General features: G+C 60.8%; 48 protein-coding genes and 2 pseudogenes (1 of these 50 running past the window's edge). 28 read left to right on the top strand and 22 right to left on the bottom strand.

The genetic code is table 11. From position 1 onward, the window contains the following. Nucleotides 1-401, bottom strand: the 5' portion of a protein-coding gene (locus ACT3TP_RS10030) for a LysE family translocator (RefSeq protein WP_444616212.1). 238 nt of this gene lie to the left of the window's left edge; the window shows 401 of its 639 coding nt (coding positions 1-401); its start codon is at nt 399-401; its stop codon lies beyond the left edge, outside the window. A gap of 68 nt (nt 402-469) precedes the next feature. Between ACT3TP_RS10030 and ACT3TP_RS10025 the strand changes: the two genes are divergently transcribed. Continuing rightward, nucleotides 470-961, top strand: coding sequence for an Lrp/AsnC family transcriptional regulator (locus ACT3TP_RS10025; RefSeq protein ID WP_444616214.1), 492 nt, complete (start codon nt 470-472; stop codon nt 959-961). A 15-nt stretch (nt 962-976) separates the two neighbouring features. Here the strand turns inward: ACT3TP_RS10025 and ACT3TP_RS10020 are convergent, their stop codons facing one another. The 3 genes from ACT3TP_RS10020 to ACT3TP_RS10010 form a co-directional block, all read right to left on the bottom strand. Then, nucleotides 977-2,200: an amidohydrolase family protein gene (locus ACT3TP_RS10020; protein WP_444616216.1), complete on the bottom strand. Its 1,224-nt coding sequence runs from the start codon at nt 2,198-2,200 to the stop codon at nt 977-979. Between the two features lie 127 nt (nt 2,201-2,327). Beyond that, nucleotides 2,328-2,627, bottom strand: a complete 300-nt coding sequence (locus ACT3TP_RS10015) for a type II toxin-antitoxin system RelE/ParE family toxin (RefSeq protein WP_255248523.1) — start codon at nt 2,625-2,627, stop codon at nt 2,328-2,330. 8 nt (nt 2,628-2,635) lie between these two features. After that, complete coding sequence (locus ACT3TP_RS10010; protein WP_096288350.1) at nt 2,636-2,920, bottom strand: ribbon-helix-helix domain-containing protein; 285 nt, start codon at nt 2,918-2,920, stop codon at nt 2,636-2,638. A 277-nt stretch (nt 2,921-3,197) separates the two neighbouring features. On the opposite strand from ACT3TP_RS10010, the gene ACT3TP_RS10005 reads away from it, so the two are divergent. Further along, complete coding sequence (locus ACT3TP_RS10005; protein ID WP_444616218.1) at nt 3,198-4,133, top strand: PucR family transcriptional regulator; 936 nt, start codon at nt 3,198-3,200, stop codon at nt 4,131-4,133. A gap of 133 nt (nt 4,134-4,266) precedes the next feature. On the opposite strand, the gene purU is transcribed toward ACT3TP_RS10005, so the two are convergent. Next, complete coding sequence (gene purU / locus ACT3TP_RS10000) at nt 4,267-5,139, bottom strand: formyltetrahydrofolate deformylase (RefSeq protein ID WP_096255420.1); 873 nt, start codon at nt 5,137-5,139, stop codon at nt 4,267-4,269. A 664-nt stretch (nt 5,140-5,803) separates the two neighbouring features. Here purU and ACT3TP_RS09995 point away from each other — a divergent pair. Then, entirely contained in the window at nt 5,804-6,466 is a 663-nt protein-coding gene (locus ACT3TP_RS09995; protein ID WP_096288460.1) for a GntR family transcriptional regulator, read from the top strand. Between the two features lie 60 nt (nt 6,467-6,526). Here the strand turns inward: ACT3TP_RS09995 and ACT3TP_RS09990 are convergent, their stop codons facing one another. From ACT3TP_RS09990 to ACT3TP_RS09980, 3 genes and pseudogenes are all read right to left on the bottom strand, one after another. Beyond that, complete coding sequence (locus ACT3TP_RS09990) at nt 6,527-8,425, bottom strand: BCCT family transporter (RefSeq protein WP_096288346.1); 1,899 nt, start codon at nt 8,423-8,425, stop codon at nt 6,527-6,529. Nucleotides 8,426-8,658: 233 nt separating this feature from the next. After that, nucleotides 8,659-9,872: pseudogene (fdhA, locus tag ACT3TP_RS09985) on the bottom strand (formaldehyde dehydrogenase, glutathione-independent). A gap of 129 nt (nt 9,873-10,001) precedes the next feature. Beyond that, complete coding sequence (locus ACT3TP_RS09980; protein WP_444616223.1) at nt 10,002-10,940, bottom strand: LysR family transcriptional regulator; 939 nt, start codon at nt 10,938-10,940, stop codon at nt 10,002-10,004. A 155-nt stretch (nt 10,941-11,095) separates the two neighbouring features. Here ACT3TP_RS09980 and ACT3TP_RS09975 point away from each other — a divergent pair, with 155 nt between their 5' ends. The 5 genes from ACT3TP_RS09975 (at nt 11,096) to ACT3TP_RS09955 (ending at nt 18,195) form a co-directional block, all read left to right on the top strand. Further along, entirely contained in the window at nt 11,096-12,400 is a 1,305-nt protein-coding gene (locus ACT3TP_RS09975; RefSeq protein WP_443438734.1) for an aromatic ring-hydroxylating oxygenase subunit alpha, read from the top strand. Beyond that, complete coding sequence (locus ACT3TP_RS09970) at nt 12,397-13,782, top strand: flavin reductase family protein (protein WP_096255428.1); 1,386 nt, start codon at nt 12,397-12,399, stop codon at nt 13,780-13,782. Before ACT3TP_RS09975 ends, ACT3TP_RS09970 begins: the two co-directional genes overlap by 4 nt. A 71-nt stretch (nt 13,783-13,853) precedes the next feature. Beyond that, the gene (locus tag ACT3TP_RS09965) at nt 13,854-16,373 is read left to right on the top strand and encodes a GcvT family protein (RefSeq protein ID WP_444620507.1); all 2,520 of its coding nucleotides are present in this window, start codon (nt 13,854-13,856) and stop codon (nt 16,371-16,373) included. A 419-nt stretch (nt 16,374-16,792) separates the two neighbouring features. Next, nucleotides 16,793-17,329 (top strand): type IV toxin-antitoxin system AbiEi family antitoxin domain-containing protein, encoded by a 537-nt coding sequence (locus ACT3TP_RS09960; protein WP_444620506.1) that lies wholly within the window; start codon nt 16,793-16,795, stop codon nt 17,327-17,329. Next, complete coding sequence (locus tag ACT3TP_RS09955) at nt 17,326-18,195, top strand: nucleotidyl transferase AbiEii/AbiGii toxin family protein (protein WP_444620505.1); 870 nt, start codon at nt 17,326-17,328, stop codon at nt 18,193-18,195. The genes ACT3TP_RS09960 and ACT3TP_RS09955 overlap by 4 nt, the downstream gene beginning before the upstream one ends. A 437-nt stretch (nt 18,196-18,632) precedes the next feature. Here ACT3TP_RS09955 and ACT3TP_RS09950 read toward each other — a convergent pair whose 3' ends face one another. From ACT3TP_RS09950 to ACT3TP_RS09910, 9 genes are all read right to left on the bottom strand, one after another. Further along, entirely contained in the window at nt 18,633-19,520 is an 888-nt protein-coding gene (locus ACT3TP_RS09950; RefSeq protein ID WP_096287972.1) for a bifunctional 5,10-methylenetetrahydrofolate dehydrogenase/5,10-methenyltetrahydrofolate cyclohydrolase, read from the bottom strand. Next, a complete protein-coding gene (locus ACT3TP_RS09945) occupies nt 19,517-20,140 on the bottom strand; it encodes a cyclodeaminase/cyclohydrolase family protein (RefSeq protein ID WP_444620504.1) in 624 nt (207 codons plus the stop codon). Before ACT3TP_RS09945 ends, ACT3TP_RS09950 begins: the two co-directional genes overlap by 4 nt. Nucleotides 20,141-20,632: 492 nt before the next feature. Next, nucleotides 20,633-22,810 carry a sigma-70 family RNA polymerase sigma factor gene (locus ACT3TP_RS09940; protein WP_444620503.1) on the bottom strand — a complete coding sequence of 726 codons (2,178 nt, stop codon included), beginning with the start codon at nt 22,808-22,810 and terminating at the stop codon, nt 20,633-20,635. A gap of 602 nt (nt 22,811-23,412) precedes the next feature. Further along, nucleotides 23,413-23,835 carry a hypothetical protein gene (locus ACT3TP_RS09935; RefSeq protein ID WP_444616235.1) on the bottom strand — a complete coding sequence of 141 codons (423 nt, stop codon included), beginning with the start codon at nt 23,833-23,835 and terminating at the stop codon, nt 23,413-23,415. Between the two features lie 204 nt (nt 23,836-24,039). Then, complete coding sequence (locus ACT3TP_RS09930) at nt 24,040-24,357, bottom strand: hypothetical protein (RefSeq protein WP_141393585.1); 318 nt, start codon at nt 24,355-24,357, stop codon at nt 24,040-24,042. A 283-nt stretch (nt 24,358-24,640) separates the two neighbouring features. Beyond that, a complete protein-coding gene (gene allB, locus ACT3TP_RS09925) occupies nt 24,641-26,020 on the bottom strand; it encodes an allantoinase AllB (protein ID WP_096287978.1) in 1,380 nt (459 codons plus the stop codon). A gap of 140 nt (nt 26,021-26,160) precedes the next feature. Beyond that, the gene (gene gcl / locus ACT3TP_RS09920; protein WP_444620502.1) at nt 26,161-27,954 is read right to left on the bottom strand and encodes a glyoxylate carboligase; all 1,794 of its coding nucleotides are present in this window, start codon (nt 27,952-27,954) and stop codon (nt 26,161-26,163) included. 262 nt (nt 27,955-28,216) lie between these two features. Beyond that, nucleotides 28,217-29,185, bottom strand: a complete 969-nt coding sequence (locus tag ACT3TP_RS09915) for a 2-hydroxy-3-oxopropionate reductase (protein ID WP_444620501.1) — start codon at nt 29,183-29,185, stop codon at nt 28,217-28,219. Further along, the gene (locus tag ACT3TP_RS09910; protein ID WP_444620500.1) at nt 29,152-29,952 is read right to left on the bottom strand and encodes a hydroxypyruvate isomerase family protein; all 801 of its coding nucleotides are present in this window, start codon (nt 29,950-29,952) and stop codon (nt 29,152-29,154) included. Before ACT3TP_RS09910 ends, ACT3TP_RS09915 begins: the two co-directional genes overlap by 34 nt. Nucleotides 29,953-30,446: 494 nt before the next feature. Between ACT3TP_RS09910 and ACT3TP_RS09905 the strand changes: the two genes are divergently transcribed. The 3 genes from ACT3TP_RS09905 (at nt 30,447) to ACT3TP_RS09895 (ending at nt 33,027) form a co-directional block, all read left to right on the top strand. Then, nucleotides 30,447-30,572: a hypothetical protein gene (locus tag ACT3TP_RS09905; protein WP_255248506.1), complete on the top strand. Its 126-nt coding sequence runs from the start codon at nt 30,447-30,449 to the stop codon at nt 30,570-30,572. A 164-nt stretch (nt 30,573-30,736) separates the two neighbouring features. Then, nucleotides 30,737-32,266 carry an NCS1 family nucleobase:cation symporter-1 gene (locus ACT3TP_RS09900; RefSeq protein ID WP_444620499.1) on the top strand — a complete coding sequence of 510 codons (1,530 nt, stop codon included), beginning with the start codon at nt 30,737-30,739 and terminating at the stop codon, nt 32,264-32,266. A 17-nt stretch (nt 32,267-32,283) separates the two neighbouring features. Next, nucleotides 32,284-33,027, top strand: coding sequence for an aspartate/glutamate racemase family protein (locus ACT3TP_RS09895; protein WP_444620498.1), 744 nt, complete (start codon nt 32,284-32,286; stop codon nt 33,025-33,027). Between the two features lie 157 nt (nt 33,028-33,184). On the opposite strand, the gene ACT3TP_RS09890 is transcribed toward ACT3TP_RS09895, so the two are convergent. Continuing rightward, the gene (locus tag ACT3TP_RS09890; RefSeq protein WP_444620497.1) at nt 33,185-33,781 is read right to left on the bottom strand and encodes a GNAT family N-acetyltransferase; all 597 of its coding nucleotides are present in this window, start codon (nt 33,779-33,781) and stop codon (nt 33,185-33,187) included. A 330-nt stretch (nt 33,782-34,111) separates the two neighbouring features. On the opposite strand from ACT3TP_RS09890, the gene ACT3TP_RS09885 reads away from it, so the two are divergent. The 7 genes and pseudogenes from ACT3TP_RS09885 to ACT3TP_RS09855 all read left to right on the top strand — a co-directional run. Beyond that, entirely contained in the window at nt 34,112-35,095 is a 984-nt protein-coding gene (locus tag ACT3TP_RS09885; protein ID WP_444620496.1) for a siderophore ABC transporter substrate-binding protein, read from the top strand. Nucleotides 35,096-35,186: 91 nt separating this feature from the next. Then, nucleotides 35,187-36,167, top strand: coding sequence for an ABC transporter permease (locus ACT3TP_RS09880; RefSeq protein ID WP_096254014.1), 981 nt, complete (start codon nt 35,187-35,189; stop codon nt 36,165-36,167). Between the two features lie 4 nt (nt 36,168-36,171). Beyond that, nucleotides 36,172-37,221 (top strand): iron chelate uptake ABC transporter family permease subunit, encoded by a 1,050-nt coding sequence (locus ACT3TP_RS09875; protein ID WP_096254015.1) that lies wholly within the window; start codon nt 36,172-36,174, stop codon nt 37,219-37,221. Then, a complete protein-coding gene (locus ACT3TP_RS09870; RefSeq protein ID WP_096287987.1) occupies nt 37,218-37,973 on the top strand; it encodes an iron ABC transporter ATP-binding protein in 756 nt (251 codons plus the stop codon). Before ACT3TP_RS09875 ends, ACT3TP_RS09870 begins: the two co-directional genes overlap by 4 nt. 256 nt (nt 37,974-38,229) lie before the next feature. Continuing rightward, complete coding sequence (locus ACT3TP_RS09865) at nt 38,230-39,219, top strand: type IV toxin-antitoxin system AbiEi family antitoxin (protein ID WP_444617699.1); 990 nt, start codon at nt 38,230-38,232, stop codon at nt 39,217-39,219. Beyond that, entirely contained in the window at nt 39,216-40,043 is an 828-nt protein-coding gene (locus ACT3TP_RS09860; protein ID WP_096255266.1) for a hypothetical protein, read from the top strand. Before ACT3TP_RS09865 ends, ACT3TP_RS09860 begins: the two co-directional genes overlap by 4 nt. Nucleotides 40,044-40,065: 22 nt before the next feature. Next, a pseudogene (locus tag ACT3TP_RS09855) lies at nt 40,066-40,323 on the top strand (ABC transporter ATP-binding protein); the annotation flags it as partial. 111 nt (nt 40,324-40,434) lie between these two features. Here the strand turns inward: ACT3TP_RS09855 and ACT3TP_RS09850 are convergent. The 4 genes from ACT3TP_RS09850 to ACT3TP_RS09835 all read right to left on the bottom strand — a co-directional run bounded on the left by ACT3TP_RS09850 (nt 40,435) and on the right by ACT3TP_RS09835 (nt 45,555). Beyond that, nucleotides 40,435-41,673, bottom strand: coding sequence for a hypothetical protein (locus ACT3TP_RS09850; protein ID WP_096255418.1), 1,239 nt, complete (start codon nt 41,671-41,673; stop codon nt 40,435-40,437). A 424-nt stretch (nt 41,674-42,097) separates the two neighbouring features. After that, nucleotides 42,098-42,703, bottom strand: coding sequence for a carbonic anhydrase (locus ACT3TP_RS09845; RefSeq protein ID WP_444620495.1), 606 nt, complete (start codon nt 42,701-42,703; stop codon nt 42,098-42,100). A gap of 428 nt (nt 42,704-43,131) precedes the next feature. Next, complete coding sequence (locus ACT3TP_RS09840; protein WP_343251922.1) at nt 43,132-44,349, bottom strand: MFS transporter; 1,218 nt, start codon at nt 44,347-44,349, stop codon at nt 43,132-43,134. A gap of 6 nt (nt 44,350-44,355) precedes the next feature. Then, nucleotides 44,356-45,555: an ROK family protein gene (locus tag ACT3TP_RS09835; protein WP_444620494.1), complete on the bottom strand. Its 1,200-nt coding sequence runs from the start codon at nt 45,553-45,555 to the stop codon at nt 44,356-44,358. 96 nt (nt 45,556-45,651) lie between these two features. Here ACT3TP_RS09835 and ACT3TP_RS09830 point away from each other — a divergent pair, with 96 nt between their 5' ends. The 10 genes from ACT3TP_RS09830 (at nt 45,652) to ACT3TP_RS09785 (ending at nt 57,598) form a co-directional block, all read left to right on the top strand. After that, nucleotides 45,652-46,926, top strand: coding sequence for an ABC transporter substrate-binding protein (locus tag ACT3TP_RS09830; protein ID WP_444617693.1), 1,275 nt, complete (start codon nt 45,652-45,654; stop codon nt 46,924-46,926). Between the two features lie 17 nt (nt 46,927-46,943). Further along, nucleotides 46,944-47,870, top strand: a complete 927-nt coding sequence (locus ACT3TP_RS09825; RefSeq protein WP_096288758.1) for a carbohydrate ABC transporter permease — start codon at nt 46,944-46,946, stop codon at nt 47,868-47,870. Further along, nucleotides 47,867-48,742: a carbohydrate ABC transporter permease gene (locus ACT3TP_RS09820; RefSeq protein WP_096255409.1), complete on the top strand. Its 876-nt coding sequence runs from the start codon at nt 47,867-47,869 to the stop codon at nt 48,740-48,742. The genes ACT3TP_RS09825 and ACT3TP_RS09820 overlap by 4 nt, the downstream gene beginning before the upstream one ends. Before the next feature lie 61 nt (nt 48,743-48,803). Beyond that, on the top strand, nt 48,804-50,465 hold the full coding sequence (locus ACT3TP_RS09815) for a glycoside hydrolase family 13 protein (RefSeq protein ID WP_444617690.1): 1,662 nt from the start codon (nt 48,804-48,806) through the stop codon (nt 50,463-50,465). A 181-nt stretch (nt 50,466-50,646) separates the two neighbouring features. Beyond that, nucleotides 50,647-51,300: a TetR/AcrR family transcriptional regulator gene (locus tag ACT3TP_RS09810; RefSeq protein WP_096288754.1), complete on the top strand. Its 654-nt coding sequence runs from the start codon at nt 50,647-50,649 to the stop codon at nt 51,298-51,300. Nucleotides 51,301-51,308: 8 nt separating this feature from the next. Next, nucleotides 51,309-52,919 carry a carboxyl transferase domain-containing protein gene (locus ACT3TP_RS09805; RefSeq protein ID WP_096288752.1) on the top strand — a complete coding sequence of 537 codons (1,611 nt, stop codon included), beginning with the start codon at nt 51,309-51,311 and terminating at the stop codon, nt 52,917-52,919. Between the two features lie 15 nt (nt 52,920-52,934). Further along, nucleotides 52,935-54,971, top strand: a complete 2,037-nt coding sequence (locus ACT3TP_RS09800) for an ATP-binding protein (RefSeq protein WP_096288750.1) — start codon at nt 52,935-52,937, stop codon at nt 54,969-54,971. Then, nucleotides 54,968-55,492, top strand: a complete 525-nt coding sequence (locus ACT3TP_RS09795; RefSeq protein WP_096255401.1) for a MaoC family dehydratase — start codon at nt 54,968-54,970, stop codon at nt 55,490-55,492. Before ACT3TP_RS09800 ends, ACT3TP_RS09795 begins: the two co-directional genes overlap by 4 nt. Continuing rightward, entirely contained in the window at nt 55,485-56,306 is an 822-nt protein-coding gene (locus tag ACT3TP_RS09790; protein WP_096255400.1) for an HpcH/HpaI aldolase/citrate lyase family protein, read from the top strand. Before ACT3TP_RS09795 ends, ACT3TP_RS09790 begins: the two co-directional genes overlap by 8 nt. Nucleotides 56,307-57,019: 713 nt before the next feature. Then, on the top strand, nt 57,020-57,598 hold the full coding sequence (locus ACT3TP_RS09785; RefSeq protein ID WP_444620493.1) for a hypothetical protein: 579 nt from the start codon (nt 57,020-57,022) through the stop codon (nt 57,596-57,598). Nucleotides 57,599-57,671: the final 73 nt, after the last annotated feature.

Here is a 57,671-nt window from a genome sequence, read left to right as displayed (position 1 = left end):
GGAAGAATGGCCGCGAAGAACAGCAGCGCCTTGGGGTTGGTCGCATTGGTGAGCAGCCCGCGGGCGTAGCCGCCCCGGGCCTGCGGGGCGTGCACTGGCACTGCGCCGTCCACCCGGGGCAATCCTGCGCGCAGCATGCCGATCCCCATCCACAGCAGCACCATGGCACCCAGGAGCTGCGCCACGGTCATGGCCCTCGGTGCCGAGACCAGCAGCGCGGTCACCCCTGCCACGGCGAGCAGCGCATGCAGCATCAGCCCGGTGACCACTCCCGCGGCTGTGGAGGCTCCTTGCCGTACCGACCGGGTAGCGGACTGCGCCACCAGAGCCAGATCGGGGCCGGGCACCGCCAAGGCCACCAATAGCGCGAGGGCGAAAGCCGCCCATGATTCAATTCCCATGCCATTCCTCCGGTCCGCCGCTGTGGTTCCGGGTTCAGCCTAAGGTCTTGATTCGCTAGAATCTGATCATGAGCGACTCAGAGATGAATTCTGTCAAATCTCCCGAACTGGATTCGGTGGATTGGGCAATCCTGGAATTACTGCAGGTGGATGCGACCTTGCCGAACAAGGAGATCGCGGCCAAGGTCGGGGTGGCACCCAGCACCTGCCTGGAGCGGATCAGGCGGATGCGCCGCAATGGCACCATCGTGGCCACCCGCGCCCATGTGCTGCCGAGCCTGCTAGGCAAGGGCGAGCAGGCTTTTTTGGGTATCCAGATCCGCCCGCATGCCCGCGACACCGCGAACGACTTCGTGCAGAAGGCCCTCGCCCTGCCCGAAACCCTGGCCCTGTACAACGTCAGCGGCAGCGAGGACTATCTGGTCCATGTTGCGGTGGCCAACAGCACCGAGCTGCAGACGCTGATCATCGACAAGCTGCTCGCCCTGCCCCAGGTCGCGCACTGCCGCACCCAGCTGATCTTCGGCGAACCCTGGGTGGCTTCGCTGCGCCACCGGTAGCGGTTGCGCGTCCCCTCAGTACGGATGCTCGACCGACAGTACCTTCAGCCCCTCGGCCACCACGCGCCCGTCATGGATGACGGTGCGGTCCGCGCCCCGGTCCATCACGGTGGAAGTTATGGTTTCGCCGTCCACCAGCACCAGGTCGGCCCGGTCCCCGGCCGCCAGTCCGGGACGGTCGGCCACCGAGGCCAGGCGCGGCACTTCAGGGCTCATGATCGATGCGCCGCCCATGGTGGCCACCGCCAGAGCGTGCCCGATCAGCTCGTCCTGGCGGAACCCGTTCACGAAAGCCAGCTGCCAGGTGCGGTCCAGCAGGTCGCAGTTGCCATAGGGGCTCCAGTAGTCGCGCTGCCCGTCCTGGCCCAGCCCGAAGCGCACCCCGGCCTCGGCCAGGTCGGCCAGCGGCAGATGGGTGGAGGTGCTCGGGGCCACCGAGGTCAACGAGATGTCCAGCTCGGCGAAGGTGTCGATCAGCTTCCGGCTAGTGGCTGCGTTGACGCCGCCCAGCCCGTAGGCGTGCGAGAGGTTGACCTTGCCCTGCATGCCCAGCGCCCGGGTGCGCTCGGCGACCAGTTCCGCGGAGAAGGCCCCCATCGTGCCCTGCTCATGCAGGTGGATGTCGACCTCCACCTGGTACTTCTCGGCCAGGGCGAATACCGTATCGAGATGGCGGACCGGGTCGCGGTCCAGCTCGCAGGGATCGATGCCGCCCATGACGTCGGCGCCGGCCTTCAGCGCATCCTCTAAATATTTCTCGGTGCCCGGCTCGCGCAGGATCCCGGCCTGCGGGAACACCATGATCTGCACCTCGGCCTCGTCGGCGAACTTTTCCTTCGCGGCCACCACGGCCTCGTACTTCTCCAGCTTGGTATCCACATCCACCTGGGCGAAGGAGCGCACCCGGGTGGTGCCGCGGGCGATCATCCGCTCCAGGGTTCCCGCGACGCGGTCGGGCAAGCTGATTTCGGCATCCCGCCAGTTCTCCCGATCGTTGCTCATCATGCCCCAGACCCCGGGCCGTCCGGTGTGCTCGCGGAAGGGCAAGCCGATCCGTGTCGAGTCCAGATGCACATGCACGTCGGAGAAGGACGGGATCAGGATGCGCCCGCGGCCATCGACGTCCGCCGCTTGCAGTATCCGTTGCGGGTCGTGGGCGGTGATCGAAGCGATCTTGCCCATTTCGATGAGGATATCGCTGGGCGAACCTGCCCAGGGGCGGGCGTTGCTGATGAGCATGGAGCTTTCCTTTAACTTCGACAAGTGCCTGCTAGCTCGACAGTACCGCGAGAGCGCCACAACGACGTACAAGATTGGCACCCTCTCCGCAGTCAGGGAAGGGCCCCACGCTGTTCGCCGGACGGTTTTAGGCTTCGCTAATCATGCTGCCTTCGTAGTTGCGCCCGCCATAGTAGACTCCGTGGATTTCGACTGACTCTCCGAGGATCGCAAACGCTATTACCACGCGGCGGCGAAAACCTATGGTCCGCAGACCCGGCCTCAGGTCATCGCGAGCCACACCAATCAACGGGAACTGCGCCAGCCCATCGCAGAACGCGATAATCGAGGAAACAAATCCTTCAGCCCGCTCGGGAATTCCCGACTGCTCGGCAATCCAGGAGTAGAGGTCCATTAGCTGTTTCCTTGCGCGCGGCGAATAGACCACTTCGTAGCTCAAGAGTCGTTTTCGCGTCCGCGTTCCCCGTGAACTTGCGCCAGGTGGGCACGCAAGTCAGCAGCGCTGACTGCCTTGGAGGGGTCTGCCCGCAACTCGTCGTACGAAGCGGCTACCTCATCTTGCAACCATGCCTCGATGGCACTTTCTCGTGCAAAAAGGGCACGCAGCCCATCACGGATTACTTCGCTCTCGCTGGCATATGCGCCCGAAGCTACTCGAGCCTTGAGCGCTTGGGCCATTGTTCCAGGCAAGGTGATGCTCAATTGCTTGGTAGTACGCATCGCAGCCTCACTTTCAGTAGGATTCAATCCTACTCCGCATTGCAGATTGCCAGAAGAGCTTTCCCGCTCTTCAAATACGGTGGTTGCACACTTCAATGGCCGACACAGCAGTCACTGCGGTTCAAGCCGTCGATCGCAGCACTGGGCCTAGTCCTCTACCAGCAGAGCGCGACGCACTTGCCGACTTCTACAAGGGTGTTGCGGGACGACCCAGCCCAGAGGCGGGCGTTGCTGATGAGCATGAAGGCGTCCTTGCCGTTGAAGTATTTGCCAGTTCATGGGAAATACCGAGCGCCAGGTGATTCCGGTGCAAATCCACGGTAAGAATTTTGGCTCCTTGATCGCACCGGGCTCCGCCTCGCACCTGGCCGGCTCGCTGCATGTGCTCACCATGGCTGCCATCGCTTTGGGGACCGAACTATTGCGCACACGAGGTCCGGCGCTGTGGAAGTTCGATACGGCCTGCGAGCTGCTCGATGATCTGCTCAATAGCCGGGAAATCAATTTGAAGCTGTTGACCGGAAAATTTGAGGCTGCCGGATTCCCGGTCCGGCAACGGGCCCTGCGCGGCTTCGCCGTTCGGCTCGCCTCGGGACAAGACCCGAAAAGCGCGGTGAAGGAAATTGAGCAGCATGCCGGAAACGGGATGAATCTAGTCATTGGAACGCTTCATTCACCAACGCCCAAACTATTTGGCATCGTTTCGACCGCAACCAACCACTTCCAAGACGACTTCCAGCGAGCGATGGTGCAAGCAGTGCAATCCCCTGCCTTCGAAGGCCCCATTTATCTGGGAGAAATAGTTGCAGAGCTCGCGCAGATCAGGACCTCGATCGAGCAGGCTACCGAGGGCTGTGAACTGCGCCTGGCTCCAAGCTCTTCGGTGGTCCTGGCCGCCGGCTACCCGCTGGCTCTGCTCACCCATGAATTGCGCTACGAACCGGCAGTGCAACGTCTGCCGCAGCAAGTGCTGGCACCCATTTTGGCCTTGGAAACCAACCGGCGCGATGAGTGCCTTCGCGTGCTGGAAGCCTACCTATCCTCGCCGACCAACCGCTCACAGGCAGCAACTCGCTGCCGGCTGTCGCGTTCGGTGTTCTACCAGCGCCTGGCACTGCTGGAATCACTGCTTGAAACGGATCTGAATGATGCGCGCACGCTGACGATTTTGTCGCTGAGCCTGAGCGTCTACCGGCAGACCCAACGCCGCTGACGGGACCCGAGACAAAGCAGAATGCTCGCAGACCATTCATCACGAACGATCCACGAGCACCCTTCAACGCCATGCGGCCTTGGGCTCGCCACGCGGAACTCTGCGCACCTGCAGGCCAGCTTGCGGGAAAAACCTAGCGCAGCACCACGGTGCGTGAGCCGTTGAGGAAAATCCGGTCTTCGCAGTGCCAGCGCACCGCGTCCGACAGCGCCTTGCATTCGGTATCCCGACCGGCCGCGACAAGATCTTCCGGCCCGTAGCTGTGGTCAACGTTCTGGACCTGCTGGGCGATGATCGGCCCCTCATCCAATTCGCTGTTCACGTAGTGCGCCGTCGCACCCACGGTCTTTACGCCGCGCTCAAAGGCCTGGTGATAAGGCTTGGCACCCTTGAAGGACGGGAGGAATGAATGGTGGATGTTGATCGCGCGTCCGGTGAGCTGCCGGGTGAGATCATCGGAGAGGACCTGCATGTACCTGGCGAGCACCACCAAGTCCACATCAAAACGGTCAACGAGCTCCATGAGCCGGGCCTCTGCCTCCGGCTTGGTCTCGGCGGTGACCGGAACGTGGAAGAACGGTATGCCATTCCACTCCACCTGCTGGCGGTGATCCGGGTGGTTTGAGACGACCGCTGCGATCTCGACCGGCAGTTCCCCCATGCGCGCGCGGAACAGCAGGTCATGCAGGCAGTGCCCGAACTTTGACACCATGATCACCACGCGCTTCTTCTTGCCCGAGGCCCGCAGGCCCCAGGTGGCTTCGTGCTCTGTTGCCAGTTCGGTCAAGCTCGACTCCAATTCGGCGATTTCGGCAGCGACATTGGAAGTTTGGGACACTTCGAACTCAATGCGCATGAACAACGTCCCAGAACGCTGGTCATCATGCTGCTTCAGCTCCCGGATGTCCCCATGGTGCTTCAGCAGCAGACCGGTCACGGCATGGACAATCCCCGGGCGCTCTGCGCAGGTGAGGGTCAAGACATATTTATTGTTCAGTTCGGTCATTTTGCCGCTCCTTAGGTTCACCGAGATGACAGTGTCCCGTCACGCCTCGTACATTTCGTGGGGAATCGATGTGGTCTACGCCTGCGATCTGTCGTTGTTGACCAACCACGCCCTCCTTCTTGCATTGGCTCACCAATACCAGAAGATCCGCACCCCTCCCTAGCAGGGTATCGCTGCTGTGAGCAATGATTTTAGATTAGGGGTGAATCCAATGCCAGTATCCCGCACGGGCCCAAAGTCCGTTCCGAAATCGGAAGTTGATTTCTGCATCTCAACTTCGGCAATCGACAGATCAAACCCTGATTCCAATCTCTGATATATCAATAACTGATCACAAGTCTATGTTCGCTGCGTCACAGCGTCAATAAGTTTCTTAGGGGATTTTTCATTGCCCGGAAAACCGCTGCATCAAGCGATTTCGCAACCCTACGGATCCACGTTCCCCCCAGGCAAACGGGCGCACCTTCTTGGCTTTCAGGGCCGCCTGCCGCGCAAGTGCGCCAAGGCCTGAACTTCGTACTGGAGCCGCGCCGGTGAGTGAACCGCTGGCGCTTGGTCCGCAACGACTCTTTCGCAGCTCTGAGGAAGTGACCGATTGGCACTCGAGCGATACCCTTTGATTATTGGCAACTGATATATGACCAGTGAAGAGAGCGACAATTTGATGCCCCCTAAGACCGCAGGCACCGATACAGGTACCCAATCGATGGCCGATCATGCCTATGGCGTACTTCGCGATCGCCTGGTACTGCTCGAAATTGCTCCCACCCACCCAATTCATGAGCCGCAACTAGCCGAAGAACTCGGCGTGGGGCGCACTCCGATCCGGGAAGCCCTGAAACGGCTGGAAACGGATCACCTGGTGGTTTCCTACCCGCGCCGCGGCACCTTTGCCACGGCCGTTGACTTCCACGAGCTGAACCATATTTCCGAAATCCGCCAGAGTCTCGAACCCCTGGCTGCCCGAAATGCGGCGGCCAATAAAGATGCCGGAATCAGGGCCGAGATCACCAACTACCTGGACACGATCGATGCCCTGGACGGGAGCGTCGATCAGCGTTCGCTGTTGCTGCTCGATGTGCAAATCCACCGGCTCATCTACAAGGCCAGCGCCAACAAGCATCTTGAGGAGACCCTCGTCCGCTTGGATAATCTGGTGACGCGGATCTGGTGCCTGGTGATTGACCAAATGCCGCCGATCGCCGAGCACATCACCGAGCATTCGGCCTTGCTGCGTGCAATCCTCGAGGGCGAAGACGAGCTGGCGGCGCGGTTGGTCTCGGCGCATGTCACGCACTTTGAGCAGGCCTTGCGTCGCGCACCCTGACGGACCGAGCTAGGCGACGGATTGCTCGGCCCGCCAGGCCTAGTGCGCAAGGCGCTTGGCTTATTTGGCTGCCTTTTCGGTTTCCAGATCCCCGTCGGGGCCCAGGGAATCGGGCAGGCCATTCGGGGAGCCCAACTCCGCAACGTATTCCTCGTCCAAATCTGCAAAAACGTCCTTCGCTTCACCGTTCAGGGGCGCATTCTGGACCGTGACGATCGTCTGCTCGGTGGTCATCAGGCAGAACTGCTCTCCGTCGTGCCGATCTATCCCATCGTCCACGGCTTGTTCGAGGACTTCAAGCGCAACTCTGCCCCGGAGCACCAGGGGATCCTTGCTCAGATCTCTCCAAATCGCCACGCAGAGCAGCAGCATCACCAGCACGAACGGCAGCGCCGAGACGATGGTGATGTTCTTCAATCCGTTCAATGCCGCAGCCGGGTGGTCTCCTCCGGCCAGCAGCATGACCGCGGCCACCGCACCAACCGAAACACCCCAGAAAATCACCGACTTCTTGGACGGCTCCTCGGCACCGCGTTCGCTCAGCGCGCCCATGACGATGGAGGCCGAGTCGGCTCCGGTGACGAAGAAGATCGCGATCAATACCACCGTCAACGCGATGAGCACTGTTCCAAACCATGCGGGGAAGGGCAAACTTCCAAGCAGATCGAAAAGCACCGAATTGAAGTTGATATTCGGCACCCCATCCACCATCTGCGCCATTGCTTGGCCCATGTCTCCGGAACGTTCCGCCCGCTCCTGCAGGCCGATCGCACCGCCGCCGAAGATGGCGAACCAGATCAACGTCACCGTAGACGGCACCAGCAGCACTCCGGTGACAAATTGGCGGATGCTGCGGCCACGCGAGATGCGGGCAATGAAAAGACCGACAAACGGGGTCCATGAAACCCACCAGGCCCAGTAGAAGATAGTCCAGGATGACAACCAGGTGGCCATGGTTCCGTCGCCGGAAGAAGCCGTTCGCGAAGCCATTTCAGGCAGATCGCTGATAAAGGATCCCACCGCGTTTGGAATCACGTTCAAGATGAACAACGTTGGCCCACCGATGAACACGATAGCCGCGAGGATGACCGCAAGAATCATGTTGATATTCGAAAGCCATTGAATTCCGCGCTCAATGCCGGAAACCGCCGAACCGACGAACAAGGCGGTGAGAACCGCGATGATCAGGACCAGAACTCCGGAGCCCACGGTGGGCAGGAGCCCGGCAGACTGTATTCCGCCGCCGATTTGCAGCGCACCGAGTCCCAATGAGCAAGCCGACCCGAAAAGCGTCGCCAGGATGGCCAAGATGTTAATCGTCTTGCCGCCCCAGCCGTTGACCACCCGCTCACCAAAAATTGAGCTGAACATCGCGGAGAACAGCTGCGGCCGCCCCAAGCGGAAGCTTCCGTAGGCCATGCCCAAGCCGACAATCGCATACATGGCCCAGGGGAAGAGCGTCCAGTGGAACAGCGTGGTGCCCATGGCGGTGCCGACGGCCGCGGCGCTCTGCCCCTCAACCGTTCCCGGCGGAGGGGACATGTAGAAGAACAACGGTTCACCCACACCGTAGAACACCAGTCCGATGCCCATTCCGGTGGCAAACATCATGGAAATCCAGGAGATGGTGCTGAATTGCGGCTTCTCGCCATCTTTACCCAGCGGGATGCGGCCGAAGTTCTTGGCCGCCACGACCAGCACGAATATGGTGAAGACGGTAGCCGCAATCACGAACATCCAACCGGTATTCGTGATCACCCAGTCCAAGGCCTTGCCCGCGGTGTTTCCCAGACCGGTCGGCGAGGCGAACCCCCAAGCGATGAACGCCAGCGCCAGGGCGCCGGCAATTCCGAAAACCCAATAGTCGGTCCCGCCTGACGGGTATTTTCTCGGCCTGCGCCGGCGAGCCGAATGCAGCTCGCTGACTAGATCTTGAACTGGTTGATCACTGCGATTCATAGATTTTCCTTTGATGGTGGAACATGACGGCCTTCCGCAATGGCTCCGCGGCTTGGCCTGCCCGCAACCGGAAAACGGGCGCAACAAAGTCGTTGCTCGGTCAGGTTAAAGGCGGCGACCGCCGTGCTCGATGAACTGGCAGGGGCACGGCGGTCGCCGAATAATGCACCGGCTACGGCACAAACGCGGGGCCGAAGGAGTAAACCTTGCGTCCCCGCGCTGCGCTCCGCGAGCTAGGCGCCGATCAGGCCGTGCGGGTCGAGCACGAACTTCTGCGCCGCGCCCTCGTCGAAGGCCGCATATCCCTTGGGTGCGTCGGTCAACGGAATGGCGGTTGCGTTGACGTTTTTGGCGATCGAGACCTTGTCCGAAAGAATCGCCTGCATCAGCCCTCGGTTGTACTTCATCGCCGGGCACTGGCCGGTGACGAAGGTATGGGACTTGGCAAAACCTAGCCCGAAGCACATGGATAGCGAACCCTGCTTGGCCGCCTCGTCGCTGGCTCCGGGATCTCCGGTGACATACAACCCGGGGATGCCGAGGCTGCCGCCGGCCCGGGTGATCTCCATGAGCGAGTTCAGCACGGTGGCCGGCTGCTCCTTCCCGGCGTCGTGCCCGTGGCCGCGCGCCTCGAAGCCGACGGCGTCGATGCCGCAGTCGACCTCGGGCGTGCCCAGGATCTGTGCGATCTGCTCGCCCGGATCGCCGAGCGAGACGTCCACCGTCTCGCATCCGAAGCTGCGCGCTTGGGCTAGCCGGTCGGCGTTGAGATCCGCAACGATGACGGTTGCCGCGCCGAGCAATTGCGCCGAGGTGGCCGCCGCCAGGCCCACGGGGCCGGCGCCGGCGACATACACGGTCGATCCGACCGTCACCCCGGCGCCAATGGCGCCGTGGTACCCGGTGGGGAAGATGTCCGAAAGCATTGTCAGGTCAAGGATCTTCTCCATGGCCTGGTCGCGGTCCGGGAATTTCAGCGCGTTCCAGTCTGCGTACGGAACCAGCACGTATTCGGCTTGCCCGCCGACCCATCCGCCCATGTCCACATAGCCGTAGGCGGAACCCGGACGGTCCGGGTTGACGTTCAAGCAGATGCCGGTCTGTCCGACCTTGCAGTTGCGGCAGCGGCCGCAGGAGATGTTGAAGGGCACCGAAACGACGTCCCCACCTTGAGGAACTCCACGTCGCGACCGACTTCGATCACTTCTCCGGTGATCTCGTGGCCCAGCACAAGACCCTCCGGGGCAGTGGTGCGGCCACGGACCATATGCTGGTCGGAGCCGCAGATATTGGTGGCGATGGTACGCAGGATGACGCCGTGGTGGACCTGGCGGCCAATGTTTGCCGGGTGGACTCCCGGGCCGTCCTTCAATTCAAATTCCGGATACGGCGAATCGATGAGTTCGACCTTGCCTGCGCCGGCGTAGCTTACTGCCAAGTTGCCCATGGTGGACCTTTCCCTTGAAATATCAGTTGGATACTAATTGGAATTAGGCCAAGTCTCCTCATGAGTGTGATCTATGTCAATAGGAAACCGAAACTTGACTCGCGCTCCCGCCGATGCCAGAGGGAGGGGCTACCCGTCCAATTCCTCGGTCAATCGCTGGGAAATAATGCTCTTTGCGGTGCTCTGCAGAACCGTCAAAGATTCCTCGATGAGCGGCGCCCCCTTGCTGCCCTTGCGCGTCACCGCGACGATTCGCCGCGATGGCTTGATTGCTCCGGAGATTCGGCGGCGCACCACATTCTCCGCGCTGCCCAAGGTCGCCAAGCGCGGCATCAACCCCACTCCCAGGCCCGCCCCGATGAAGGCGATCATCGTTTCCCACTCGACCGCCTCGTGGGCAATATGCGGGGTGACCCCCAGCGAGGTGAAGGCGGCAACGAACAGGGCTCGATAGACCGATTGCTCCGAGTCCGAGATCCACGGATCCTCGGCGAGCTCTGAGAGCGACACCGATTTATTCATCGCCAGCCGATGCTCCGCGGGCAGCACCACATCGAGCGGGTCATCGAGCAGCACCGTCTGCTCGAACTTGGCGTTGCCGCCACTTGATCCAGGTGTTTGCGATGCCACGATCACGGCGAGGTCGATCCGCTCGGCCAGCAATAGATCCAGGCAGCGCTGCGGCTGGGCCTCCACGAGCCGCACCTCGACATGCGGCCGCGTTCTGCGCAGGGTCGATGCCAGCGGGGCCAGCAGCTGCGCTGCCGCCGTCGAAAAACCGCCCAGTCCGAAATCGCCCTGAACCTGCCCCTCGGCCGACAGCGCCGAGGACCGCAGCAGTTCCCATTGCGTCACAATGTCGTCGAGTCCCGCCACAAAGTGCCGGCCCGCGACGGTCAACCGCACCCCGCGCCCATCCTTGATCATCAGCTTGATTCCCAGGGAACGCTGCAGCTCACGAAGCTGTGCGGAGACCGCCGATGGCGAGTATCCGGTGAGTTCGGCGGTCCGTGCAATGGTGCCCGCCGAGGAGAAGACTCGAAGGGTAATGAGTCGAGGATCAATCATGCACCTATTCTGCACGATTTCATTCACTTTCTTGCGCTTTTCTTGTTGGCCGATTGTTTCTAGTCTCGACTCATATGGTGATTCGACTCACAATGAATCTTCCCCATTTTCACATTCATGGGCGCCTGCAGGCGTCCGGCTTCTAGGAGTAAAATATGACCGCTTCGGTAAGCACTCCGCACTCGACGCGTGGCAAGCTCGCCTCAACGGTAAGCGATGAACAGCTCGCCGAGATTACCGAACTCTTTCAGAATCGGCGCAAGGGCTACTCGCTTGAAGCACCGTTGTACACAGATCCTGCGGTATTCAAGGTCGAGATGCAGGCAATCTTCGGAACCCACTGGCTCTTTGCCGCCAGCGTTGCCGAAATCCCGGAGGCCGGAGACTACGTCACCCTCGACTACGGGCCGCATTCGCTGATCGTTTTGCGCACCGAGGACGGAGGCGTCAACGTGCTGCACAACGTGTGCCGCCACCGCGGGGCCCGCGTGCTGACCGAAGCTTCGGGCAGCACCGGCAACCTGGTGTGCGGCTATCACTCATGGACCTACTCCCCCGAGGGCAACCTGATCCACGCCTCGGCTCCGGGCGAGGGAACCTTTGACAAGAATTGCTTTGCGCTCAAGCGCGCCCACGGCCGGATCCACGCCGGGCTGATCTTTGTGTCCTTGGCCAAGGAGCCACCTGAGGATTTCGACCAGGTCGCCGAAATTTTCGAACCCTACCTGGCCCCGCATGATATTTCCCGCGCCAAGGTCGCCTACCAGCAGAACATCATCGAAGAGGGCAACTGGAAGCTGGTGATGGAGAACAACCGCGAGTGCTACCACTGCGATGGCCACCCGGAACTAGCCTGCTCGCTGTTCCCCACCTGGGGCCTGACCGACGAGACCGTCCCTACGCATCTCGAAGAAGTCTGGGAACGCAACCAGAAAGCCCAGGCAGGGTTGGAAGAACGCTGCCGCCGCTACGGGATCCCGTACGAAGTCGTCGAGGAGCTGGACACCCGCGTCGCGGGGATCCGCATTTCCCGTGAATCCCTGGACGGCGACGGAGAGTCCTTCTCCGCCGACGGGCACCGGCTCTCGAAGAAGCTGCTCGGCGAGCTGCGCGACTTCCGCTTGGGCCGCTGCTCCATGCACCTGCAGCCCAATAGCTGGTTCCACTTCCAGTCCGACCACGTGATCACCTTCGCCGCGTTCCCCATCAACGAGCACCAGACTCTGGTCCGCACCACCTGGCTCGTGGCCGACGATGCGGTGGAGGGCGACGACTACGATCTGGAGACGCTCACCCACACCTGGAAGCAGACGAATCTGCAGGACAAGGCCTTTGTCGAGCTCTGCCAGTCCGGAGCCAGCAGCCCCGCCTACGAACCCGGCCCGTACATGAAGAGCGAATACCAGGTCGAAGCATTCATCAACTGGTACACCCAGCGCGTTTTGGAGCACCTGGCATGACCGGTACCGCCAAGCTCCTGAGCAGCGCCCAGCGCCTGCGCGGGCTGGAAATGCCCTGGAACAGGGTGCTCAGCAGCCAAGAAGGCCCGGCGAGCGCAGCGCGCGCACTGGGCCCCTGGCATCCCCAGGAATTCCTGGCCGAATGCGTGCAGACCATCGAGGAAGCCGGCGGGCTGATGACGTTCGTCTTCCGCCGCCTCGATGGCGCCCCGCTGGCGTTCCGCGCCGGGCAGTACCTGAACATCGCTTTCCCGGTGCATGGCGAAGACCAGGAGACGGTGGACCGCAGCTATTCGATTTCCAGCGCGCCCACCGTGCCCTGGACATTCAATGTCAGCATCAAGCGCGACCCCAAGGGACTGGTATCCACCTGGGCGCATGAGAACCTGCGTCCGGGCATGGTGCTGGATATGCTCGGCCCGGTCGGGGCCTTCCACCTGGGCGATTCCGACCGCCGCGCCCGCTTCCTGTTCCTGGGCGCCGGGGCCGGGGTCACTCCGATCATCTCCATGGTGCGCACCATCCACTCGCTGCCCGGCCAGGCCGATGTGGTGGTGCTCTGCCACGGCACCGTGCCCGGAGACTTCCCCTTCTGGCGCGAGCTGGAATACATCAAGCAGGTCGATCCGCGCATCAGGGTCTCCTACTCGCTCGGAAATCGCGAAAAACCCGCAGATTGGGACGGATACTCCGGACGGCTCACCGCCGAAATGATCGAGGCGGTGGCCCCGGATGCCAACGGGCGCAAGGTGTTTGCCTGTGGTCCGGAAGGCTATCTGAATTCGGCCACCAAGCTGCTGCGCGAAGTCGGCGTGGATGACACCTCGGTGTTCATGGAATTCTTCTCCGGAGACCGCAAGACGCTGCTCGAATACCAGGCAGAAATCGCACTGGCAGAGGGCATCGCGGAAGAAGTCGCCGAATCGGTGGAAGAGTTCTACGAGAGCCAGCCGCCGGAGCTGAGCATGTACGAGCCGGACTATGACGAAACGGGCACCCTCGAGGCCGTCGGCCAAAAGCTGGTCGTGGTCGACTCCGACGTTCCGCTGCCGCCGGCCGAACCGCTGGTCACCGAAGAAGAGCCGCCTGCCGCCTCCTCCTTCCCCACCGTGGGCGAAGGCGAGCTGACCATGACCTTCCTGCGGACCGCGATCAACGTCAAGATCAACTCGGATGAGCGCATCCTGGGGGTAGCCCAACGCGCCGGAGTGCGCATCGGGGCCAACTGCCAGGAAGGCATGTGCGGCTCCTGCAAGGTCGTCAAGCTCGAAGGGGACGTGGAGATGAACCACCAGGGCGGAATTCGCGCCCGGGAGATCACCGCCGGCAAGTTCTTGCCCTGCTGCTCCACCGCGCAAACCGATCTGGTCATCGATGCCTAGCCGTCGCGGCCCGATCCCCCAGTACCGCCAGCAGTTGCTCCACCACACCATCAGTACATAAGGAGTCCCCCATGTCTCAAACTTCACCTCGGGTCGTCATCATCGGAGCCGGAATCGTCGGCGCTAACCTGGCGGACGAACTTGTCCAACTGGGCCACACCAATACCCTGGTTATCGAACAGGGCCCGCTGGATATCCCCGGCGGCTCCACCTCCCACGCCCCGGGCCTGGTCTTCTCGTCCAACGGCTCGAAATCCATGACCGAATTCGCGCAGTACACCATCGAGAAGCTCGACTCTCTGGTGGGCGCCGACGGCCGTGGATCCTACCTGCGCGTGGGCGGACTGGAGATCGCCACCACCGAAGCGCGCTTGGCAGATCTGCATCGCCGCGCCGGGTGGAACCGCTCCTATGAGGTGGAGGCCCACGTGGTCGACGCGGAGGATTGCCTGAAGAAGTTCCCGATGCTCAACCCCGAGCTGGTCCTCGGCGGCCTCTACACGCCGAACGACGGATTGGCTCTGGCCGCCAAGGGAACCCAACTGGTGATGGAACGCGCCAAGGCCGCGGGCGTGGAATTCCGCGACCGCACCGTGGTCACCGATATCGAGCAATCCGGCGGCAAGGTCACCGCGGTCATCTGCGGCGAGGACCGCTTCGAGGCAGATATCGTGGTCTCCTGCGCGGGTTTCTGGGGCCCGAATATCGGAAAGATGGTGGGCACCGAGATCCCGCTGCTGCCTTTGGGACACCAGTTCGCCTGGACCACCCCTGCACCGAGCCTCGCGGGCATCAACGAACTGCCGGCCGGCGCCAGCCGGCCGATCCTGCGCTACCAGGATCGCGACCTCTACTACCGCGAGTGGGGAGAGAGCATCGGCATCGGCTCCTACGCGCACCGCCCGATGCCCGTGGACCTGGACACCCTGCGGACCTACAAGCCCGAGGAAATCACCTCCGAGCGGATGCCATCCTCGCTGGACTTCACCCCCGAGGACTTCGCCGCCGAATGGGAAGCGACCAAGGAACTGCTGCCGGATCTGCGCAATACCCAGATCCAGCGCGGCTTCAACGGGATCTTCTCCTTCACCCCGGACGGCGGTTCGCTGGTGGGCCAGTCCAAGGAGGTCGACGGCTTCTTCGTGGCCGAGGCCGTGTGGGTCACCCACGCGCCGGGCATCGCCAAGGCCGTAGCCGAACTGATCACCACCGGCACCTCGAAGACCGATCTGAGCGACTGCGACCTGAACCGCTTCGAGGACATGCAAACCACCAAGGAGTACGTCAGCGAAACCTCGCAGCAGAACTTCGTGGAGATCTACGATATCCGCCACCCGCTGGAGCCGCGGCTGAAGCCGCGCAATGTGCGCACCAGCCCGTTCTTCTCCCGGCAGCAGGAACTGGGAGCCTTCTTCCTGGAAGGCACCGGCTGGGAGCGCCCGCATTGGTACGAGGCCAATGCCTCCCTGCTCGAGCAGCTGCCCGCCGAATGGGCCGCCCCGGCGCGCGATGACTGGTCGGACATGTTCCACTCGCCGATTGCCGCGGTGGAAGCCTGGAAGACCCGCACCGCCGTGGCGATGTTCGACATGACCCCGCTCAAGCGCGTGGAAGTCGCCGGCCCGGGCGCCGGGCAGATGCTCCAGGGCCTGACCACAGCGAATATGCTGCGCGCACCTGGCATGGTCAGCTACACCCTGCTGCTGGACGCCGCCGGCGGCATCACCAGCGATATCACCGTGGCCCGCATCTCCGAAGAGCTCTACCAGGCCGGCATCAACTCGAATGTGGATGTCGCCTATCTGGACCGCGAGGCCCGCAAGTTCAACGAGGCGAACCCGGGCCAGTGGGTGTCCGTCCGCGATATTACCGCCGGAACTTCCTGCATCGGGCTCTGGGGCCCGCTGGCCCCAGAGGTGATGGCCAAGGTCAGCGAAGACGATATGAGCAATGAGGGGCTCAAGTACTTCCGCACCAAGCAGATCTCCATCGCCGGCATTCCGGTGACCGCAATGCGCCTGTCCTATGTGGGCGAATTCGGCTGGGAGCTCTACGCCTCGGCGGATGTCAGCGCCAAGCTCTGGGATGTGCTTTTCGAAGCCGGCCAGGAGCACGGCATCATCGCCGGTGGACGCGAAGCGTTCAACTCCATGCGACTGGAGAAGGGCTTCCGCTCCTTCGGCACCGACATGACCAGCGAGCACGAGCCGGAACAGGCCGGGCTGGGCTTCGCGGTCAAGGCCACCAAGACCGTGGACTTCGTGGGCAAGGCCGCCCTGGCGGACCGCGCCGCCGCGGCCACCAAGCGGCTTCGCTGCCTGACCATCGATGATGGCGTGTCCGTGGTCCTGGGCAAGGAACCGGTGTACGTGAACGGGGAACCGGCAGGCTATGTCACCAGCGCCACCTTTGGCTACACGGTGCGCAAGCCCATCGCCTACGCCTGGCTGCCGAAGACTGTGCAGACCGGAGACGCGGTGGCGATCGAGTACTTCGGCAAGCCGATCGCCGCCACCGTGGTCGATGATCCGCTGTACGATCCGCAGATGGACCGGCTGCGCGGAGTTTCGCTGGCCACCTCGGCCAGCTAGCAACATCCAGCCACCGGGAGGCCGGGTAGCTGTTCATAATGAACAGCTGCCCGGCCTTTTGCCGTATATACGCATATATAGGTACGAGACGCGCGCTGCGTTCTGGTTTCCGCGTCGTTTGATCAGCAGTGGAACTACCCGGGGTTCCTCAAGACCGGGCTTCGTCGTTGGCATCCTGTGTGATGAACTACCGCACCCGTCCGATGTTCAGTAAATAGATGCATTCCGGTAGTTACGGAACAATGCAATTAACTGAACATTCCAGTCGCGAATAGACCTACCGCGAGCATCATTGAGCGCATACTGCAGGATTCGCTGGGTTGAGGAGTCCTGTCGTCACGGCCTTCGGCAATACAGCACAGGGATTTTGCCCGCTGATAGTGGTGTCAATTTTATACTGTTAACGGTATAATATTGACATGAAGCAAAGCTATAGAGACATCTTGCGAGAGATCGCCTACGACAACTATGGCTACGTCACTGTCACCGGCGCCACCGACGCTGGTGTGCCGGCGGTGGAGCTGCCAAAACTTGCCGCCCGAGGCGGTTTGGAACACACCGGGTACCGCCTTTACCGGGTCACCGACATTCCACCAACTGACCACGATCAGTTCGCGGAAGCCACCTTACGGGCGGGCGTCGATTCCCACCTGCGAGGAGAAACTGTCCTTGCCCTCCTGGGCCTGGCGGATGTGAACCCTCGAAAGATTACAGTTGGTACAACCCATCGCGTACGTCGAGCCATGCCTAGCTATATAAATCTCGTTCGAGCTTCCGTAGACACAAAAGTGACTCACTATCAGGGGATTCCGGCGCAACGGGTTGCCGAAGCCCTCATTGAATGCCGCGGACAAGTACCCGCATCACGACTACGAGACGCCGCGACCAGGGCCCGCGCCGAAGGACTTCTCACCTCTGCAGAATGGCGCCAGGTACGTAAGGGACTTTCCGTATGAAGTATCCAACCCCACCCGCAAATCTCACAGCGCTCAACCAGCGCATTAGAAACTTAGAAGGTGAGGAAAGCTTAGTCACCCGGCGACGCACCTCCATGGCACTGGTCATTGTCGGGCAAATGCTCCCCGGAGGATCCGTAAAAGGTGGAAGTGCTATGGCATTGCGATATGGCACTGGAACACGATTCACGCGTGACCTCGACGCCGCACGGGCCAGTGGACTGGCAAAGTTCCGCGATGATTTCGCAGATCGCCTCCTAGAAGGATGGGAGGGCTTCACCGGACGTCTTGTTGAAAAGAAGCAACTGAAACCCGCAGGAGTCCCGGCTTTCTATGTAATGAAACCCTTCGACGTCAAGCTCGACTACAAGGGTAAAGCATGGTGCACCGTCCCCTTTGAACTGGGCCACAATGAAATCGGCGACGCGGAACACCCCGTACTGGTTCTTGCTGAGAACCTTATCGACATGTTCACTTCTCTCGGCTTACCATCCCCAGCTCCTGTGCCGGTAATGCCAGCAGATCATCAAATCGCCCAGAAAATCCATGCATCTACCGCTCCTGGAAGTGACCGAGCCCGGGACCTCGTAGACCTTCAGCTGCTGGGCACCCAAGAGCAACTAGATCTCACGCAAGTACGATCAACCTGCGTCCGACTCTTCACTTACCGCAAAGCGCCTTGGCCACCTGTAGCGGTTGAAGAAACCGACTGGGAATCCCTCTATGCCGAAGCAGCAAATGGACTCAACGTAGCCGCTGATGTCATCTCCGCCGTTCAATGGGTCAACGAATTCATCGCCCAGATCGATCACGCCCCATCTACCACTTCTAACCCCCATTCTTCATCAACTGGGCCCAACCATTGAGCCGTGATGATGCGAAGCTCTCTCACTACCGCAGTAGACTTCGAGACTTGGTGTCCAATTTGTCCCAGTTCTACGTGGAGCTCATTCAACCGCATACACCTGGCTCATTTACAAGGTGGCGGCCCTTCGAATTGCACTGCCCGTTGATCTGAACCACCCGCAACACGGCATGGGCCGTTTGCGGTGGGCAGGCCACGCCAACGCTCGAACGGCAAAAATCTCTGGAACACAAAGAAAGCCGCTGCATCATCGGCCTTCCAAGCGATGATGCAGCGGCTATTTTTTCCAGCGCTGCGCCGGCGCCAGATCCCACTCCGGATCCAGGCCAACGCGCACCGTGAAGATACTATTGTTGCCTTGTACCTGCCGGTTCAACGTCCTAAGCAACCATGCGGGCTGGCTTGCCTTGCACTTGTGCCCTAAACGCTGGCGAACAGCTACCTGCGTCCGGCCATGGGAGCTCCTTTCGATGCGGCATTTTCAAGGGCGGCTAGCGCCGCCTGCGTTGCGTGCAGGATCAACAGGGCGGTGGTTACCGTGCCTACTCCCCCGGGCACCGGGCTCATCGCCCGGACCAGTGGCTGCACCGACTCCGCGTGAACATCGCCTACCAGCTGGCCATCCTCGGTGACATTGGTGCCCACATCGATGACTACCGACGAATCGCTGACCTCGTTGCCGGTGAGCAGGTTCGCCCGGCCAACCGCCACAACGGTCACCGCCGCGCCCCTGGTAATCTCGGCGAGATTGGTGGTTCGAGAATGGCAGATGCTCACCGTTGCGTCGCGCTGCAGCAAGAGCTGGGCGAGCGGTTTGCCCACCACCGCGGAACGGCCCACCACCGCAACGTGCTCTCCGGCGAGTGGGACTTGATAGTGTTCGAGGATTTCGATGACCGAACGTGCCGTAGCCGGCGCAAAGGCCGGCTGGCCCACGCTGAGCCTGCCCAGGCTCAGCGGGTTGGCTCCATCAATATCCTTGGCCGGGTCAATCAGCTGCACCAGGGAGGCCGGGTCAACCGATTCGGGCAGCGGCGTCTGCAGAATGATGCCGTACACCTTCTCGTCTGCGTTCAAGGCACGGATCGCTTGGGCAATCTCCGACTGGGTGCCGGTGGCCAAGTCGAGCACCTGGCAGTGAACTCCGAGCCGTTCGGCGGCGCGTTCAATGGAGCGCACATACCAGGACGTTGCCTCGTTGTCGGTTGCGAGCACCACCGCCACCCGGGCGGTGATCCCTTCGCTCGCCAGCCGCGAAACGAGTTGGCCGGTGCGTTCACGGATGGCTGCGGCCACCGGCTGTCCGGCGAGGCGTTGCGCGGTCATGCAGCCACCACCAAGCGGACCTGCGCGCTGAGTGCTTCTGCCGCCACGATCGCGTCGGCGGCTTGGCTGGCCACGAGGCTCAAGCGTTCGCGCTGTTCGGCTTCCTGTATTGCCGCAATATTCATTTCCAGCGTCACCAGCGCGGTACCCAGGGCGGCTCGCGCCGCTTCGGCGGCGGCAGCCACATCGCTGATCACCGATCGGTTTCCGATCTCGACCAAACGCTGGGCGAGCTCAATGACCACCGCGGAGGATTCAACGGTTGAGACCAACGGTGCGGCCGCGGCAATGGTGGCGCTTTGTATGGCCGCGGTGCGCGCTGCCTGTTGCTCTTCATCCTCCTTGGGCATCCTGTATGCATCGCCTAAGGACCCGAACAATCGTTCGTCTTCCTGCGCCTCGAACAGCGCCGAACGCATCAGTACGCGTGCGTGTTTGGCGATCGGCTGAGCTTTGTCCTCGACCTCTCGGAATCGCGGTCCGGAGGTAAACTCGGCAACCATGGACACCAGCGCGGCGCCCTGGGCGGCGTGCAAGGCCGCGGCAGCACCTCCCCCCGGAGTAGGCGCCTTAGAAGCGAGCCGTTCAAGGTAGCTGGTGATTGTTTCATTGGAGATCATTGGGTTTTACCCTCGCTCAGAATGCTTGGCTGTGGATCCCTAGGCCAACCGGAGAGAAGATTTTGCGTCTGGGTCGGAGCCGCAAGCAAGTGCAGCGCCGGCCATTTGTGACGGTTATTCGTATGGCCTCAAGACCGTTGGATTTCGCGCGAATCAAGTGCCTCCTTGGGGCCCAGCACAAAATCTTCATTTAGTATCCAATTGGTATATCAGGTTACCTTGAAGCCTAAAACACATTCCGAATGCAGGTCAAGAGTTTTTGATCCTCTCTGGAAAAGAAAAGTTAGCAAGGATACGGTGAGCCATCCGCAAACCCTGAACATATGAGAGCAGCAGTGAACTGTCTGGTCGATATTTATGATGTCGTACCGGTAATCGGTGAGCCCATCAGCCAATCAATAGCCGGGCGCAAAGCGATATCTGCTCGTCGGGGATTTCGTTAGCGCGCACCCGCTTACGGCGGATGCGCGCTTCCTACCCGTCCGCCCGGTGCTACTGCCGAGGGACAGCGAATTCGACCCCTGATCCAGGTGCTCCGGGTTGCGCGACAAGGACACCCAGCTTGCCGCGTCCATGTAGAACCGTGATCGTCAGTTTTACAGGGCTGTCCTCGGAGACCACGCATTCAACGTTCATCTGCTGCGAGTACCGTGAACTCGACGAGCAGTTCTGTCCGAAGCTAGCCCAACCCCAGTAGCGGCGGTCCATCTTCATGCTGAACTCAAAGGTCTCTCCGGGCGCTACAGCTCCGGGGACGACTGTGAAAACATACTGCGGTAAGAAGCGGTCGCTAACTCGTTCCACCGACACGTCAAAACTCGATGTCGATTCGGGCTCTTCTGGATCAACCGGTTCTTCGGATGGATCCGGTGTCGGCTCGACCGTTGGGTCCACCGTAAGTTCCGGCGAAGGCTCCACCGTCGGCTCAACCGTCGGCACTGGCGTTGGTTCCGATGTAGGTTCCAGCGAAGGCTCCACAGTCGGATCAAGCGTTGGTTCCGATGTAGGTTCCAGCGAAGGCCCCACAGTCGGATCAAGCGTTGGTACAAGCGAAGGCTCGACCGAAGGTTCCGCCGTAGGTTCCGGCGAAGGCTCCACCGTCGACTCAACCGTAGGCACTGGCGTTGGCTCCGATGTAGGTTCCAGCGAAGGCTCGACCGAAGGTTCCGCCGTAGGTTCCGGTGAAGGCTCCACCGTAGGCACTGGCGTTGGTTCCGATGTAGGTTCCAGCGAAGGCTCGACCGTAGGTTCCGGCGAAGGCTCCGGCGTTGGTTCCGATGTAGGTTCCAGCGAAGGCTCGACCGTAGGTTCCGGCGAAGGCTCCACCGTCGGCTCCGGCGTCGGTTCAACCGTAGGCGCAGAAGCCGGAAGATCGGACGCTTCTTCTACAGGAGGCATTGTAGGAGTGCCCGGACTACCCAAATTCAAAGGATAGTCAGCAATGGCGTTATCGGGGAGATCCGATCGCTGGCCCTCGGGACTCTGCAGAGGCAAGCGCATTTGGCTGTCGTCCAGCCCCTCCCGGCCCTCCGATTCAGGTGTGGCGGACTCAAATGACACGAGATCCATGAGGATGTCCTCCAATGCGGAGGGCGCATCGATCGGATCTACATTATCCGGCTCTTGTTCAACGGACCGCTCCTGAGGCAATGCAACGGGTGCTGTTGAACGGTCGTCAAATAGTGGCGTCAAAATACCGACCGCTGAAGCGGCCACCGCCAGCGCAGCTAGGCCAGCTCCCGCTCCAGCTGCAACTGCCGAAGCACTCACGGTTCCCGTCACCACAGCTGCAGCCCCGGAACCGGCAGTCGATACTGCAACCGAGGAACCACCAGTAGCGGCGGTAATTCCGCCGCCGAGTTGCGCCAGTCCCCCTGACGCTGAAATACCTAAGACAGTGGTTCCCCCAACGAACAATGGCAGCACCACGCTGCGCATGGGCGCGCCGATGTTTTTAAGCTCGCCGTAAACAAGCGAACAGTCTGGGCAATTCTTAAGGTGCGACTTCAGGGATCGAGTGGCCTTGGGACTCAAGTTATTTCGAATAAACGCGGGTAGCTGCTTGCGCGCAGACGCGCAGTCGGCAACGAGGCCTGCATGTTCTTTGAGGTGGGCAGCAAGGTAAGACTCACGTAGCCCCTCACGGGCTCTAACGGCCAACGCAGACGCTGCGTTGGGAGTGATACCAAGAATCGTCGCGATCTCGCGGGGAGGAAGCCCATCGACTTCGTTATGCCACAAAACTGCACGCCATCGCTCCGGCAGCGATTTGAAAGCGCGGATAACGATCTCTGATTCGGCGCGCCGCATGACTTCGTCAGCATCCGGGGTTTCACTCGCGAACTCTGCGATCTCATCGATGTCGGCTTCACGCCGCGCAGCTCTGTTTCTAGAGAAGGCCTCCCTGGAAACCGAGGTCAACAGATACGCGCGGAAGAATTCGGTCGGCCCGGACCCATGCTTGAGGCTTGCGAAAACTCTCAAAAAAGCTTCGGACACAATATCCTCTGCTTCAGACGGATTATCGGTATGCCGATAGGCAACTGCCAGCGCAACTTGCTTGTGGCGCTGGTACAGCCGCTCTTGGCACACCCGGCTTCCAACGCGTGCGCCCTGAATCAGTTCCGAATCGCTAGCCCCCGCAATTTCGGCTCCCGAATCAATTGCCATAAAGTCCCCATACTTCGAAAACGATGCGTCCACTAACCGAATTCACCCCGGCGGATTTTTCAAAACCTCGCACTTATCCAGTTAATATTTGTAGACCCTATCACCAAGAAGGACCAAGGGGCTCCAAACAGACCATCCGTTCCGATATTCACAGGATCTCAACAGATCCCAACCAGTGGTTGCTCTTTATTGCTCCAGTGATTGAACGGCTTGCGCCCCAAGCAGCAAGCCATTCAGTCGCCCACGCGAACGGCGTGAATTCGAGTCCCCCAAGCACCCGGTTCATCGCCTCTACACGTTAAGAGTCCCCAACCACCGAATCATGACGCGAGTTTAGGCAAGTTCTTTTAATTTTGTTTTGTATCGGGACATCGGTAACTGTTCTGTATCAACACATCGGTAGCGCTTCCCACCACTTTTACCCCCTCTTGTCGAAACAGGCAGCCTCCCAAGTTCTAGAGTCTAGGCAGGTTGTCAAACTGGAAGATCTGAAAAATAATCCAGTCGAAGCTATGCTGAATCTCCCCTAGCCACTCAGCCTGACTTAGTCATGCACCAGGGAATTCATGCCATCTGTTCATGACAGAAAGCCCATTTCACGATCAATGGCTACTACTCATTCGTTGAGGACCTTGCGCCGGTGGCGCATTTTCCGATTGCTGTTGCTCTCCAATTCCTGTGCGGTTCCCACAAGCGAGGCTAAGCGACAGATCTCGCTGTTCTGCAAATTGAACCGGTGCATGCAGAGCCAAGTGCCACACGGCGTGCCCGGGAGAAAGAATGACTGCGGCACGGAGGTTCGGATCTTCTGCCAGCTGCTGATCAAGCATCGGCAACTCGGAGCAGTCGCTGTGCGACTTGGCGGAGAAATCATGAACCTCTCCTGTCCCGTCGCCGATCCAGGAGTTGGCGAACCAGAATCTTCCCGTGCCCTGAGCCGCACGAACAAGCAGCAACCTTGCGCTGGGGTTGGCCCAGCCTACGAATCGCTGAAACGCCGGATGCGGCTGGAACTGGGCAGTCACTCGTTCACCTTCCGGTGCGGTGTCGGGATGTCTCGGAGAAATGCGGTTGATCCCGTCCGCAGAACTCGGGATGTCCGGCGGCGCTGCTAGATAGCGCCCAGACTCGCCATTGAATCTACGAATTGCCTCCAGCCAAGATGCCGCTTAATTGGCCACGCCTCCACACGTGTGGTTCGTGGCCCTCCACGCCGTTGCGCCGGGACTTCAGCCTGAGTCTTCGAGGCCGCGCTTCATCCGTCCGCTTCCGCGCAGGTCTCCGAGAGTCGGCAGTATTTCGATCCGCGGTGCAGGACGTTGCCGCGAGCTCTGTGCTGGTTGCTTGGCGCCATCTTCTTCGGCCGATGGCTCGAAAGATTGGGAGGTCTTGGGATGCCGCCGCCAATGGACATAGGTCTTGATCCCGAAAGCAAGGAGCACAGCCACGACAATTGAGCCTAAGACCAGTGAAGCATGCACCACCTCGGCCAAAGCCAGGTCATCGACGTTCTTGGTCATTATCGAGGTAGCAGTATTCGCGTTCATAACCATTCCTGTACTCGAAGTGACGACTGCTCTATCCCCATATGGCTCACAGTCTATGAGCTGGGAGGCTCAATTCGCGCGTGCCTCGTCCAATCGATACCTCTTTGTTATGGGTGAGCCGAACACCGGGCAGTTAAACAGTGAATGTACCCGGAAGCATTGGAATCTGGAGGTGTTGAGGCTACGATGCGGCCTTGCCTGGAGGCCAGCGCGCGATCCGGCACGAGAAAACCCCTCTCCCGCCAGTTCAAAGGCAGAAGAGGGGTCCGGCAAAAGCCAGTTCCTAGTGCTCGCGGCGGATCAGCTTTCCGCCAGGAGTCTGGAAGTCCACGTCGGCCCCCGCGATGATCGACCGGCGGACCACGCCACTCAGGGTCTTGCCCTGATACGGGGAAATCGGGTTCTTGTGATGCAGCTTGGCCACATCCACCTCGAAGGTGTCCTCTGGAGCGAAGATCGCGAAATCCGCGTCCTTGCCGGTTTCGATGCCGCCCTTGGCGCTCAGCCCGGCAAGCTTGGAAGGATTCACGCCCATCCATTGCACCACCTGCTCCAGCTTCAGCCCGCGCCCCTTGGCTTCGGACCAGATCAGCGGCAGGCCCAGCTGCAGCGAGGCGACGCCGCCCCAGGCGACGCCGAAGTCGCCATTCTCCACGTCCTTCAAATCGACAGTGGACGGAGAGTGGTCCGAAACGATGCAGTCGATAATGCCTTCTTCCAGGCCCTTCCACAGCAGTTCGCGGTTGTCGTTCTCGCGGATCGGCGGGCAGCATTTGAAGGCCGTGGCGCCGTCCGGGATGTCCTCGGCGAGCAGCGTCAGATAGTGCGGACAAGTTTCCACGGTGAGCTTCACGCCTTCGGCGCGGGCCTCGCGGATCATCTCCAGGGCATCCGAGCTGGACAGGTGCAGCACGTGGGCGCGTACCCCGGTCTTGCGGGCGCGCTCGATGACCCGCGCAATGGCGGTATTCTCCGCATCACGCGGACGCGAGTTCAGGAATCCGGCGTACTGTCCGCCGACAGGATTCGGCGAATTATCGATGATGTCCGAGTCCTCGGCGTGCACGATCATCAGCGAATCGAAGGAGGCAAGCTCTGCCATGTCCTCTTCCATCTCGTCGACGGTCAGCGAGGGGAACTCGTCGACTCCGGAGTGAAGCAGGAAGCACTTGAAGCCGAAGACGCCGGCTTCGTGCAGCTGACGCAGGTCCTTCTTGTTACCCGGAATGGCGCCGCCCCAGAAGCCGACATTGACATAGGCGCTCTTGCTGGCAGCCTCGCGCTTGATTTCCAGCGCTTCGAGGTTCACCGTGGGCGGGATGGAGTTCAGCGGCATGTCCACGATCGTGGTGACACCGCCTGCCGCTGCGGCCTTGGTGGCGGACTCGAAGCCTTCCCACTCGGTGCGCCCCGGCTCGTTGACGTGGACATGGGTATCCACCAACCCCGGGAGCAATACCTCGTCGTCGCCGACCTCGATGGTGCGTGTGCCCTGCAGATTATTTCCCAGCGGCTCAATGGCCACGATCTTTCCGTCGCGGACGCCGATTTCGCGGGCGGCCATGCCGGCGGTAGTCAAGATGCGTTCGCCACGGATAACCAGATCGAAGCCCAGATCTGTGGTGCCGCTGGCTTCGCGTTCAACAGCTTCGTTGATGCTCATGAGTCGTTCCCTACTCGTTACGTTTAAAGCTTGAGACTAAATTCTGTGGTGCGTGGTGCGGTTATTTCCATGATCTCCTATCCTGAAAATAACCGCACCCGCAATTCATGTGGAGTTGCCAGTGGCAGCGACGACCGACCTCAGGCACTCACACCGGCACCGGATTTCATGGGCACCAGCGCGGTAGGCGCATCCCCGATCTCCAGTGCAAGATCTTCAAATTCATTAACCGCATCCAGCTGCGCACCCATGGAAATGTTGGTGACCTTCTCCAAGATCACCTCAACCACCACGGGGACCTGGTGCTCGTCGGCCAGACAGTTCGCCTCGGCGAATCCCTCGGCCAGCTTCGCCGGATCATTCACCCGAACGGCCTTGCATCCGAGCCCTTCGGCGACCTTGACGTGGTCCACGCCGTAACCGTCGGTTTCCGGGGAGTTGATGTTATCGAAGCCCAAGGAGACGTGGTAATCCATTTCGAAGGGACGCTGCGATTGGCGGATCAGGCCAAGGTAGGAGTTGTTGACCACCACGTGCACGTACGGCAGCTTGAACTGTGCTCCCACTGCCAGCTCTTCGATCATGAACTGGAAATCGTAGTCCCCGGACAGTGCCACAACTTTTTCCCCTGGCTTGCCGCGCACGACGCCCAGGGCTGCCGGACCGGTCCAGCCCAAGGGGCCGGCCTGGCCGGCGTTGATCCACTTGCGTGGCCCATAAACGTGCAGCATCTGCGCGCCGGCGATCTGGCTGAGCCCGATGGTGGATACGTAGGTGGTGTCCGCCCCGAAGACCGCGTTCATCTCCTGGTAGACGCGCTGCGGCTTGATCGGAATATTGTCGAAGTTGGTCTTGCGGTGGTTCGTGCCCTTGCGGGCGGTGCACTGTCCAGCCCACTGCGAATAGTCGGGGATCAGTCCAGCGCTCTTGCGTTCGCGCACGATCTCCAGAATCGAGTCCAGCGCCGCCGCGGCATCCGAGGTAATTCCCAGATCCGGCGCGAATACGCGGCCGATCTGGGTCGGCTCGATATCCACGTGGATGAACTTGCGCCCGGCTCGGTAGGTTTCGAGGCCACCGGTGTGCCGATTCGCCCACCGGTTTCCGATGCCGAGCACCACGTCCGAGGCCAAGAAGGATTCGTTGCCGTATTTGGTGTGCGTCTGGATGCCCACCATGCCCGACTGCAAACGGTGGTCATCCGGGATGACACCCCAGCCCATCAGGGTGGGCGAGACCGGGATGTTGAGCTCTTCGGCCAGCTGCACGAGCCTATCGCTGGCGTTGGCGTTGATCACGCCACCGCCGGCAACGATAATTGGACGCTTGCCGCTCAGCAGCAGGTCAACGATCTTCTCGGCCTGGCCGCGGGTTGCCTTCGGCTTGGTGGGCGCCAACGGCTCATAGGCATCGATGTCAAAATCAATTTCGGCCATCTGCACATTGATAGGCAAGTCGATCAGCGCAGGACCAGGGCGGCCCGAACGCATGATCTGGAAAGCCTTGGCGAAGGTTCCCGGAACGAGCCCCGGCTCCAGCACGGTGCTGGCGTATTTGGTCACCGGCTTCGCGATGGATTCAATATCCACCGCCTGGAAGTCTTCCTTGTGCAATACGTGGGTTGGCGCCTGGCCGGTGATGCACAGCATCGGGATCGAGTCGGCGATGGCCGCATACAGGCCGGTGATCATGTCGGTGCCGGCCGGTCCGGAGGTGCCCAGGCACAAGCCGATCTTGCCGCTGGCCCGCGAGTAGCCATCCGCTGCATGCGAGGCGCCTTCGACGTGGCGGTGCAGCGTGTGGCGGATTCCGCCATGCTGTTTCATCGCCGAGTACAGCGGGTTGATTGCCGCGCCGGGCAAGCCGAACGCTTCGGTGGAGCCTTCCTTTTCCAGGATCAGCACGATGGCATCTACTGCGCGCATCTTAGGCATTGAAATCACACATCCTTATCGATGGTTCGGCCCCGAACGGAGCGGTGAAAGAAGAATCAAGATCATGAGGGGATGACCTGTGGCGGGCCGACGAAGTGAATCGACTTCACGCCCACCCCGAGCACCGGAAGCCGGACTCGAACTGGAACGAAGGACTCCACCTGCTGGCGAAAACAGTTGTTCGCCAGCAGGTGGGCCGGCTGCCGAAGGCAGGCGTTGGACCCGCCACAGGAAGAATGAGGGGAAGAGCTAAGTGGGAAACCTACTGGCTTTGACCCGAAAGGCGCTGCACTCCGCGGAAAAGACCCGAGTGATCCAGCGCGCCGTCGCCGCTGGCGACGGTGGAACCCACCAGCTGGGCGACGAGCGAACCCATCGGAAGCACCACGCCGGCTTCGCGGGCGGCCGAGGTGACGATGCCCATGTCCTTGTGGTGCAGTGCCAGCCGGAATCCCGGTCCGAATTCACGGTCCAGGATCTTCTGGCCCTTCTGCTCTAGCACCTTGGAGCCGGCAAGTCCCCCGCCGAGCACCTTCAATGCCGAATCGGTGTCAACGCCATAGGCTTCGAGGAAGACCACCGCTTCGCTGAGCGCCTGGATATTTGCGGCGACGATCAGCTGGTTGGCGGCCTTGACGGTCTGCCCGGATCCGGAGGGACCGACCAGGACGATGGTTTTGCCGACCGCTTCGAGCACCGGCTTGGCAACGGCGAAGTCCGCCGGTTCACCGCCGACCATAATGGAGAGCACCGCGTCGATGGCTCCCTGCTCGCCGCCGGATACCGGTGCGTCCAGTGGACGCAGCCCGGCCTCGCGCGCCGCATTCGAAAGGTTCACCGCGACGTCGGGGCGGATGGAGGAATTATCGATCCAGATGGCCCCGGATTTCGCATGCGCAAACAGGCCCTCTGCACCGGTGGTGACCGCTTCGACATCCGGAGAGTCCGGAACCATGGTGATGATGACGTCGGCGTCCTTGACCGCTTCGGCGATTGAGTTTGCCGCGTGGCCGCCGGCTGCCGCAAGCTCGGTGGCGGCTTTTTCGCTGCGGTTGAAACCGGTGACGTTGAAGCCTGCGGTGACGAAGTTCTTAGCCATGGGCAGTCCCATGATTCCCAAGCCGATAAATGCAACATTCTGTGACATGTGATTCTCCAAAAGTGTTTTGGCGGCCCGCACGAGGGGCGAGTGGAAGTTTAGGAGGCGTTGGCGCCGGCGGTGGCTAGCCATTTGAAGGCGGTTTGCGCCTCCTGCTTGTACTCCAGGGCTACCTTGCCGGTGTATCCAAGCTGGCGGGAGCGTTCGATCCAGGCAAGCAGGGGCAGGTCACCGGTTCCCGGTGCCCCACGGCCAGGCGCGTCGGCGATCTGGATGTGGCCGAATTCTTCCGCGTGGTTTTCGATGACCTGCGGGACATCATCGCCGTTGACCGCCAGGTGGTAGAAGTCGGCCAGCAGGGCAATATTTTTCTTGCCCGCATCCTTGACCTTGTTGACCACATCCAGTGCCTCGGCCGCGTTCTTCAGCGGGTAGGCCTCGGTGCCGGACACCGGTTCGATCAGAACAGTGCCTTCGATGCGTTCGATGCCCCCGGCGGCAACTAACAGGTTTTCAAGGGCCAGCTCGTCTTGAGCCTGCGCGGTGGAGCCCGCAAGACGATTTCCATAGAGGGCGTTGAAGGATTTGCATCCGGTGGCCTCGCCGATAGCGGTGACCACGTCCACGTTCTCACGGAACTCTGCGCTGCGCCCGATCCACGAAACTAGTCCGCGGTCCCCCGCGGGCATATCTCCGGCAAAGAAGTTCAATCCGTCCAGCTGCACGCCCGCGCTCTTGATCGAGCCGATGAACTCGTCTACCTGCTTGTCGCTTGGCACGGCGGTGGCGAATGGCCACCAGAATTCGACGCTGTCGAATCCCGCCTGCTTGGCTGCTTCGGCACGCTGATTAATGGGTAGTTCGGTGAGCAGAATCGAGCAGTTCAGAGTGTAAGACACTGGATTTCCCTTCAAAACCTATTCAAAGATTCCACTTCATGGAATATTTGTTTTGCTTTACGAAAACTCTAAGACGAGACCCGGATCACTGTCAACCCTTGATCGCCCCTGCTCAAATCGCCCAAGACGCGCACCCAAGAGCGAATCCACCCCTCCCGACAACCAGGAACCCCTCCGCAGTTAACCTTGGTAGCGGGCGGCTGGATGGAGGCCCTCGCAGCTGCCGGTCGCCATATCCAGCCACCACCCCCTCGACGGCCAGCTCCACCGCCAATCCGCCTGCGCGGACCCCGGGCAAAGGGGAAGTGCCGAAGTCCGGCCGATCTCCTCGGCACCAGCCTTAAGCTAAGTCAACTAGTCAACACCTGCCATGAAAAATTCCGCACAGTGAAATGGAGATTCTCTATTGCGGTAATGTGACACACGGCATAAAGTAGGTGGACAATCGATGTGGCACACATCTCGGAGTGAATTTCTCTAACTCAGGAGCAGCCATGAGCACACAACTCATAGGGATTCGCGCAGAAAAGCCAGCCTGGCGACTGCAGCACGAAGCCCAGCCCGTGGTGGGCACACCTACCGAGTTCTATTTGAACTTCGGCCAGCCGATCTATCCGTAACGCGTCATCTCGTCCCCTCAGCGGACGTACACGCAGCTTCTTCCGTACGCATAGACCAGCATGATTCATTCATGCGCGCTGTCGATAATTCGTTGTCCCCAACGCTTCTCACCGTCGAGAGCAGACTTCGATCCTCAGCACGCACCTGAGAATAGGACCTCACCATGGGGCATCAAATTCCGGAGACCACCTCCGCGCCGACGATCATCACCCAATCGCACAACGAACGCATTGACCCTTCCAACCCACATGAGCTCAGCGCCACCCTGTACAACGAGGACCTCGCGCCGACTACGCGCACGGGGCGCACCTGGAACTCGTACAGCATCTTCACCCTCTGGGCCAACGACGTGCACTCGCTGGGCAACTACGCTTTCGCCATCGGACTGTTCGCTCTGGGGATGAGCGGCTGGCAAATCCTCGCCGCCCTGGGCATCGGGGCAATTCTCCTCTTCGCCCTGTTGACCCTCTCGGGCTTCATGGGCGAGAAGACCGGTGTGTCGTTCCCCGTCATGAGCCGCATTGCCTTCGGCGTCAACGGTGCGCAGATCCCGGCGCTGTTGCGTGGCGCCGTGGCTATCGCCTGGTTCGGGATTCAAACATTCTTGGCATCCCAGGTGCTGAGCGTCATGGTCATCGCACTGGCACCGAGCGCAGTCGGTTTGCAGCAGACCAGCTTCCTGGGACTCGACACCCTCGGCTGGATCTGCTTCGTTTCCCTCTGGGCCATCCAGCTGGTGATTGTCAGCTACGGAATGGAAATGATTCGCAAGTACGAGGCCTTTGCCGGCCCGGTCATTCTCGTCACCTTCTTGGCACTGGCCATCTGGATGCTCTTTGAATCGGGATTCAACGTCTCCATGAGCACCGGTGAAGCAAGGTCCGGGCTGGACATGTGGGTCGGCATCTTTGGAGCCGCTGCCTTGTGGGTTTCGATTTACGGAACTTTCGTTTTGAACTTCTGCGACTTCACCCGTGGCGCCACCTCGAAGAACGCCATCGTGCGCGGAAACTTCTTCGGCATTCCACTGAACATGCTGTTCTTCGGGGCCATCGTGGTGGTGCTCACCGGAACCCAATTCTCCATAAACGGCACGATCATCACCTCACCTTCAGATGTCGTCGAGGCCATCCCCAACACGCTGCTGCTCGTCCTGGCCTCCGGTGCGCTGCTGATCCTGACCATCGCGGTGAACCTGATGGCAAACTTCGTGGTCCCGACCTACGCGCTGACCAACCTCTTCCCCAAGCGGTTGAACTTCCGGGCCGCCGCCCTGATTTCCGGCTTCATCGGTTTGGTGATCCTGCCTTGGAACTTGTACAACTCCCCGGAAATCATCAATTACTTCCTCGGCGGGCTCGGTGCCCTGCTCGGCCCGCTATTCGGCATCATCATGGCCGACTACTGGCTCGTACGCCGGGCACGAATCAACGTCTTGGACCTTTACCGCACCAATCCAGAGGGCACCTACTACTTCACTCGCGGAGTTAACTTCCGCGCTGTGGCTGCCCTGGCCATCAGCTCGGTCATTGCCTTGCTCCTGGCGTTCCTGCCCGCACTGCACGTTATCGGACCCTTCGCGTGGTTCCTCGGCTCCGGAGCCGGGGCAGTTACCTACCTGATCCTGGCCAAGCGCCGCCTCGACCTGACGGATATTGACGGCGAAGCCATCGCGGTCACCCCGAAGCACTGATTTCTAAGGAACTGATCATGCGCATTCTCATTGTCAATGTGAACACCACGGCCTCGATGACTCACGCGATCGGCGAATCGGCTCGCAAAGTCGCCTCGCCGGGCACCGAAATCATCGAGCTGACTCCCGATTTCGGCGCAGACTCCTGCGAGGGAAACTTCGAAAGCTACCTCGCCGCCATCGCCGTGATGGACAAGGTCGTCAATTATCCCGGAGCCTACGACGCGGTCATCCAGGCCGGCTACGGAGAGCACGGGAGGGAAGGGCTGCAGGAGCTGCTGGAGGTCCCGGTCGTTGACATCACCGAGGCCGCGGCCTCCACCGCACAATTTTTAGGTCATAAGTACTCGGTCGTGACTACTCTGGACCGGACCGTTCCGCTGATTGAGGACCGACTGAAGCTTGCCGGGCTCACCGACCGGCTGGCCTCGGTGCGCGCCAGCGGCCTGGGAGTCCTGGAGCTGGAATCCGATCCCGAACGGGCCGTTGCGGCCATCGTGGAGCAATCGCGACAGGCGGTGCAGGTTGATAAGGCGGAAGTGATCTGCCTGGGTTGCGGCGGCATGGCTGAATTGGAGGCGAAGGTCAGTGAGGCCACCGGCGTGCCAATTGTTGATGGGGTGCGTGCCGCGGTGACCATTGCCGAGTCCTTGGTTCGCCTGGGCCTGAGCACTTCAAAGGTGCGCACCTATGCAACTCCTCGCCCGAAGACCATTACCGGCTGGCCGATCAGCCGCAGCAGAAGTGGCCTAGCCGTCTGAGACTGGACGCCCAGTTTGCACGCTAAAGCCCAAGGCATAACCCAGTCAATTCCCAGAGTGCCCATTTAGAGTCGTAAGTACCTCTTGAAGGTGCGAGTGATGACAAGAACCCTCCAACGCTGCAAGCGTTGGAGGGTTCGCTCATGTTCAGGGGCGTTCAGGATTCGAACCGGGCAGGCCACTCCTCGGCTAGAAGCGCGTAGCCCATGCCGTCCAGCCATTGTCCATCGCGGTGCAGTGCATCGCGCTTGCTGTATCCCTCACGCCTCATGCCGATTCGCTCCATCAGCCGCCACGACGGCTCGTTCGCGGCGAAGCATTCAGCAATGACCCGGCGTAGGCCCAACTGCCCGAAACACAGGTCGATGACCCCACAGACCGCTTCGGTGGCATAACCAAGACCACCATATTCTGGGTTCAAGCTCCACCCGATCTCGGCTTCGACGCCGCGGGTCGCATCCTCGATCTCGCGCTGGCCCCAACCATCTTTCACCTTCACCATGACCGTCCCGATCAACTGCGGCCGGCCTTGCGCATCCAGCAGCTGAACCGCGACATCACAGGCATAGCGCCTGGCTTCCATGAACTGCTCCAGGTACTGCGGGAAATCATCGGCACACGAGGTAATCCAGCGTTGCACCTCTGGTAGTTTCCGGTATTCCCACGTCGCTTGGGCATCGGCAATTTCGAGCCGCCGCAGCAAGAGCCGCCGAGTAGTCACGGGCCAGTTGATTCGATCGAGAGAGTCGCTCATCTTCGCATCCTAGTTCGGCGCTTCGCGCCCGCCTGCCGTGGTGCGTGCGGTTCATGACGGCAGATGAACACCCGAACGCGACCATTATGGCCCAACCGAGAATAATTTAGCGATGTTTCGCTGCGCTATATTCGCCGCACGAATAGCTTGCCTCACCTAACTAAACGCGGAAAATCACTCATGAAATCGGATATTCCGACGCGCAAGCATGAATTAAGTGAGCTAAGTAACAACAGTCTGGCTTATTCGATTTAGGTCAGCTTAGGCTAGGCTAATTATCAGATCACTCATTTGCGCGACCAATGTCGGTCGCCCGTCCCGAAGGATGACATGGCTTCCATGAAACTTCGCGCCGCAGCTTTGCTGGGCGTTGCAGCACTCTCCCTGACCGCTTGCGGCTCCAACGCCGAAGCTCCGGCAGAGTCCGCACCAGCGTCTACCTCTACGGTGACTTTCACCGATAACAACGGCGAACACACCATCAATACTCCGGCGAAGTCAGTGGTCGCAACCGACAACCGCACCTTCGAAACTCTTGAGGCCTGGGGCATCGAGCTCACCGCCGGCGCCGTAGCACTGATGCCAGACACCATCAGCTACGCCAAAGATGAAAAGGTCGTTGACCTCGGCAGCCACCGCGAACCAAACCTCGAAGCAATTGTCGAGGTAGCCCCGGACCTGATTATCAACGGCCAGCGATTCACCCAGCACGCAGAGAAGCTTTCCAAGCTGGCTCCCGAAGCCACCATCGTGAACCTCGACCCACGCGAAGGCGAGGCCTTCGACGCGGAGCTCAAGCGCCAAACCACCGTACTGGGTGAAATCTTCGGCAAGCAGGCAGAGGCCAAGGCACTGACCGATGACTTCGACAAGGCAGTTGCACGCGCCAAGGCTGCGTACAACAAGGACGCGACGGTCATGGGCCTGATCACCTCCGGCGGCGAGATCAACTACTCAGCTCCGGGTAGCGGACGCAGCGTCGGCCCGGCCTTCGATATTCTAGGCCTCACCCCGGCACTAGTGGTCGAGGATTCCTCCACCGATCACGAGGGCGACGATATCTCGGTAGAGGCAATCGCCAAGTCGAATCCCGACTGGATTCTCGTCCTTGACCGCGACGGCGCGGTTGCCAGCGAGGAAGCCGGCTACACCCCGGCCGCAGACCTGCTGAAGAAATCCGAAGCCCTGGCCAACGTCACCGCTGCCAAGGAAGGAAACGTCGTGGTCATGCCCGCGGATACCTACACCAACGAAGGTATCCAGACCTACACCGAGTTCTTCAATGATTTTGCAGATGCGCTGGAAGCCAAGTAACCAGAACGCTGAATAGCGACCTCGTGGCGGAGCCGATACCCGGCTCCGCCACGAGGTCGTATCCACCACACATCGAATTCACGGCGGCACCATGACTACTACGACCCCCGCGGTCAAGCCCAAGGGCAGACTCCTCGAACCCAAGCTGATGCTTGGCATCCTCGGAGTCCTCATCCTCTTGGGCTTCTCCCTGTTCACCGGTGTCTATGACATCTTCGGCGCCGATGACGGGTCGGCGATGTTCGCCGTGACCCGCATCCCGCGCACCATCGCCCTGGTCCTTGCCGGAGCCGCGATGGCCATGAGCGGGCTGGTCATGCAGCTGCTCACGCAGAACCGCTTCGTGGAACCAACCACCACCGGCACCACCGAATGGGCCGGGCTGGGACTGCTGACGGTGCTGATCATCAACCCCGAAGCCTCGCTGCTGGCCAAGATGACCGTGGCGATCGTCTTCGCCTTCATCGGCACCATGGTCTTCTTCCTGTTCCTGCAGCGAGTCTCGCTGAAGGCCTCGTTGACGGTGCCCATCGTGGGGATCATGCTCGGCGCCGTGGTGGGCGCCTTCTCCTCCTTCATTGCCCTGCAGACCGACATGCTCCAATCCCTGGGCATCTGGTTTGCCGGTTCCTTCACCTCGGTGATCCGCGGGCAGTACGAGGTGCTGTGGATCGTGGCGTTGGTGGCCATCGCAATCTTCATCGTGGCCGACCGTTTCACCGTGGCCGGGCTCGGCGAAGAAATCGCCACGAACGTTGGGCTGAACTACCGCCAGGTGATGCTTTTGGGCACCGGCCTGATTGCGATTGCCACCGGTGTTGTCACCGTGGTCATCGGCAACCTTCCCTTCCTGGGACTGATCGTGCCGAATATCGTGTCCATGTTCCGCGGAGATGACCTGCGCAGCAACCTGCCGTGGGTATGTCTGCTGGGCATTGCCATCACCACCGTCTGCGACCTGATCGGCCGCACCATCATCATGCCTTTCGAGATTCCGGTCTCCTTGATCCTCGGCGTGCTCGGCGCGGTTGTCTTCATTTCCCTGCTACTGAGGCAGCGCAAACTTGGCTAAGCTCATGACTCCCCCACGCACCACCCCCAAGCTTCCCTCGCCGCCGATCTTTGGCCGCGCCTCCGGCGCACTGCCGACGAAGAAGATCCGCAGCCGCTACTGGATCATCTTCTCCATCATGCTGGCCTTGGCGCTGAGTTTCAGCTTCGGCCTGCTGGCCTGGGATAACCCGATGCCGGTGGGCTCCGACGGGTTCTGGCTGATCGCGAAGATGCGCGCCAGCAATATCCTGACCATGGCCATCGTCGCCTTCTGCCAGGCGGTTGCGACGGTATCATTCCAGACGGTCACGAACAACCGCATCATCACCCCATCCATTATGGGCTTCGAGTCCCTCTACGTGGCGGTGCAGACCGCCTCGGTGTTCTTCATGGGCGCCGCCGGCGTGGTCGCCCTGCAGGGATTGTGGCAGTTCACCTTGCAGGTAGCGATCATGGTGGTCCTGGCCTGCCTGCTCTACGGCTGGCTGCTGTCCGGCAAGCTGGGCAATATCCAGATCATGCTGCTGATCGGCATCATCCTGGGCGCTGGCCTCGGGTCGATCTCCACCTTCATGCAGCGCATGCTCTCCCCGAGCGAGTTCGACATCCTGACCGCGAAGCTCTTCGGCTCGATGAACAATGCGGATATGAGCTACCTGCCGGTGGCCATCCCGCTGATCCTCATTGCCGGGTTCTTCCTGATCTCGAATTCCCGGAAAATGAATATCGTGTCCCTCGGCCGCGACACCACCATGAATCTTGGCATCAACCACCGCTCGGAGGTGATGCGCACGCTATTCTTCGTCTCGATCCTGATGGCCGTATCCACCGCGCTGGTCGGCCCGATGACCTTCCTCGGCTTCCTGGTGGCAACCCTGGCCTACCAGCTTGCGGACACCTACGACCACCGCTTCATTTTCCCCATCGCCTTCCTGACCGGCTTCGTGGTGCTCGCCGGCGCCTACTTCGTGATGAAAAATATCTTCTACGCCCAAGGCGTGGTCGGCATCATCATCGAGGCCGTGGGCGGCGTGACATTCCTGATCTTCATCCTGCGAAAGGGCCGGCTGTGATTACCCTCAAAGAAGTGCATAAGAAGTACAGCTCCGAGGTGGCCATCGGACCGGTCACCCTCGAGATCCCGACCGGCGGCATTACCGCCCTGGTGGGCCCCAACGGGGCCGGAAAGTCCACTATGCTCACCATGGTCGGACGCCTGTTGGGCATCGATTCGGGCAGCATCGAGGTGGCCGGCTACGACGTGGCCTCCACCGCCTCGAAGGACCTGGCGAAGATCGTATCGATCCTGCGCCAGGAGAACCACTTCGTCACCCGGTTGACCGTCCGCCAGCTGGTCGGCTTCGGGCGCTTCCCGCACTCCAAGGGGCGGCTGACGCCGGCGGATGAAGAGATCATCTCGCGGTCCATCGACTTCCTCGACCTCTCCGAGCTGGAGGGCCGCTACCTCGACCAGCTCTCCGGAGGCCAGCGCCAGCGCGCCTACGTTGCCATGGTGCTGGCGCAGGACACCGAAACGGTGCTGCTGGACGAGCCGCTGAACAACCTGGACATGAAGCATTCGGTGCTGATGATGCAGCACCTGAAGCGGGCCGCCCAGGAGCTGAACCGCACCATCGTGATCGTGCTGCACGATATTAACTTCGCCGGCCATTACGCGGACTACATCTGCGCAATGAAGCACGGCAAGGTCGTCCAGTTCGGCTCGCCGGAACGGATCATGAATGACGAAATCCTGTCCGAGGTTTTCGAAACCCCGGTCCAGGTGATCGCGGGGCCTAACGGCCCGCTGGCGGTGTACTACTAAGCGCGCGGAACTTAGTATTCGAGCAGCCGGCACTCACTCCGGGACCATAATTGGGCGGGTTCTAACAGTTGCAATATCCTGAACCTTTGGGATCTTGCGACGACCGTGCCGCATTGAACCCAAGAATCAACACTATCCACTCGAAGATCCCGTGGGACTAGATCCACCAAGAACGAGAATTCACACTTTAGCGTTCACTATTACGCATTTTTCATTTAGAATGAAAATGCAGTTACGTTGAACATGAGGGATTGTGATGAACAGAGAACTCGCAGCTGGCCTACTCGAGCGATTCGAAGAGTTAGGGCTGAAAATCATTGAGAACACCGATTTCGCTCGTATATCTACAGATGATGCGCTGGCGGTAACGCTTGCTCATGAGCATGGTCAAGGTAAGTTTTTACTTGGGTACACAGATACCCTGACTGCGACTTCTCAACAATGGCGCGACCGTACTCTAGACGGGTGTCGGAAGCTTCTGCTTGTCGGCCCACGCATCACAGAACGAAGCGCCGAAATCTTCCGGTTACAGGGCATTAACTACATCGATCAAGCTGGCAATGCATTTGTTAGTTTCGAAGGCGTTCATATTGATATTCGCGGACGACGTGCGCCGCGATCATCCACTCAGCGCTACACCCAGCTGAAACGTGGCGGCGTGAACCTCTTCAGCCTGAAACGATCCCAGATCATATTTGCCTTCCTCACTTGGCCCGGATTGCTCCAAGGTCCAATCCGCCAGCTTGCCCGTGCCGCTGGAACATCTATCGGCCAGACGCAAGAGACATTAGAACTGCTCACTCAGTACGGTTTCCTCGATGATCGCAGGAAGCTGTCGTCCCAACAACGCGAAATCCTTATCGATCAATGGGCGGCTTCATATCCCACCGGCCTTGGCTCACAGTCAAGAACGCATCACTTCGCCGGCGACTGGAGCAATCTGAAAATTAACGACCAGACGGTTTACGTTGGAGGCGAAGCCGCCGCTCCAGTTCTAGTCCAGCCGGAAAGTGTAGTTCTTTATACCGACGGCCTCCCAATGAGCTTATTGCGGGCACGCAGGTGGCGGCGCGATAATGAAGCGCCCAATATATTCATTCGCCAGAAATTTTGGGAAGCGCCGGATGAGCCAGATCATCCTGGAATTTATCAGGCTCCTCTACTACTCACGTATGCGGACCTCCTCGCATCCAATGACGGTCGTCAACGTGAAGCCGCCATTCAATTGCGAGAATCCTCTCTATGATCAATTTGAACCGCGTAGACGTTCGTCTTTTTGACACGATTTCGCCAGTGATCGAAGAGCTGACCCGCAATACTCCGCTTATTCCGGAGAACGTTCTTCTTATAGGCGCTGGTAGTCGGGATATCATCCATTCAGCGCTTGGTCATGCTTTCGAGGTGCGATCCACAAGCGATGCGGACATAGCTATCGCCGTCGACGACTGGAAAATTACCGAGCGCATAGACGCCTTGTATCCGAAAAGCGGAAGCAACGGGATCCGTTACATAATTGCAAAAACACCAGTGGACATCATGCCGTTTGGTGCCATAGAGGATCCAGAAGGCATCAGCTCCCCCGCACCGCGAGGCGAAGAACTTGTGGTCTTCGGATTCCAGGACGTCTACAGCCGATCTATCACTCTCCGCCTTCCTACCGGACAGAACATACGACTGCCACAACCGGCTGGGTACGCGGCGCTAAAAATGAGGGCTTGGATTGACCGCTCAGTCCACTACAGCAGCGATAAGGACGCAAAAGACCTCGCATTGGCGGCTTATTGGTACCAACATTCAGAAGAAATTAGCAACCGGCTATACGACACTGAAGCGGGATTCAAGTTGCTTGAGGAAAGTGACTGGGACCCGGATTTTGCGGCAATAAGACTGCTCAGCATCGATATTTCAGGGCAGCTGTCTGCCAGTAGTTGCATTGACCTAGCCGACCGCTGGAAGACACAGGACTTGGACGCCTTTGCTCGTGACTTCGTACTGCCCTCGGGGGCAAAGTCCACGCCGAGTCTCGATCGACGCAGAAAACTAGTTTCAAATTTTCAGATCGTGCAATAACCGCTATACAGATGAAGGTTCAGATAAGCCGCTGAACAACCTCGACATGCAGCACCTGAAGCGGGCCGCCCAGGAGCTGAACCGCACCATCGTGATCGTGCTGCACGATATTAACTTCGCCGGCCATTACGCGGACTACATCTGCGCAATGAAGCACGGCAAGGTCGTCCAGTTCGGCTCGCCGGAACGGATCATGAATGACGAAATCCTGTCCGAGGTTTTCGAAACCCCGGTCCAGGTGATCGCGGGGCCTAACGGCCCGCTGGCGGTGTACTACTAGAAGCAAACGGCTAGGCCCGAAGTCCCACGGAGGCTTACTGGCTTAGACCCCGCTCGCACTTCGTCCAAGGGCACTTCCTAGCATCGCCGCCGGTGCACACTGATCAAATGATTATGCGACGACAGTTTTACCCGATTTCCGCGCATCTTGGATTACGGCCCTCAAAGCGAAAAAGAATAAGGTCACAGCGGATAAAACTACGAACGTTTCATCACCGATTGTAAATGGGCTGACGGAGCAAGTTCCGAGCAAACTCAGCAGCCCAGTGTCACTAGTAGTGGACATAATCAGATCATTATCAAAACAGACGGTTTGCTCAGGTTTCGGCAGTACCATGATCATTTGTCTCATTATTCCCTGCGGACCATATCCGACATGAACCAAAGTTGCGATAGAAACAATCCCAAGTATCGGTGAAAACATCCTCCTCACGAAAAGATTCTCTGCGGCGCGGAGCAATTCAACGCTCGAACGCAACAAGCCAAGAATATATCCTAAGATTGCTCCCGTTGCGGGCAAATCAATGAGAAGTTGTGGTGAAAGGAAACTAAAACTCTCAACCGGATTCGAGGCATCCGATGCCATGACTGACCCCATGAATGGGACTAGCACAGCCGTCACGAAGCCCATAACAGTGCCGTATCCCGCATAAGTTGCAATCATTTGGATCGCATTTTTTACATTGGGACGAACCAAGAGCACTTCACCGATCGTCAGTACTTTAAGCACGAGTACAGAGACCAATATTCCTACCGTGAGGCTAGATGAAGCTACCAGAAGATTGTACGCACCGACTAAACCCATCATTCGCTGTCCCATTTCGTCCCCAGAGGAGTAGGTCCATACGAACATCATAGATACGAAAATCGGCAGAAATGTCAGGAGTAGGGCGTATCCACGAAAGATAATCATAGGCGAAAGGAAGTTCTCAATTTTCTTGATGCTTATATTGATTTCTTCCCAGCCTGTTGGAGCAATGATCTGATTCCACCGCACAAACCCGCGACCAAGCGCACAAAACCATAGATCAATTTTGTATCCAAAATATTCCCGCACTCGCCCCAAAGATGCGTCGCGTATCCCATCCAGGATCCTATGAGATAAGAACGAAAGAATGCCAAACGCAACACAACCCACTGTAGAATAACCTACTATTCTGACGCTTAGGTCCCCTGACAGCGGCGTTACCAGAAGAACCGTAGCCCCCAAAAACCAGGCTAGAAGGTTTACGGCGACTCGAAATTTGAACAGCCAGCTCGGCCGATATCGCTCCGCTAAATTCAACCATTTTCTTGTCTGCCTGATTCCGGCATAAATTAGGAATGCGCCAACCAGATAGAAAACAATCATTTTGTCCCCACGAGAAGTAGTAATCTGTCGTGCCTATGAAAGCACGGAAGACCGACGGATTGATCACTTAAGTAAGAGTGTTCGCCCGTTCTCCACGGCATCCTGTGGCTCCAGCCCAGGTAGCTCTGCCGAAGTTCTGGAAAGGCCCCCTCGACTCCAAGAGAAACTACTTTAATGCCAAGAACGGCAGAGAACGAAGATTCCGTTCCGATCTTGCGTTTCACGGTGCCCTCCGCGGCTTCGGCGCCGGGCGTTGCTTAGCTCACGGACTAAGGAAAACGCAGGCTGCGGTGTCAACATCGCGTTCACCCAAGAATTACGGGTCAGTTTCGGCCCGGAAGATTATCCGGGTGACCTATTGTTCCAAACTTGTCATCGACAGTATTGGACAATATAAGGAAGTATAAGTTTCTGCTATATAGCCTTATATCTTCTCATTTTTAGTCAAGTTCCAGTCAACCAACCCGGTCTGCAGATCATAGACGGCCGCAATGACTTCGGTGCGCCCGGCGTTAACCGCCGCACGGATGATCTCCGAGCGTTCAACAAGCGCGGCGGCGACCGCGACGGTATTCATCCGGACCACGTTGTTGATGTGTTCTGACTTGTCCGGCACCGGTTCCGCCTCACGCGCCGCCGGCGCGATCTCGCTGATGAAATCGATCATTTCTCCCGGGGCCTTCGGTGACTTTGCGTTCTTCTCGAGGGCTTCGACCGTGCCGGTCACCGCTCCGCAGGCGGTGTGCCCGAGGATCACGATGACCGGGACCTCATAGGGGCTGCTGACCGCAAACTCCATGCTCCCCACGAGGGTGTCGTCGAGTACCGCACCTGCCGTTCGCGTGACAAAGAGGTCGCCAATCCCTTGGTCGAAGACGAGCTCGGGGGGCAACCCGAGAATCAACGCATCCGTGGACCAAGGCCCATGGTTCTTGGTGCTCTGCAAGGTCGCTTCGCAGCTGGCTTGTTTGGTTCGGGTGCTTTGGCCTGCCTTCGGCGAATCTGCTGTTGCCGGTCTTGAGCATTTCAAGGGCTTGGCCGGGTGTACTAGGTGCCTTGGCGGCGGCCGGGGCGTGATCGCCTACCGGGTTCGGAGCCGTCGCGGAATTCTGCGGCGATGTGCAGGCTGCAAGGCCGGCCAGGGCAAGTACTCCACCCGCCGCCGAAAAGAATCGGCGCCTGTTCAGCTGAACCGGATCTTCCTGTTTGGAAGACGCTGTGCCGGCTACGGAGTTGGCGGATTTAGACATGTGTTATCCCCTCGGCACGCTCTGGCCAACCCCACCCGGATAAGTCGAGCCAGCACCGACCATGCTCTCGATGTGGTGAGTTAGATCGGTTTCCGTTCTAAATAGTGACTTGTATTCTACGGTGGCCTAATTGATTCATTAAAAATGAGGTGTCATATTTCGCCGGCATCGAACCAAGATGACGTCCGAGGGGTGTGCGGGCCGTGAATTAAAGTTGCTGGCGCGGTGCTTTTGCCCGCAGCACCGGCGAGCACAACAGCACGATGACGCCCACCAGCGGGACGAGCAACAGCCCGGCTCGAAGCCCCCAGCCCTCGGCAACAAATCCAACCAGCGGCGGCGAGATCAGGAATCCCAGACGCATCAGCCACGAGACCACGCTCAACCCGGTGCCTGGGGCAAGGCCCGGCAGCCTGTCTGCGTGTTCCATCGCGGCCGGAACCAGGGTCGCCACGCCAAATCCGGCAGCCGCGAAACCCAGCACGCTTCCCGGCACCGACGGGAAGGCGAGCGCCAACCCCATGCCGAGGATGAGGCAGACGGCACCCATTTGGGCGACCAAACGCTGTCCGAAGCGGTCAACCATGCCGTCGCCAAGAATTCGACCCACAAACTGGGCGCCGACGAGCGAAATATAGCCAAGGGCCGCGAAAGAGGCCGAAGTCCCCAGCGAATCGGCAAGATACAGCGCGGCCCAGGAGTTGCCCGCGTCCTCCGTCATGACCCCCGCGGTGGAAATCAGCACCAACGCGACCATGATCCACAGGGTGTGGTTGCGCGCCGTGCGCGCGGTGCCCGGGGAGGGATCGGCAGGGCGGTCCTCGGATACCTCTTCGAGTCCGGCTTGCGGTTTTCCCATGGGAAGGCAGAATTTGAGGGCGGTCAAGGCGACGACCGCGAATATCAGCAGCGAGATGCCCAAGTGCACGCTCAGCGACAGGTTCAACGCCATGGCTCCGGCGGCCATGGAACCGCCAAGGACGGCGCCCACCGACCACAATGCATGGAAAGAATTGAGGATCGAGCGTCCATAGCGTCGCTGCACAAGGAGCCCGTGGGAATTCTGTGCCACATCGGTGATGGCATCCATTGCGCCGCCGAACAGGAAGCCCGTGGCGAGCAGCGCGAGGCTCGGGGCCGAGCCGGCGCCGAGCAGCGCAGCTCCGGTGAGCATGGTTCCGGCCACGGCCACGAGCGCCGAGCCAAAGCGGCGAATGAGCCAGCCGGCCGCCAGGCCGGCAATGATTGCGCCTACCGGCCAGGCGATCACCAGAAAACCGTAGGCCGCTTCGCCCAGCCCGAAAGTGTCCTTCAGCTCGGGAAGGCGCGGCGCCATATTTGCGAACAGTGCCCCATTGGTCAGAAACAAGGCCGATACCGCGCCGCGCGCCCGGCGGTCGGCGCTATCGATGGAGGTCGGGGCCACCGAAATTTATCGCTTCTGCGTTTCGAAGGGCGCGGTTGCCCGGACCAATTCGATGCCGCGCGAGATGGCCCCTTGCAATGCCACCTCCGCGCCCAGCTCGGAAACTGCCAACTGCACACAGGTGAGCTCTGCTTCCCTGGCTAATTCACGGTCGGCGATATCGATCACCGGCTGCAGGATTCCCGCCATGGCACCCGAGAGAATGACCTTCTGCAGCCCGGCGAAACCGGAAATCACGGCCACGACCTTTGCCAGCCGACGCCCGAGCGATTCCAGGATTTCCAGTGCCAACGGATCTTGCTGCGCGGCCGCTTGGAAAACATCCTCGGCGCGCACCAGTTCGGCGGGAATCCGCCGAAGCGAGCTTTCGGCCCCGCCTGCCAGTGCATGCCTCGCTTGTTCCCGCGCGAGGTAGCCGAGCCCCAGCGCGTCGCCCACCCCGGTGACATGCGAAAGGAAGCGCATCTCTCCGGCTAGCCCGTGGGTTCCGCGCAACAGGTGCCCGTCGATGACCACTCCGGCACCGAATCGTTCGCCGACCATCAGCGCGGCGAAGGAATCGGATTCTTCGAGTCCAAGTTCCGCCACCGCCGCCAGGTTCGCATCGTTTTCAACCGAGAACAGGTGGGTATATTCCGCCAGCTGCGCACGCCAGTCCGGGTTCATCGCGGCCCAGAAGCCATCGGCCACCTTTGGCGAAAAACCGCCGGAATCCACCGGAGCGGGGACCCCGATAACCAAGGCGCCGAGCTTTTGAACTCCGTGCTTCTCCAGGGTTCCGCGAAGAAGTTCCTCGGTGATGCGAAGCCGTTCTTCCCCGCATGCTCCCGGCTCCACGCTCAGGGACCGGCGTTCAATCTCCTTGCCGCGCAGGTCGGCGAGCGCCAGCGAGATCCGGTGTTGGCCGGCGTCGATTCCGGCGACTACCGATTTGGCGGCGTCGAGTTCATAGCGCAGGGCCGGACGGCCTTTCGAGTATGCTCCGGCGGCACGGGTGTCCTCCGCTTCACGCAGCCAGCCGGTGGCCACGAGCTCTTTTGCCTGGTTCAGCACGGTTGCCCGGGTGAGCGAGGTGAGCTCGATGAGCTCGCTGGCGGTCACCAGCCCGCGATCCCAGGTCGCCTTGAGGACCTTTTGGGTATTCAGGCGTCGCATGGAGGTGGCGCCGGGTTCCGTCGCGGAATGCTGGTTGCTGGAATCGGTCATTGATTTCACCATTTGAGTATAGACGGATATTTATTTAGATGCTAAATTTACTGAGAAAATAAAGTGACCCACTTCATTCGACCGTCGGAGATACCCATGAACATAGGATCTACCACGCTGCCCAGAGCCCTGTCCCGCAGAACATTCATCTCGTCTTTGGCAGCCGCAGGGACCCTGATGCTCGCGGGCTGCGGCGCTACCAGCACTCGCACCTCGATTCGATTCAACCAGTCAAAGCCGGAGGTCGTCCCCTACTTCCGCGACCTGCTCAGCGAGTTCAACGGCGCACAATCTTCCATATCCGCGGTCCACGAAGTGACGGCCGGACTCTCGGCGGCCTTTGCCCGCAACGACCCGCCGGATCTTGGCTGCTTGAACTACAACTACGAGATGGCACGCTTCCAGGAACGCGGCGCGCTATCGGACCTTTCGGATCTGCCCCAGGTCCAGATGAACGCTCCCTTCGTCAACGAACTGCTCGCACTCTATCCGGATTACCCGGGGCGCACCTCGGTGCTGCCCTACTCGATGATGGGTGCCGCCGTCCTGTACAACAAGGATATTTTCGCCAAGCACAAGCTGGCCATCCCGCAGCGCTACTCGGAATTCGTGGCGTTATGCGAAGAGCTCGTAGACCTGAAGGTCACCCCGATCTACTCCACCTTCAAGGACGCGTGGACCGCATCCCAGGGACTGGCGGACTACACCCTGGGCGGAGCCGTGGACATCAACAAATTCTTCGCCGCGCTGCGAAGCGTCGGCGCGGATTTCACTCCCGGCTCCGAACTGTCCTTCTCCCAGGCCTTCACCGACCCGCTGCTGCGCATGCAGGAACTGGCCAAGTTCTCCAATAAGGATGCGGCGAACCGCGGCTACAGCGACGGCAACCTCGCCTTCGCCAACGGCCAAGCGGCCATGTACCTCCAAGGCCCCTGGGCACTGCCCGAAATCTCCAAGACCAACCCCAACGCCAATATCGGCACCTTCCCGCTGCCCATGACCGAGGATCCGGACGATCTGAAGGTCCGCGTCAATATCGACCTGGCGCTCTGGATCCCGGAACAGTCCGAGCACCAGGATGAAGCGCGCGAACTGCTCGAATTCCTCTGCCGGCCCGAAGTCCAGAACCCCTATAACGAGATGGCCCTCGGTTTCGGAGTGCGCTCGGACTCCCCTCCGGCCAAGGACAAACGCCTGGTGCAGCTGCAGCCCTATATCGATCGCGGCAAGGTCTTCCAGGGAGTTTCCACCGCCATCCCGCGCACCATCCCCTTCGAGAACTACATGCAGGGCCTCGTGACCGGAAGCAGCGTAGAACAGACGTTGGCCACCCTCGACGCGGACTGGGCTCGACTAGCCCAGCGCGGCTAGTCAGCTAAGGACGAATCATGGCTCTGACGACCTCAATCAAACCCACGCCCGAAGCTCAACCCGCCGCGCCTGCGCGCCCGCCACGGCGCCGGCGCATCGAATGGACCTATCTGGCATTCCTGCTCCCCGCGCTGATCTGCTTCACCATCGCCATTACGGTTCCCGCATTGATGGGCATATTCTTCAGCTTCACCGACTCGGTCGGCTTCGGCGACTACCAGATCATCGGCCTGACCAACTACCTGGCCCTGTTCACCGACCCGGCCATCATCGGCGCCTACGGCTTCACCCTTGGTTTCGCATTCATCACCGTGATCATCACCAACCTCATCGCCTTTCTGCTCGCCATCGGGCTGACCGCGCAGATCCGTGCGCGGGTCGCGCTACGGGCCATCTTCGTGATGCCCATGGTCATTTCGGGCATCGTGATCGCCTACGTTTTCAATTTCGTCTTCTCCAACACCTTGCCGGCCTTCGGAGAAACCATCGGATTGGACTTCTTGAAGTCCTCAATTCTGGCCAACCCCGACTACGCCTGGATCTCCATCGTGATCGTCACCGCCTGGCAGGCGATCCCGTCGGCCATGCTGATCTACATAGCCGGGCTGATGGCGATTCCCTATGACCTCTACGAGGCTTCCTCGCTCGATGGAGCCAGCGCCTTCGGGCAGCTCAAGGCGGTGACCTTGCCGCTCATGGTGGGGTACATCGGAATCAACATGATCATTGGCTTCAAGAACTTCCTCGGTGCCTATGACATCATCGTCGGCCTGACCAATGGCGGACCGGGAGTAGCCACACGCTCCATCGCCATGACCATCTTCACCGGATTTGAACGCGGCGATTACGCCTACCAGATGGCCAACGCCACCGTCTTTTTCCTCATTTCGCTGATGATCGCGCTGCTCCAGCTGCGCCTGACAAGTAAGGGAGTGGCCAAATGAGCGTTACCCTCCAGCAACGGCTGAACAAGCGTTCCCGCGCACGGATTGGACGCGAACGCATCAATTGGTGGGCCACCGGAGCGCTAATGGCCTGCGCCCTCACTGTGCTCATCCCCTTGTTCGTGACCGTTTCCATGGCGTTCAAGTCGGCCGCTCAAGCGGTTGACGGGAAAGCCTTCTCGCTCCCGCGCCCGTTCTCCATCGAGGGTTTCACCGCGGCCTGGGAGCTGGTCAATTTCCCCCGCGCCTTCACCATCTCGCTGCTGATCACCCTGGCCACGGTGCTCGGCGGAGTGATGCTCGCTTCCATGGCTTCCTATGCGATTCACCGCAACTGGCATAAGCGCCTCTACCGGCTCAGCTTCTACTACCTGCTGGCCGCGATGTTCCTCCCGTTTCCGGTGCTCGCGCTCTCCCAGGTGAAGCTCACCGGACTCTTCGGGCTGGATAACCCGGTAGGCGTAGCCATTCTGCACGTGATGTTCGGGCTGTCTTTCAACGTCCTGCTCTTCACCGCCTTCCTGCGCGGCCTGCCCGGAGAGCTGGAGGAAAGCGCCCGCATCGACGGCGCAGGCACCTGGACCACCTACTGGCGGATCATCTTCCCGCTGATGGCGCCGATGAGTGCCACCGTGGCGATCTTCGCGTTTCTGGCCTCATGGAATGACTTCATGATGCCTTCGCTGATCATTGCCGAACAGGCCGACCAGACCCTGCCGGTAGTCCAGCAGCTTTTCCAGACCCAGTTCTCAAATAACTACAACGTCTCCTTCGCCTCCTACCTGATGGCGATGGCGCCAAGCATCGTGGCCTACCTGTTCACCCAACGCTGGGTCATGTCCGGGCTCACCCAAGGGGCGGTGAAATCCTAAGCCGCCCCTCCCCTGAACCATCTACATTTAGAAGCAGACAACTTTTCCGGAAGGAAGCAAGATGACCTTGCAAGATACGCAGAACTCCGCCGGCCTTTCGCCGGATGCCAACTGGTGGCGCCAGGCCGCTGTCTATCAGATTTACCCGCGCAGCTTCGCCGACGCAAACGGCGACGGCCTAGGCGACCTGCCCGGCATCACCTCCAAGGTCCCCTACCTGAAGGAGCTCGGAATCGATGCCGTCTGGCTCTCCCCGTTCTACCCCTCGGCCCTCGCCGACGGCGGCTACGACGTGGACAACTACCGCGATGTTGATCCCCGCCTGGGCACGCTGGAGGATTTTGACCGGATGGCCGCTGCGCTGCACGCTGCAGGCATTCGGGTCATTGTGGATATCGTGCCGAATCATTCCTCGGACCGCCACGAGTGGTTCAAGGCGGCGCTCGCCGCACCGAAGGGATCGGCCGAGCGCGAGCGCTATATTTTCCGTGACGGCCTGGGCCAGGATGGCGAACTGCCGCCGGCCGATTGGGAATCCTTGTTCGGCGGACCGGGTTGGACCGCCGTGGGCGACGGCCAATGGTACCTGCATCTTTTCGCCAAGGAACAGCCGGACTTCAATTGGTCCAATGAAGAAGTCCGCGCAGACTTCCGCAAGACCTTGAGATTCTGGTCCGACCGCGGGGTGGATGGCTTCCGCGTGGATGTGGCCCACGCGCTGACCAAGGACATCCCGTTGACCGAGCTGCCGGATAAGGCACAACTCGACGCCCACCCATGGGACGGCACCCATCCGATCTGGGATCGCGACGAGGTGCATGAGGTCTACGCCGAATGGCGTGAGGTCTTCAACGAATACGAGCCACCGCGCATTGCGGTCGCCGAAGCGTGGACCAATGCCGACCGCCGTCCTGCCTACGCCCGGGCCACCGGGTTGGGCCAAGCGTTCAACTTCGATCTGCTGCAGGCGGACTTCGACGCCGAGGCGTTCAAGAAGATCATCTCCTTCAACCTCGCTCAGGCTTCCGCCGCCGGCTCGTCGACCACGTGGGTGTACTCGAACCACGATGTGGTTCGCCACGCCACCCGCTATGGGCTGGAAGCAACCGGCGATCCGGACGCGGCGAAGACTTGGCTGCTGCAGGGTGCGGATCCGGCCCGGGTGGATGTGGAGCTGGGGCTGCGCCGCGCTCGCGCGGCGACCCTGCTGGAGCTGGCACTGCCCGGCAGCGCTTACCTGTACCAGGGCGAAGAGCTGGGGCTTCCCGAGGTCACCGGCATTCCGGATGAACAGCGCCAGGATCCCGCATTTTTCAGGAATAAGGCAGTGGAAGTCGGCCGTGACGGGTGCCGCGTCCCGCTGCCCTGGGAAACGAGCGGTTCCTCCTTCGGGTTCGGCTCCGGCGAAGCGCATCTGCCGCAGCCAAAGGATTTTGGCCGGTACGCGGTAGCGGCACAGTCCGGGGTCGAGGGCTCGACGCTGGAACTCTACCGCGAGGCATTGAAGCTGCGCCGCGAGCTGCAAAGCGACGAATCGCTCTCCTGGCTGGCTACCGAGTCCGGCACGCTCGGCTTTTCCCGGCCGAATGGTTGGGTGAGCTTCACCAACTTCACCGCGCAGGCTCAGCAGCTGCCGGCCGGTGAAGTCCTGCTGGCGAGCGGTCCGCTGGATGCAGCAGGCCAGCTTCCCGCGGCAACCACCGTGTGGTTGCGCCAGCGCTAAACGAGGAGCTTTCCGGCAAATCCGCGGGCCGGGCCGAATGCGCAAGCATTTGGCCCGGCCCGCAGCCTTCTCCCCGCACTGGCTAAAGTGACCCTTGACACAGCTCGTATTTCCGACTTGACTGAGAGTCAATCAATCGATTGATTGACTCTCAGTCTTTGGGCGAAAGCGATTCAAGAGCATGGACATCGACCAGGTGCAGCGAGCGGCCGTCGCACGCTTCGCCCAGCAGGGCTTCGCCGCCACGGGAATCAGGGAACTGGGCACCGCGGCCGGCATCAACTCGGCCACCCTCTATCACTATGTCGGCAGCAAGCAGGACCTGCTCATGCGGATCATCTCCGACTGCCTGAACGCCATGATCGCCGGCGGCCGCGCAGCAATCGCCGGCGAGCAACAACCCACCCGGCAGCTCGCGAGGCTGATCGCTTTCCATGTGGCATTCACCGCCACCAATCCGCTCACCGCGCGTGTCGCCGAATACGAGATGCGCGCCCTGACCGGTCCGGCGCAGGAACAAATGCAAGCACTCCGGGACCACTACGAATCGCTCTTCTCCAAGGTGCTGGCTGCCGGCCAGGCGGCCGGCGAATTCGCCACCGATGACCTGACCATGGCACGACTTGCGGTGATGGAAATGGGCACCGGCGTGGCCCACTGGTACCGCCCGGACGGCAGGCTCAGCCTGAGCCAGGTCCAGCAAAACTTCGTTGCCATGGCCTACAGAATTCTTGCGGTCACCGAAGCGCCGCAGCAACTCGGCGACCTATTGGCCATTCCACGCCGGCTCGCGAGCGAACCGGCCACCATCCAAGCCCAGCAGACCGTCAGCTAAGGAACCCAGTGAAGACCCTGCACTCACAGCTCGACACCAGCTCCGCTGCCTACCAGCGCAACGCGGCCGAATACACGGCGCTCACCGATGAGCTCCACCGCCGCCTGGAGCGCGCCGCCCGCGGCGGATCCGAGAAATCCCGCCAGCGCCATGTGGACCGCGGCAAGCTGCTGCCCCGGGACCGCGTCAACCAGCTCCTGGACGACGGCTCCCCCTTCTTGGAAATCGCCCCGCTGGCCGCCGAGGACATGTACGACGGGGCGAGCCCGGGCGCCGGCATGATCGCCGGCGTTGGGCTGGTGCACGGCCGGCATGTGCTGGTCATCGCCAATGACGCCACGGTCAAGGGCGGCACCTACTTCCCGATCACCGTCAAGAAGCATTTGCGCGCCCAGGAGATCGCGCTGGAAAACAGCCTGCCCTGCGTCTATCTGGTCGACTCCGGCGGCGCGTTCCTGCCCATGCAGGACGAGGTCTTCCCGGACCGCGAGCATTTTGGCCGGATCTTCTTCAACCAAGCGAACCTGTCGGCCAAGAAGATCCCGCAGATCGCCGCGGTGCTCGGCTCCTGCACCGCCGGTGGCGCCTACGTCCCGGCGATGAGCGATGAAACGGTGATCGTGCGCAACCAGGGAACCATCTTCCTCGGCGGCCCTCCCCTGGTGAAGGCCGCCATCGGCGAAATCGTTACCGCCGAGGAGCTGGGTGGCGGAGATCTGCATGCCAAAACCTCCGGAGTGGTGGACCACCTGGCCGAAACCGACGAACATGCGCTCATGATCGTCCGCGACATCCTCTCCACGCTCCCGGAGAATCCCGCCCCGGCCTGGAGAATCGCCGAGCAGGTCGCCGAACCGCGCTACCCGGCCAGCGAATTGGCCGGCTGCGTGCCGGTAGACGTCAATGCCCCCTACGACGTCCGCGAAGTCATCACGCGGTTGGTAGACGGCAGTGAATTCCATGAATTCAAAGCAGAATACGGCACCACCCTGGTCACCGGTTTCGCCCGTATCCACGGCCACCAGGTCGGCATCATCGCGAACAACGGCGTGCTGTTCTCCGAGTCCGCGCTGAAGGGCGCGCACTTCATCGAGCTCTGCGACCAGCGCGGCATTCCACTGCTCTTCCTGCAGAACCTCGCCGGGTTCATGGTGGGCCGCGACTACGAGGCAGATGGCATCGCCAAGCACGGAGCCAAGATGGTCACCGCCGTAGCCACCGCACGCGTGCCCAAGCTGACCGTGGTGATCGGCGGATCCTTCGGCGCCGGAAACTACTCGATGTGCGGCCGCGCCTACTCACCGCGCTTCCTGTGGATGTGGCCGGCGGCGCGCATCTCGGTGATGGGCGGAAACCAGGCCTCTTCCGTGCTCTCCACGGTCAAGCGCGACGGCATCGAAGCCTCGGGCGGAAGCTGGAGCGCCGAGGACGAAGAGGCCTTCAAGGCGCCCATCCGTGAGCAGTACGAGAGCCAGGGAAACCCCTACTACTCCACCGCACGCCTGTGGGACGACGGAGTCATCGATCCGGCCGATACCCGCCGGGTCCTGGGCCTGGCCCTGGACGTCTGCGCCCGTCAACCATTGCCGGAGACCTCCTTCGGCCTATTCCGGATGTAGCGCGAGGAGACAATCATGGATACAAAACTATTTGACACGGTCCTCATCGCCAACCGCGGCGAAATCGCCGTACGCATCATCCGCACCCTGCGCACCTTGGGGATCCGTTCGGTGGCGGTGTACTCGGACGCGGATGCCGGGGCGCTGCACGTGCGCGAGGCCGATACCGCCGTGCGCATCGGGGCATCCCCTGCCAATGAGAGCTACCTCAGCATCCCCGCGGTGCTCCAAGCCTGCAAGGACACCGGCGCTCAGGCGGTCCACCCCGGATACGGTTTCCTCTCCGAAAACGTGGAGTTCGCCCGCGCCCTTCAGGACGTCGGAATCACCTTTATCGGGCCTCCGGTGAACTCGATCAACCTCATGGGCGACAAGATCCGCTCGAAGAATCACGTGCTCTCCCACCAGGTGCCCGTCGTGCCGGGCATCGCCGAGCCCGGGCTGAGCGATGCCCAGCTGCGCGAGGCCGCCGAACAGGTAGGCTTCCCGCTGCTGATCAAACCCTCCGCGGGCGGCGGCGGCAAGGGAATGTTCGCCGTCGAATCCCCGGACCAGCTTCCCGAAGCACTGGCCAGCGCGCGGCGAACCGCGCGCAACGCCTTCGGAGACGAAACCTTGTTCCTCGAACGCCTGGTGCGCAACCCGCGCCATATCGAGGTGCAGATCCTGGCCGATGCGCACGGCAATACCGTGCACCTGGGCGAACGTGAATGCTCGCTGCAGCGCCGGCATCAGAAGGTGATCGAAGAAGCTCCGGCTCCGCTGTTCGAGAACCTCGAGCAGGGCGCGCAAATCCGCGCACGCATCGGGGCGGCGGCCGTGGCAGCCGCAGAGTCGGTGGGTTACGTGGGCACGGGAACCGTCGAATTCCTGGTCAGCGACGAGAACCCGGACGAGTTCTTCTTCATGGAAATGAACACCCGGCTGCAGGTGGAGCATCCGGTCACCGAAGAGGTCGCCAGGGTCAACGGCAACCGGCTGGACCTGGTGGACTGGCAGGTGCGCATCGCCGCCGGGCAGCGGCTGGACTTCGCCCAGCGCGATGTCACGCTCACCGGGCATGCCATCGAGGCACGGCTCTACGCCGAGGACCCCGCGGAAGGGTTCCTTCCTTCGGTCGGAACCATCCTGCGGGTCAGCGAACCGGCCGGCGAACACTTGCGCGTGGACAGCTCGCTGCGCGATGGACTCGAAATCAGCGCGCACTACGACCCGATGCTGGCCAAGCTCATCGCCTGGGGAGAAAACCGCACGGAGGCCGTATCCCGGCTTGACCGCGCCCTGTGCCGATGCGTGGTGCTCGGCGTGCTGACCAACAGCGAATACCTGCGCCTGCTGCTGGCCGACGCGGACGTGGCGGCCGGGCGGCTGGACACGAACCTGATCGAACGGAAGATGCACGAGTTCTCCTTCCGGTCCCCCGGCGCGCGCGAACTGGCGCTGGCGGCCCATTTGGAGCACGGCCGGCTGCACACCGCGGATACCCCGTGGACCCGCCGCGACGGCTGGCGGGCGCAGCACAACCACGGGACACCGCAGCACTATGAAGTGCAAGAGCAGCAAGTTGCGCTCACCGTGCACGGCGGGGACAGCTCAAGCCGCATTCTGCTTGCCGGGCACGAGTACGCGGTGCGGGATCTGGGCTCCGGAAACTACTCCATCAACGGGCAGCGCACCGGGATTCGCCACGCCTTCGCCGCGGACGGCACCTTGTGGCTCAGCGAAGACGGGTGGACCGGAGCGGTGCGCAAGCTCCCCCGCGAAGAGGTGCTCGAACGGCACCTGGCCACGCTGGCCAAGGCGTCGGGCACGTTCTCCCCGCATGTCGAGACCCCGATGCCCGGCACCGTGATCTCGGTCCAGGTAGCCGACGGCGAACAGGTGTCCGAGGGGCAGCTGCTGGTCAGCATCGAGGCAATGAAAATGGAGCACCAGCTGCTTTCCCCGGCGACCGGCACGGTGCGCATGACCGGGCTGAGCGTCGGCGATCTGGTGAAGGCCAAGCAGCTGGTGGCCACGGTGGAACCACAAATTCAGGAGCAAAACGCATGAGCGAGCCTACGCAACAACGTTTCGAACAGCGCGGACTGTACTTCGATGAGCTGAAGCTCGGGGCCGCATATGTGCATAAGCCCGGGCGCACGCTCACCGAGGCCGACAACGTGCAATTCACCACCATGACCATGAACAATCAAGGTTTGCACCTCGATGCGGCGTGGGCCGCAACCCAGCCGTTCGGCCGGCCGCTGGTGAATTCCTTGCTGACCTTGAGCACCATGATCGGCCAATCGGTGGGGCAGCTCACCGAGGGCACCATCGTGGGGCAGCTGGGAATCAATGATGTGAAATTCCCGCACCCCATGTTCCACGGGGACACCCTCTACACCGAAACCGAGGTCACCGCCCTGCGCGAGTCGAAATCCCGCCCCGGACAAGGCCTGGCCTCGATGACGCACACCGGACGGAACCAGCACGGGGACATCGTCGCCACCGCGACCCGCACCTGCCTGATGTGGACCCGGCAAGCGCACTTGGACTCCCTGGATTCCACTAAAGCCGCCGCAAATGACTAGCTTCGCCATGGGCCCCGCGATTCTCTTCTGCCCGGCGGACCGCCCCGAGCGCTATGCCAAGGCCGCCGCACGCGCCGACGCGGTCATCATCGACTTGGAAGATGCGGTGGCGCCGGAAAGCAAGGAATCCGCCCGCCGGGCGCTGCTGGACAGCGCCCTGGATCCGGCACGGACCATCGTGCGGGTCAATCCGGCGGACTCCGAGTTCTTTGCTGCGGATCTGGCGGCGCTGAGGCAGACCGCCTACCGCACGGTGATGCTGCCCAAGAGCGAATCGGCCGCCGATCCGGCGCGCTTGCAAAGCTACGAGGTGGTTGCGCTGTGCGAAACAGCGAAGGGCATCACCAGCGTCTCCGAGATCGCGGCGGCTCCCAATGTGGTCGCGGTGATGTGGGGGGCCGAAGATCTCATGGCTTCGCTGGGCGGAACCTCTTCGCGCACGGAAGAGGGGAACTACCGCGAGGTGGCACGCTTCGCCCGTTCCCAGGTGCTGCTGCACTCGGTAGCCCAGGGCAAGGCAGCGATCGACTCGGTCTACCTGGATATTCCGGATACCGCCGGACTCTTGGCCGAAGCGCGAGATGCCAAGGCCTCGGGCTTCGCCGCCAAGGCCTCCATCCATCCGAATCAGATGCCGGTGATCCGTGCAGCCTTCCGGCCCGGCGAGGCCGAGCTCGAGCGGGCCAAGCGGATCCTCGCCGCGGCCGAAACCAATCCGGGGGTCTTCGCCTTTGAAGGCCAGATGGTCGATGAACCGCTATTGCGCCAGGCACGGGTAACGCTGGCCGCCGCCAAGCATCTCGAAGACGGCTAGGCAAACTCAGCGTCTCGCAAACCACCAGAGCAGGCGCAGAAGTGCGATATCACGATCAGCGCAGGGGACGAATCCACGCACTCCAGCCCAGCGGGTTCCAGGCAAGCCTCGCCTCGGATGGATCAAGTCACCGATGAGGACCACCCACTGCACCGGCAATACGCCCGCATTGTGGTGGTCCCTTCGCTTTTGTTGCGATCCCTCCTCTCCGGTGGATGCGTCATCTTTTCCGCAGGATCCATGAATCAGCGGTGCGAGTTTCAGCCTCCCTTCCCACTAAAGGATGAGGGCGGCTCGTTGACTAGGGTAATTAATCAGGGCTAGGGTCTTAAAGGAGACTGATCGACAAGGAAACTTTCGAATGCGCAATGCACCAACATGTCACTAACACCGGTAGTTGGACGCTGACATTTTATTGAAGCGCAAAAACTCGCTGACGGGGAATCAACCTTGTGCAGGAAGCCAGGGCGTCGATTGCCGATATGGTTGCCACTCCTGCTTCGGTATGCGCAAGCAGGAGCTGCTGCAATGCCAGATGCCGAATTAAACGCAGGCCATTTTCGCGCGGGCCAAAGGAATCTGGGACGCGATTCGCGGTGGTTCATTCACCGCGCAGATGGGCCAAGGACCTGCAGATGCCAGCAAGCAGTTCTTGGCCCAGATGGCGCTGCCACCGCCTGTTCCGGGTAAGAAAAGTAGTAGGCAGGATGAAAATGAATGCAGATGAAATCAGGTTTCCGACGCTCGGGAACGCCATCGCGGGACGACTGACGACGGGTGCGGTTAAAGGACTTCTGGCCCTGGCCGTTGCCTGGCTGTGCACATGGTTCATCAGCGTGGACGCGGCCTTCGGCAAACTCGTTATTGCCTTGATCGTGTCGTTCGTGGTTTCGGAGGTGCTCGGCGCCGTCATCGAGCGCCCAATAGTTGTGCGGGAGTATCGGGCCGCTCCCGGCGGGCTCGGCTACGTGCTGCTCCCGTTGTCGGCGTCGGTGTTGATCGCGTTCGCTTCTGCGTTCGCAGTCACCGGAGCCATGGATGCAGCCGTGTTGATAACTGTCATCGTTGCGGTGATCAACACCAGCGAAGTGCTCTGGCTGCGAAGTTGGGAGCCCGGGCCAACCCCGGAAGAGGAGCAAGCCAAGTTCCAGGATTTCAAGGCGATGACTAGTGAATATTTCGCGGAAGATGCCGCGGAGATCAAACGCCAAGCTGGCCACAAGGCACGGGAGCGGTACTACAAGAAGAAAGCCCGCGGGGAGTCAAAGGAACATGGGAACGAGGGCAGCTGACAGCCGCGAGCCCCTGTTTCGTGCCAAAGCCTTAGTAAGTACTTTTATCCACGCTGAAGCTTCTTCAATAGCT

It is taken from the genome of Glutamicibacter sp. AOP38-B1-38, assembly GCF_052377485.1.
In the GTDB taxonomy this organism is placed as follows: Bacteria; Actinomycetota; Actinomycetes; order Actinomycetales; family Micrococcaceae; genus Glutamicibacter.
This window is presented reverse-complemented; position numbering and strand designations above follow the sequence as displayed.

Bases quoted from the DNA above. Each gene is read 5' to 3' on its own strand.
- ACT3TP_RS09875 (WP_096254015.1), top strand. From the start codon at position 36,172: ATGACTCCCCCACGCACCACCCCCAAGCTTCCCTCGCCGCCGATCTTT.
- ACT3TP_RS10005 (WP_444616218.1), top strand. From the start codon at position 3,198: ATGGGAAATACCGAGCGCCAGGTGATTCCGGTGCAAATCCACGGTAAG.
- ACT3TP_RS09835 (WP_444620494.1), bottom strand. From the start codon at position 45,555: ATGACCGATTCCAGCAACCAGCATTCCGCGACGGAACCCGGCGCCACC.
- ACT3TP_RS09795 (WP_096255401.1), top strand. From the start codon at position 54,968: ATGAGCGAGCCTACGCAACAACGTTTCGAACAGCGCGGACTGTACTTC.
- ACT3TP_RS09820 (WP_096255409.1), top strand. From the start codon at position 47,867: ATGAGCGTTACCCTCCAGCAACGGCTGAACAAGCGTTCCCGCGCACGG.
- ACT3TP_RS09995 (WP_096288460.1), top strand. From the start codon at position 5,804: ATGCCCCCTAAGACCGCAGGCACCGATACAGGTACCCAATCGATGGCC.
- ACT3TP_RS09850 (WP_096255418.1), bottom strand. From the start codon at position 41,673: ATGATTGTTTTCTATCTGGTTGGCGCATTCCTAATTTATGCCGGAATC.
- ACT3TP_RS09970 (WP_096255428.1), top strand. From the start codon at position 12,397: ATGACCGGTACCGCCAAGCTCCTGAGCAGCGCCCAGCGCCTGCGCGGG.
- ACT3TP_RS09830 (WP_444617693.1), top strand. From the start codon at position 45,652: ATGAACATAGGATCTACCACGCTGCCCAGAGCCCTGTCCCGCAGAACA.
- ACT3TP_RS10020 (WP_444616216.1), bottom strand. From the start codon at position 2,200: ATGCTCATCAGCAACGCCCGCCCCTGGGCAGGTTCGCCCAGCGATATC.
- ACT3TP_RS09940 (WP_444620503.1), bottom strand. From the start codon at position 22,810: ATGGCAATTGATTCGGGAGCCGAAATTGCGGGGGCTAGCGATTCGGAA.
- ACT3TP_RS09815 (WP_444617690.1), top strand. From the start codon at position 48,804: ATGACCTTGCAAGATACGCAGAACTCCGCCGGCCTTTCGCCGGATGCC.
- ACT3TP_RS09905 (WP_255248506.1), top strand. From the start codon at position 30,447: ATGAGCACACAACTCATAGGGATTCGCGCAGAAAAGCCAGCCTGGCGA.
- gcl (WP_444620502.1), bottom strand. From the start codon at position 27,954: ATGCCTAAGATGCGCGCAGTAGATGCCATCGTGCTGATCCTGGAAAAG.
- ACT3TP_RS09930 (WP_141393585.1), bottom strand. From the start codon at position 24,357: ATGAACGCGAATACTGCTACCTCGATAATGACCAAGAACGTCGATGAC.
- ACT3TP_RS09885 (WP_444620496.1), top strand. From the start codon at position 34,112: ATGGCTTCCATGAAACTTCGCGCCGCAGCTTTGCTGGGCGTTGCAGCA.
- ACT3TP_RS10025 (WP_444616214.1), top strand. From the start codon at position 470: ATGAGCGACTCAGAGATGAATTCTGTCAAATCTCCCGAACTGGATTCG.
- ACT3TP_RS09950 (WP_096287972.1), bottom strand. From the start codon at position 19,520: ATGACCGCGCAACGCCTCGCCGGACAGCCGGTGGCCGCAGCCATCCGT.
- ACT3TP_RS09890 (WP_444620497.1), bottom strand. From the start codon at position 33,781: ATGAGCGACTCTCTCGATCGAATCAACTGGCCCGTGACTACTCGGCGG.
- ACT3TP_RS09915 (WP_444620501.1), bottom strand. From the start codon at position 29,185: ATGGCTAGCCACCGCCGGCGCCAACGCCTCCTAAACTTCCACTCGCCC.
- ACT3TP_RS09790 (WP_096255400.1), top strand. From the start codon at position 55,485: ATGACTAGCTTCGCCATGGGCCCCGCGATTCTCTTCTGCCCGGCGGAC.
- ACT3TP_RS09880 (WP_096254014.1), top strand. From the start codon at position 35,187: ATGACTACTACGACCCCCGCGGTCAAGCCCAAGGGCAGACTCCTCGAA.
- ACT3TP_RS09865 (WP_444617699.1), top strand. From the start codon at position 38,230: ATGAACAGAGAACTCGCAGCTGGCCTACTCGAGCGATTCGAAGAGTTA.
- ACT3TP_RS09965 (WP_444620507.1), top strand. From the start codon at position 13,854: ATGTCTCAAACTTCACCTCGGGTCGTCATCATCGGAGCCGGAATCGTC.
- ACT3TP_RS09900 (WP_444620499.1), top strand. From the start codon at position 30,737: ATGGGGCATCAAATTCCGGAGACCACCTCCGCGCCGACGATCATCACC.
- purU (WP_096255420.1), bottom strand. From the start codon at position 5,139: ATGACCGAACTGAACAATAAATATGTCTTGACCCTCACCTGCGCAGAG.
- ACT3TP_RS09980 (WP_444616223.1), bottom strand. From the start codon at position 10,940: ATGATTGATCCTCGACTCATTACCCTTCGAGTCTTCTCCTCGGCGGGC.
- ACT3TP_RS09800 (WP_096288750.1), top strand. From the start codon at position 52,935: ATGGATACAAAACTATTTGACACGGTCCTCATCGCCAACCGCGGCGAA.
- ACT3TP_RS09990 (WP_096288346.1), bottom strand. From the start codon at position 8,425: ATGAATCGCAGTGATCAACCAGTTCAAGATCTAGTCAGCGAGCTGCAT.
- ACT3TP_RS09860 (WP_096255266.1), top strand. From the start codon at position 39,216: ATGATCAATTTGAACCGCGTAGACGTTCGTCTTTTTGACACGATTTCG.
- ACT3TP_RS09960 (WP_444620506.1), top strand. From the start codon at position 16,793: ATGAAGCAAAGCTATAGAGACATCTTGCGAGAGATCGCCTACGACAAC.
- ACT3TP_RS10010 (WP_096288350.1), bottom strand. From the start codon at position 2,920: ATGCGTACTACCAAGCAATTGAGCATCACCTTGCCTGGAACAATGGCC.
- ACT3TP_RS09975 (WP_443438734.1), top strand. From the start codon at position 11,096: ATGACCGCTTCGGTAAGCACTCCGCACTCGACGCGTGGCAAGCTCGCC.
- allB (WP_096287978.1), bottom strand. From the start codon at position 26,020: ATGAGCATCAACGAAGCTGTTGAACGCGAAGCCAGCGGCACCACAGAT.
- ACT3TP_RS09895 (WP_444620498.1), top strand. From the start codon at position 32,284: ATGCGCATTCTCATTGTCAATGTGAACACCACGGCCTCGATGACTCAC.
- ACT3TP_RS09825 (WP_096288758.1), top strand. From the start codon at position 46,944: ATGGCTCTGACGACCTCAATCAAACCCACGCCCGAAGCTCAACCCGCC.
- ACT3TP_RS09955 (WP_444620505.1), top strand. From the start codon at position 17,326: ATGAAGTATCCAACCCCACCCGCAAATCTCACAGCGCTCAACCAGCGC.
- ACT3TP_RS09810 (WP_096288754.1), top strand. From the start codon at position 50,647: ATGGACATCGACCAGGTGCAGCGAGCGGCCGTCGCACGCTTCGCCCAG.
- ACT3TP_RS09945 (WP_444620504.1), bottom strand. From the start codon at position 20,140: ATGATCTCCAATGAAACAATCACCAGCTACCTTGAACGGCTCGCTTCT.
- ACT3TP_RS09785 (WP_444620493.1), top strand. From the start codon at position 57,020: ATGAATGCAGATGAAATCAGGTTTCCGACGCTCGGGAACGCCATCGCG.